This window comes from Blastococcus sp. CT_GayMR16 (assembly GCF_004570875.1).
Classification (GTDB): Bacteria; Actinomycetota; Actinomycetes; order Mycobacteriales; family Geodermatophilaceae; genus Blastococcus_B.
On record NZ_SPQK01000014.1, the window covers coordinates 56,397 to 112,115 of the forward strand.

The following is a 55,719-nucleotide window of genomic DNA, read 5'->3' on the forward strand; positions in this document are numbered from 1 at the left end:
AAGAAGCGGTGCCCGGCCCGCTCCAGCTCCGCGCGGAGCTGCTTGTAGTTGTAGATGATCCCGTTGAAGACCACGGTGAGTCCCAGCTGCGGGTCGACCATCGGCTGGGCGCCGCGCTCCGACAGGTCGATGATCGACAGCCGGCGGTGGCCGAGCCCGACCGGCCCGCGTGCCCACAACCCGTCGCCGTCGGGCCCGCGGTGCTGCAGGCACGCGGTCATCCGGTCGAGCACCGCGACATCTGTCCGCTGCCCATCGAAGCGCAGCTCACCGGCCAGTCCGCACATCCGTCTGTCCCCTCTCATCCGGGCCGAGCACGATCCAGGTGTCCTTGGCGCCGCCGCCGCGCGAGCTGTTGACGACGAGTCCGCCGGGGGCGGCCACCCGGGTCAGGCCGAGGTCGGCGAACCGGCAGTCGTCGGGACCGGTACCGGTCAGGTACACGAACGCACGCAGGTCGACGTGTCGGGGAGAGAGCCCGTCGGCAGTGAGGGCCGGCGCGGAGGACAGGGCGACGACCTCCTGGGCCACCCAGTCCGAGGGCCGCGCGGCCAGTTCTGCCCGGCGCGCCGCGACCTCCGCCGCGCTGGCCGACGGACCGATGAGCACGCCGGCGCCGCCGTAGCCGTCGACGGGCTTGGTGACGAGCTCGCCGACCCGTTCCAGCACGGCGCGTCGTTCTCCCTCGTCCGCGGGGCGGTAGGTGGGTACCGACTGGAGGAGGGGGTGCTCGCCGAGGTAGTAGCCGATCAGCTCCGGCACCCAGCAGTACATGGACTTGTCGTCGGCCACGCCGGTGCCGGGGGTGTTGGCGAGCACGACGGCGCCGGCTTCCGCGACGTCGAGGACCTCCTCACCGATCGCACGACCCGAGGACGTGGTCAGATCGGCCAGCTCCACGTCGAGGCGCAGGTAGAGGACACCGATCGGCGGCCCGCCGCCGCGGGCGACCACGTGCCTACCGGCCACGTCGAGGTCGTCCGCGCCGACCAGCAGCAGACCGGCACCCTGGGCGAGGCGCCGGTGCTCGAACCACGCGGAGCTGTCCGGCCCGCTGGACAGAAGCGCCGCAGCGGTTCCCGGCTCGGCACGGGCCAGGAGCGTCGAGCGCAGCAGCTCGTAGCCGGTGGCCGGGTTGGCCAGGCCGGCCGGGCGGGGCAGGTCGGGCATGACGACGTCCATGAGCCGGCGTGCGGCGATGGCGTAGGCGGCGCCGCTCGGCGCACGGACGTTGTCCTCGAGCACCCGCCAGTCGCCGTACTCGGTGCGCACGATGTCGAACCCCATCACCGGGGCGCGGACGGCGTCGGCGGGCAGCCGGGCGGCCTCGGGCCGCCATCCGGGGCAGTCGAGCACGACGTCGGGCGGCACGACGCCGTCGGCGAGGACCTTCTGCTCGCCGTAGACGTCGCGGAGGAAGAGCTCGAGGGCCCGCGCCCGCTGGATCAGCCCGGCGCCCAGCGCCTCCCACTCGTGACGGTTGATGACCCGGGGGACGAGGTCCACGGGGAAGAGGCGCTCCTCGCCGTCCACCCGGAAGGTCATCCCGTGCTCGGTGAGCCAGGCGTCCCGGGCCTGCTCGCGCCCGACGATCTCCTCCGGAGGCAGTGCGCGCACGGCGTCGACGATGTCCTTGTACGCCGGTCGCGGGACCGAGCCGGCGCCGATCGCCTCGTCACCGGCCCGGGCGCGGTAGCGGCGCAGCACGGGTCCGGCCGCCACCGGTCCGCCGGCCGGTCCGTGGGACTCCTCGACGACGAGCCGCATGACGTCCTCGAGCCTCCCCCGCTCGGCGAAGACGGCACGTTGGCGGTCGGCGGAGTTGCCGCGCGCCAGGGCGGTCTCGGTCAGCTCGGTCACCGCGTCCCAGTCGCCCAGTTCCTCCAGCTGCGGGCGGAGCCGCCGCACCAGTCCCCGCACCACCTCCGCAGCCGGCCGCGGGCGCGGATGCAGGGCTCCGTCGACGAGGTCGCGGGTCAGACCCGCCCTGGCCGCCTGCCAGATGGCGGCCCGGTGCAGCGGGGGAGGGGCGGGGAGGTACGGCCGGCCGGCCTCGACGTCCAACTCGGCCGCGCGGACCATCGCCCGGAACAGTCCGGCGATGAGGACGGCGTCGTCGACCAGCGGGCAGGCGTCGCAGACGCGCAGTTCCAGCGTCGGAGCGTGGGAGGAGGGCCGGACGTCGAAGTAGGCCATCTTCGCGTCGGCGATCACGCCCGAGCCGATGAGGTCGGCGAGCAGTTCGTCGTACTCCTGCGCGGACGCCAAGGGACCGGTGGACCCGGCGGTCGGCCAGCGCTGCCAGATGGTCGTGCGGATGCTCGCGTAGCCGGTGTCCTGACCGTTCCAGAACGGCGAGCTGGCCGACAGCGCCAGCAGGACGGGCAGGTCGCGGGCGATCCGCTGGGAGATCGCGACGGCGAGGTCGCGGTCGGACACGCCGACGTGGATCTGGGTGCCGCAGATCAGCTGCTCGTCGACCAGCAGCCGGTACTGCTCCTGCATGCGGCTGTAGCGGCCGGTCGTGGTGAGCTCGAAGTCGGCGAACGTCGACCGCGGCGCGGTGCCGACCGCGGCGACGCCGAGTCCATCCCGCCCGGCGACCGCGACGAGTTCCTTGCGCAGCCGGAGCAGTTCCTCGCGGAGGTCGGAGAGCGAGGTGACGACGGCGGTGTTGGTCTCGACCGTCGTCCGCTGGATCTCGGCGGAGTAGGAGGACGACGGGAGCCGGCTGAGGAGCTGCGGGGCCCGGGCCGACAGCTCCCAGGTCTCCAGGTCGATGAGGTGGAGTTCCTCCTCGGCGCCGAGCGTCAGCTCTGCGCCCATCTCCGGAAGGTAGTCGCCTCGGTGTCTCAGGCGAGGGTCGCGGATGTTCCCGTCTCGTTACGGTCGCGCCCGATGGTGCGGGACCGACGGCCGGAACGATCAGGCGGCTGATCCGGGACGCCAGCCGAGCGCCGGGCCGAGGCGCGTCGCGATGTCGGTGAGCATCTGCGTGTAGTCCTCGTCCTCGAAGCTGAAGGGCAGGGCGAACGCGACCTCGGTGACCTCCTGGAACCCCGCGTGCGCGTACAGCGCTTCGGCGATCTGCTCCGAGGTGCCGAGGAGGTCCGGAGCGAACAGCAGCCGCCCCGGCCCCTGGGGACTCGTCGTCCTCGGGGTGCGCGCCTCGACGTAGGCGGCGTACTTCTCCCGCTGGGCCGCAGTGGCGGTGTCGGTGGGGATGACGACGAGGCCCTGGGAGACGCGGGCCGCGCTCCCGGCGGGGGAGGCGGCGCGGAAGGTGCGGATGTGGTAGCGCTGGATGTCGGCGAAGCCCAGCGACTCCTCGGCCCGGACCACGCTGCTGGTCAGGAAGTTCATGCCGTGTTCCCCCGCCCACCGGGCCGAGCTCGAGCTGGCGCCGCCGTACCAGAGGCGGTCCCGCAGGCCGGGGGAGTGCGGCTGCACGCGGTCGGACCACTCCTCGACGACGCCCTCCTTCCCGGAGAACGTGCTGGCCGGCTCCCCGCCGACGAGACGGAGGAGGCGAGCCACGCGTTCGTGGCTGAAGTCCTCGGCGTCCGCGGTGTCGGGGTAGAGGGCGTCCTTGACGTCGTCCCAGTGCAGCGGCGGACCGACGCTGACACCGGGGTTGAGCCGCCCCCCGGAGAGGACGTCGACCGTGGCGAGGTCCTCGGCCAGCCGCAGGGGGTTCTCCCAGCCGAGCGGGATGACCGCCGTGCCGAGTTCGATGCGCGACGTGCGCTGGGATGCGGCGGCCAGGACGGCGATCGGGGAGGAGATGCCGTACTGCAGGTGCCGGTGGCGCACCCACGCGCTGTCGAAGCCGAGGCGCTCGCCCAGCTCGATGACCTCCAGCGTGGTCCGGTGCCCGGCTCCGGGGTCGGCGCCGTCGAACGAGCCGATGGTCAGGAAACCGAGCCTCTCCAGCGGCACGGAGGGCGTGGGCATGCGTGGACTCCTCGGTCGGGGATCGGGGGCCGATCATTCCCGAGGGGGTGGGGGAGTGATGGCCGGGTACAGGCCGGGTCCGACGACGGTGGGGGAGCGGCGTGGCTGACGGGCCCGTTCTGCAGCAGCTGTGGCGCTCACTCCGGGGTGCGGTGCGCCCGCCGGACCTGCAGACCGGCGAGGAGCGGTCGGCGTCCCGTCTGGAGCTCTTCTTCGACCTCGCCTTCGTCCTCGTCGTCGCCGAGCTGGCCATCGCGCTGCGGGAGGACGTCACCTGGACCGGGGCGCTCACCTTCGCGGGCCTGTTCACCACCGTGTGGTGGGCGTGGGTCAGCTCCACCCTCTACGCCAACCGGTTCGACCACGACGACGTGGTGTTCCGGATCCTGAAGCTCGGCGGGATGGCGGCCGTCATCGGGCTCGCCGCGTCGGCGGCCGAAGCGACGGGGGAGAGCTTCGGCATCTTCGTCGCCTGCCAGCTCGTCCTCCGGGCGGTGCTGGTCCTGCAGTACCTGCGCGCCTACCGGCACGTCCCCGCCGCGCGTCCGGTCGCGCGGCTGTACGTCGCCGGAGCATGCGCGGGCGCCGTGCTGTGGGGGGTGTCGCTCCTGGTACCCCGCTCGGTCGGCTTCGCGTTGTGGGGCGCCGCCGTCCTGGTCGAGGCGCTCGTGCCGCTGCGGGCCTCGCGGCACTCCGCCGACGTCCCCCTGCACGTGGAGCACCTGCCCGAGCGCTTCGCGCTGTTCGTGATCCTGGTGCTCGGGGAGTCCGTGGCCGGCGTCGCGCACGGGCTGACCGATGCCTCGTGGGCGTCCTCCGCGCTGCCCGTCGCCGTCCTGTCGTTCGTCCTGGCCGCCGCCCTGTGGTGGAACTACTTCGACCTGGCCGGTGCGCGCGCCAAGCGCCTGCTCAAGCAGGCGGAGGACGGCGCCGGCGACCACTCGGACGACGTCTACGTCTTCGGGCAGCTGCCCCTCACCCTGGCGCTGGCCTTCGTCGGCGCCGGCGTCGAGCTCGCGGTCGTCGAGAGCGGGCAGGGCGAGGTGCCGGCAGGTACCCGGCTGCTGCTCGCCGGCGGCATCGCGCTGTACCTGATCTCGGTCACGGTGACCGCCACCGGCATGGCGAAACGGTTGCGCCGGGGCTGGTGGTGGCCGCTGGCCGCGGCCGTCGTCGCGGTCGCCGATGCGCTGCTCGAGCTCCCGGCCGTGGCCGTCGTGGGAGCACTCGCCGTCCTCGTCATCGCGGTGCTGGCCGTCGGCTCGGCGGAACGGGCGACCGGGCGTCTCGCGGTGGACCAGGTCTGAGCCGGAGCCCGGCGGGTCGGCGAACGCGGCGACCCGCCAGGCCCGGCCGGTCAGGACTCCCGGGCGTCGAGGGCGGCCGCCACGCGACGGTGGGCCTCCCAGATCTCCTCGGGCAGCCCGCTGAACTGGGCCAGGTGCTCCTCGCGGTGCGCCATCTCCTGACGCCAGCGCTCGGTGTCGATGGTGAGCAGCTTCTCCAGGTCGTCGGGCCGGACGTCGACGCCCTCGAGCTCGAGCTCCTCCTTGGTCGGGATGATCCCGACCGGCGTCTGCGTGCCCGTGACCTCGCCGTCCCGGAGCCGCATCAGCCAGAGCAGCGGCCGCAGGTTGTCGCGGTAGCCCGGCCACAGGAAGCGGCCGTCCTCGGGATCGCGCTGGAACCAGTTGACGTGGGCGAAGATCGGCTGGTTCGTCGCGGCGCCGATGATCTTCAGCCAGTGTGCGGCGTAGGCGCCCTCCGGATAGGCCATGAACGGGCGCATCGACATGGGGTCGTAGCGCAGGACCCCTTCCGTCCCCTCCGCGGCGAAGGTGGCCTCCGCGCCGAGGGTCAGGCCGTCGTAGACGCCCTCGGCGAGGTCGGTGATGGCCCGGATGAGCGGCTCGCGGTCGCGGGTGCGGCCGCCGAAGATGATCCCGTCGATCGGGACGCCCTCGGGCCGCTCGAAGTCGGGGGCGATGTTGGGCACCCGGGCCAGCGTGGTGGTGAACCGGCTGTTCGGGTGCGCCCACGAGGCGCCCGTGACGTCGTCGAGTCGCTCGGAGATCAGCGCTCCGGTCCAGTCCCGCCACCCCGCGGTGTCGGCCGGCGGCTCGGGGGTCTTCCCCTCCCACCAGACCTCGCCGGTGCTGTCGTTGTAGGCGACGTTGGTGAAGATCGTGCCGGTGCCCTCGGCGATCGCGTCGACCGCCGTCGGGTTGGTCACCTCGTTGGTGTCCTTCGCGACGCCGAACACGCCGAACTCGGGGTTGATGCCGTAGATCCGCCCGTCCGCCGGGTCGACGCGCAGCCACGCGATGTCGTCGCCGTAGAAGTGCACCTTGTAGCGGTCGCCCAGGGCATCGGGCGGCAGCATCATCGCGAGGTTCGTCTTGCCCGAGGCACTCGGGAAGCCACCGCAGATGTGGTAGGTCCGGCCGGTCTCCTTGTCGGTGATCCCCAGGAGCATGAACTGCTCGGCGAGGAACTGCCCCGACGCCCATCCGTCGTAGGCGGCCTGCCGCAGGCCGTGGGCGATCTTGCCGAGCAGCGCGTTGCCGCCGTAGGAGGACCCGTAGTGGAGGATCGTCCGCTCGTCGGCGACGGTCACGAAGTAGCGCTCGTCCTCCGGGGTGCCCTGCCCGAGGCTGTCCAGGTCGCCGGTGACGTGCACGGCGCGGACGAAGCTGTCGGGGTCGGCAAGGTCGTTGATCTGGTTCACCCCGACCCGTGCCATGCGGATCATGTGCAGGACGACGGTGCGGGTGTCGGTGAGCTGGACCCCCGCGGCGAACGCCTCGAGCGGTGAGCCGGGCGGTGCCATCAGGTACGGGACGACGTACATCGTCTTGCCGGCCGACCTGCCCCGCATCTTCTCCTCGAGGAGGGGCCGCATCTCTGCCGCGGGGCGCCAGTTGTTGTAGATCCCCTCGTCGGCCGGATTGTTCGTGGCCACGACGGTGCGCTCCTCGGAGCGGGCGGTGTCCTTGACGTGGCTGCGCGAGTAGTACCGCCCCTCGCCTGCGGGGAGCAGTTCGCCGGCCTCCACCGCCTCGCGCAGCAACCGTGCGTCGTCGGAGGCGTTGATCACCTCGATCCGCTCGGCGCCGGTGAGCTGCGCCCAGTGCTGCACGTAGGACCGGACGTGCTCGTTCTTCAGTCCCGCTTCGTCGAGTACGGCGTCGATGCCAGCCACGAGCTTCCTCTCATCAGGGTCGACCCACCTTCTCCTGCCACCTGTCGCGTCGCCACAGCGGGTCGGGTCGCAGGTCTACCAGGACCTGGCCGCGCACGGATCCGGGGGCTGGTCCGCGGCGACCCGTCGTACGTCTCGGCGACACTGCCGCGGTGAACCGCGTCGTCCTCGTGCGCCGCGAGGCCGCCGTGGAGGCGCGGGACCTCACCGACGACGGGACGGCGGTCCGAGTGACCCGGCTCCCCGTGGAGGAGCTCGCCGGGTTCGTTCTCCAACGGGAACGGGAGCCCGTCCGCTGGGTGTGGGACGACACCACCCGGTGGTACCCGGCTCTCCTGCAGGCCGGCGTCCGCGTCGAGCGCTGCACCGATCTGCGGCTCACCCACGCCGTCCTCCGGCGGTCGCCCTTCGTCGACCAGTCCCTGCTCGTCGCCGCCGACACCGCCGGCTGGGACGCGCTCCAGCCGGTCACCGCCACCGACGCCACGCTCTTCCCGCTCGACGACCCGGCCGACCGCCTCGACCCGGCAGCCGAGCACGTCCGCCAGCAGGCGGCCCTCGCCGCGTCGGGCGAGCGCGGCCGGCTCGCTCTGCTGCTCGCCGCCGAGTCCTCGGGCGCGCTGGTGGCCGCGGAGATGACCCACGCCGGGTTGCCGTGGCGGGCCGACGTGCACGAACGGCTGCTGACCGACCTGCTGGGTCCCCGGCCGCTGCCCGGCCGTCGTCCGGCGGTGCTCGAGCGGCTGGCGGGGGAGATCCGGGCCGCGTTCGCCGCGCCGGGCCTGAATCCCGACTCACCCGGCGAGCTGCTGCGCGCGCTGCAGGCGGCCGGGCTGCCGGTGGGCGACACCCGCTCCTGGACCCTCGAGCAGCTCGAGCACGAGGGCATCCCGGCCCTGCTCGAGTACAAGAAGCTGTCCCGGCTGCTCCAGGCGAACGGCTGGGCGTGGCTGGAGAGCTGGGTGCGCGACGGGCGGTTCCGGTCGTACTTCCTGCCGGGCGGGGTGGTGACCGGACGGTGGGCCTCCAACGGCGGCGGGGCGCTGTCGGTGCCCACGCAGGTGCGGTCGGCGGCGGTCGCCGACGACGGGTGGCGCCTCGTGGTCGCGGACGTCGCCCAGCTCGAGCCGCGCGTCCTCGCCGGCATGAGCGCCGACACGGCGATGGCCGAGGCGGCGCGGTCCACCGACCTCTACCAGGGCATGGTGGCCGGCGGTGCGGTGGCGACCCGGGCCGAGGCGAAGGTCGGGATGCTCGGCGCGATGTACGGCGGCACCCGGGGCGAGAGCGGGCGCATGATGCCGCGGCTGACCCGCAGGTACCCCCGGGCGATCGGGCTGGTGGAGGAGGCGGCGCGCGCCGGTGAGCGCGGCGAGGTGGTGCACACGCTGCTCGGCCGCGGGTCACCGCTGCCCGCGGGTGCCTGGGCCGAGCGGGCCGCCGAGCTCGGCGAACCGCCCGAGGTCGGGGGTGCCCAGGACGAGCAGGACCGCCACCGCCGCGCCTGGGGCCGGTTCACCCGCAACTTCGTCGTCCAGGGCACCGGCGCCGAGTGGGCACTGTGCTGGCTCGCCGACCTCCGCAACCGGCTGTGGCGGCTGGGCGGCACCGGAACGGTGAGCGAGCGACCGCACCTCGTCTTCTTCCTGCACGACGAGGTGCTGGTCCACACGCCCGAGCACCTGGCCTACGACGTCGCCGAGGAGGTCCGCCGCGCCGCGGACGTGGCGGGGCGGCTGCTGTTCGGGTCGTTCCCCGTCGACTTCCCGCTCGACGTCGCCGTCGTCGAGTCGTGGGCCGACGCCGATTGACCCGCTCAGCCCCGTGACGTGCGCGGGGTCCGGCCGGCGTCGAGGTCGTCGTCCGGCTCGGCTGCGGGGGCGCCGAAGCGGGCCAGCAGCAGCGCGCTCCCGACCGTGATCACGAAGCCCGCCGCGGCCAGCCACGCCATCCCGTCGGCCGGCCGGTCGCCCACCGCCAGGCCCAGCAGCGACCCGAGCACGGCCTCCGTGGCCACCATGATCGTGGTCACCGCGACCACGCTGCCGCGCTGGAGCGCCAGCGCACCGGCGACCAGCCCGGACAGGGCGGCCAGCCCGCCGGCGTACGCGCTGGGATCGGTGAGCACGTCGGGCAGGACGATCGGGCCGAGCACGCGCGCGGCCAGCGCGAGCAGGCCGAAGCAGCTGCCGGCCAGCGCCGCGACCAGCGCGGCGGTGCGGGCCGAGGGGTGGGTCCGGGCGGCGGCGACGGTCAGTCCGGCCAGGACGACGGCGGCCGCCAGCACCGCCCAGCGGACGGCGGTGGGGACCTCGGCGGGGCCCTGCGGTGTCGCCGCGAAGGCCACCGCCACGAGCCCGACGGCCACCCCGCCGAGGGCGAGCTTCTCGCGGGAGTGCAGGTGGGTGCCCAGCACGAGGACGGCCAGCACGGCGGTGACGCCGAGGCTGGAGGCGCGCCCGGCCTGGACCACGAACAGCGGCAACGCGCGGATGGCCACCACCGACAGCAGGAAGCCGCCGGCGACCAGCAGGAGACCGCCCAGGTAGCGCGGGTCGCGGGCGAGCCCACCGAGCAGGCCCGTCAGGTCGGATCGCCCCGACCGGGCGACGGCCGAGGCCTGGAGGACGGCGGACGCGCCGTAGCAGAGCGCCGCCCCGGCGACGGCCAGCACGGAGAGCAGCACGGCGTCCTCGTTCCTGTGCGTATTGCGAGTGTCGCTGTACTCGGTTCGGTCGCCGACATAGGTTCCTGGTCGTGACGCAGCCGCCGGGCGGGAGGCTGGACGTCGTCGTCCGGCGCCTGCCCCTCTACGCCCTGGGTGCGTTCGTCCTCGTGGCGGTGCTCACGTCGGTGATCGCCACGGTTACCTATCACACCGTGGGCCCCACGCCCGGGCACGACTACCTGAACGGCCCGAGCTGGCTGGACGCGTGGTTCCAGGGCGACTCGGGCTGGTACTACCGGATCGCCGAGGACGGGTACTTCTACATCCCCGGCCAGCAGTCCTCGATCGCGTTCTTCCCCTCCTACCCCCTGCTGGTCCGCGGGGTGGCCACGGTCCTCGCCATGGACGCCTCGACGGCGGCCGGCCTGGTGACCGTCGTCTGTGCCGCCGGCTTCGTGATGCTGTTCGCCGACTGGGTGCGCACGCGGGTGGCACCGCGCACCGCCGTGGTCGCGGTGGCCCTGCTGCTGCTCTATCCGTACAGCTTCTTCCTCTACGGCAGCGGGTACGGAGACGCGTCGTTCCTGCTGACCGTCCTGGGGTCCTTCGCCCTGCTCGAGCGGCGGCACTACGTGCTCGCGGGGCTGGTCGGGGCCCTGGCGACGGCGGGGCGCCCGGTCGGGATCGCCGTTGCCGTCGGGCTTGTCGTCCGGGCCGTCGAGTTGATCGCCCAGGACCGGGCCGCACGCCGGGACGTCGGCGTGCTGGTCGGTACGACCGTGGGCGCGGGGGGCTCCGACGCCGGGCCGGTGGACCCGCCCGCGGCCGAGCGCGCGGGGCCGGTGGCCTTCCGTGAGCTGGTGCACGCGGTCCGGTTCGTGCGCTGGCGGCAGGCGGCCCTCCTGCTCTCCGGCGCCGGGCTCCTCGCGTGGATGGTCTACCTCGCGGTGCGGTTCGGGGACCCGGTCGCCTTCGCCACCGTCCAGGGTGCCCCGGGCTGGAACCAGGACGGCGGACCGCGCACCTGGTTCAAGGTGCCGTTCTTCGGGGCGCTCTACTACGGGCTCTGGGACGACGTCGTCCTCGTGGTGCCCCAGGCGCTGGCCGCCCTCGCGGCGGTGCTGCTGCTGCGCACGGTCTGGCGACGTTTCGGCTGGGGGTACCTGGCCTACACCGTGGTCTCGCTGGCCATCCCGATCATCGGCACCAAGGACTTCATGGGTTCGGGGCGGTACGTGCTCGCCGCCTACCCTGTCCTCGCCGCCGCAGCGATCGTGCTCACCGGCGACCGGCGACCACGATGGCTCGCGCCCGTCGTCCTCGCAGTACTTTTCATCGGGCTGTGCACCGCCACGGTCGCCTTCGTCAACGGCGTGGAGGTCTCGTGAACCAGTCGGCCAAGGTCGACCTGCTGTCGATCTTCTTCCCCATGTGGAACGAGGAGGACTACGTCGAGCGGGCCGTGCGCGCCGCCGAGGACGAGTGCCAGCGGCTGATCGGCATCGGCGAGATCGCCGCCTACGAGCTGCTGATCGTCGACGACTGCTCGACCGACCGGACGCCGGAGATCGCCGACGCCCTCGCCGCGGCCGACTCCCGCGTCCGGGTGGTCCACCATCCGGTCAACCGGGGGCTCGGCGGCAGCATCAAGACCGGCTTCGAGTCCGTGCGCGGCGACGTCGTCCTCTACACCGACGCGGACCTGCCCTTCGAGATGCTCGAACTGGGCCGGGCACTGCGGGTCCTGCGCCACTACGAGGCGGACATGGTCAGCGCCTACCGGCTGGACCGCACGGGTGAGGGGCCGCGCCGGGCGATCTACTCCTTCGTCTACAACTCGCTGGTGCAGTGGACGTTCGGCACCCGGGTGCGGGACATCAACTTCGCGTTCAAGCTGGTCCGCCGGCACGTCCTCGACGTCGCCCGGCCGGTCAGCGAGGGTTCGTTCATCGACGCCGAGCTGGTGATCCGGGCGCAGAAGCTCGGCTTCCACATCGTGCAGATCGGCGTGGACTACTTCCCCCGGACCCGGGGGATCTCCACGCTGTCCTCGCCCGCCGTCATCCGCCGGATGCTCAAGGAGATGCGGGAGCTGCGGGCCGAACTGGCCCACCTGACGCCGGTAGCCCGGTGACCCGGCTGCTCGTTATCAACGCCGACGACATGGGCCTCACCCCCGGGGTCTGCCGCGCGGTCGCGCGCGCCCACGCGGACGGCGTCGTCACCTCGACGTCGGTGCTCGCCGTCGGGACGGCGTTCGAGCAGGCCGCGGCAGCCGTGCGCGACGCCGGCGACCTGGCCCTGGGTGCCCACCTGGCGATCGTGGGGGAGGACCGCCCGCTGCTGTCGGCCCGGGAGGTGCCCACGCTGGTCGACCGGGAGGGCCGATTTCCGCTGTCCTACCGCACGGTCGTCGCCCGGGGGGCCGCCGGGCGGATCGACGCCGACGACGTCGCCCGGGAGTTCCGCGCCCAGCTGGAGCGGGTCCGGGGCATCGGGGTGCCGGTCACGCACCTGGACACCCACCAGCACACCCACCTGTGGCCCGCGGTCGCCGCTGTCGTCGTCGACCTGGCCCGCGAGGCCGGCATCCGCTGCGTGCGGCTGCCCGGGAGCCGTCGCCGTGGGCCGCTCGGCGCCGGGGTGCGGCTGCTGGCCGGCCGGCTGCGCCGCCGGCTGGACCGCAGCGGCGTGGTCACCACCGGCGCCTACGCCGGGCTCGACGAGGCCGGGCACCTGGACGGCGAGCGGTTCGCCGGCGTCCTCCAGCGGCTGACCGACGAGGGGGCGGCGACGGCGGAGGTCAACACCCATCCCGGCGAAGCGGGGGACCCCGAACTGGCCCGGTTCGACTGGGGCTACCGCTGGGCCGACGAGCTGGCCATGCTGACCGCGCCGTCGGCCCGGACGACGGTCGAGCAGCGAGGGTGGCGGCTGGGCACGTTCGCCGACGTGGCGGAAGCCGCGTGAGCCGTCGGCCGGACGCCCCGGCGCGCGCAGCGCTGCGTGCCTACCGGGCGGCGCCGCTCGGGGATCGGCTGCACGTCGTCGTCCGCTGGCTGACCTGCCCCTTCCCCCCGATCGCCGAGGCCCTTCCGGCGGAGGGCCGCGTGCTCGAGGTCGGCTGCGGGCACGGGCTGTTCAGCGCCTATCTCGCCCAGCGGGAGCCGGGCCTGCAGGTGCACGGGGTGGACATCGACACGGAGAAGATCGCGGTCGCGGCGGCGTCCGAGCTCCCCGCCGACGGCCGCCTCGACTTCGCCGTCGCGAACTCCGGCTCGGTGCCGGAGGGGCCGTGGGACGCCGTCGTCCTGGTGGACGTGCTCTACCTGCTCGACGAGGCGGCCCAGCGGGCCCTGCTGGAGTCCTGTGCCGCCGTGCTGGCGCCGGGTGGGGTGCTGGTCGTCAAGGACATGGCGACCCGGCCGCGCTGGAAGGCCCGCTGGAACGCCACCCAGGAGGCGCTGTCGGTGCGCGTCCTGAAGATCACCGAGGGCTCGCCGGCGTTCGGGTTCGTCGACCCCGACGAGCGGGCCCGCTGGCTCGTCGCGGCCGGGCTCCGGAACGTGCGCGCGCGCCGGCTGGACCGCGGCCGGGTGCATCCGCACCACCTCCTCGCGGGGGAGGCACCCCGATGAGCGGTCCGGTTCCGGTCGCGGTCACCGGCGGTGCCGGGTTCATCGGCGGGCACGTGACCGAGGCGCTCGCCGCGGCCGGCCACCGGGTGCTCGTCGTCGACAACCTCTCCCGCGGATCGGCCGGGAACCTCGACGCGGTCGCGGGCGACGTCGACCTGCTGCAGGCCGACGTCGCCGGACCGGAACTCGGCCCGGCCTTGGGGGCGGCGGGGATCCAGGTCGTCTGCCACCTGGCCGCGGCGATCGACGTCCGCGCCTCGGTGGCCGACCCGGTCCAGGACGCGCAGGCCAACGTCGTCGGCACGGTCGCGGTGCTCCAGGCCGCCTGCGAGGCAGGCGCCCGGAAGGTGGTCTTCGCCTCCTCCGGGGGCTCGATCTACGGATCGGCCACGCTGCCACCGGTTCCGGAGTCCGCCGTGATCGCCCCGGAGTCGCCGTACGCCGCGAGCAAGGCAGCCGCCGAGCTCTGGCTGCAGACCTTCCAGCGGCTGCACGGGCTGCGGTGGACCGCGCTGGCCATGGCGAACGTCTACGGCCCGCGCCAGGACCCCGCAGGGGAGGCCGGCGTGATCTCGCTGTTCGGCGCGCGCATGCTGGCGAGGCTCCCCACGACGATCTACGGCGACGGCAGCCAGACCCGCGACTTCGTCTACGTCAAGGACGTCGCCGACGCCTTCGTCGCCGCCTGCCGGCTCCCGGTGGACGGACTGCGACTCAACATCGGCACCGGCGTCGAGACGTCGGTCCGGCAGTTGCACACCGAGCTGGCCGAGCTCTGCGGCGCCCCCGACGAGTCACGGCTCGAGCCCGCGCGGCCCGGCGAGCTGCACCGGTCGGCACTGGACGCCTCCCGGGCGCGGCAGCTCCTGGACTGGGAGGCACGCACCGGACTGCGGACCGGCCTGGCCGAGACGGTGGAGTGGCTGCGGACCGACCTCGCGCGGGCCGGGCGGTCGTAGAAGGCCTCAGAACCCGGGGAACACCTGGCGCAGGTCCGCGAGCGACACCGGGCCGTCGACCCGGATGCGCGCGTCGTCCGACGCCCGCAGGCGGCCGGTCAGCAGTCGCGGCAGCGCCTCCGTGGGCAGCCGCACCTCGCCGTCGGACTGCCCGGGCGCGTCGGAGAGCTCGGCCTGCTCCCCGAGGCCCAGCCCGAGGGTGCGGTCGGGTCCGGTGGCCCGGAGGGTGAGCGTGACCGGCCGGCTGCTCAGCCGGTCCGTCTTCGCGGTGAAGCCGAGCAGGAAGGTCAGCGGTCCGAGGTACTGCTCGACGAGGACGGCGGCGACGTCGTCCGGGATGGTGGCGGCGGGGTCGAACGCGACCTCGACGTCCCAGGCGTGCAGCGCGGCCTCGTTGAGCCGCATGCCGGTGAACAGGTCGATCCCGGCAGGCTCGGGCAGGAATGCCATCGGGACGCGCAGCTCGCTGCGCTGGGCCGCGTCCAGCTCCCCGTAGGCCTGGTCGAGGTCCCCGCCTGCCCGCACATAGCCGTCGGCCTGCTCCCGTGGGCTCATGGCGTTCCACCGGTCCCACACGGCCTGGTTGGCGTCCCCGGCGCGCTCGACGCCGGCCCGGGCGGCGCGCAGCGTGTCCAGGGTGATCTCGGCGCCGCTGCCCAGGTGGGACAGCACCTGGGCGACCGTCCACTCCGACGCTCCGGACGGCTGGGTCAGCTGGTCGTCGGTCAGCGCCCCGACCAGGGACGAGAGCCGCTGGTAGGTGCTGTGATCGGCGTCGATGGTCCGGTCGGCGAGCGCGGTCATGGTTCTCCTCGGGTACTGCGTCGGGAATCGACCGGCGTCCGCATCGTAGAGCGGCTGGTTGAACGGTCAAGCGATCCCGCCGTGTGAACTCCGCTTCCGCAGGGGACAAGCCCCGTGTGCAGGGACGCCCGGTCCGCCGGTGGGCACCCGTCGGGCTCACCGGCGCGCTGGTCGCCGTCCTGGGGGTGTGGAACAACCTCGTCGTGACCCGCCTCCCGGGATATCCGGCGTCCTACGTCGTCGTCAACGTCGCGGCCACGGGGGTGCTGCTGGCCGCGGCCCGGGCCGCGGGCCTGACCTGGGACGAGCTGGGGCTCGACCGCCGCCGGGTGCCCGCCGGCCTCCGGTGGGGCGGTACCTGCGCGGGGCTCGTGACGGCGGGCTTCGCCGTGGCCGTGGCGATCCCGGCGCTGCGCCCCCTCCTCACCGATGCGCGGATCAGCGACCTGGACGGCGCGGAGCTCAGCTACCAGGCTCTCGTCCGCGTTCCCTTCGGCACCGTCGTCTGGGAGGAGGTCGCCTTCCGCGGGGTCCTGCTGGCCGCCTTTACCCGCCTGCTCCCCGTGCCGGCGGCCACCGCTGCGTCGTCCGCCGTCTTCGGGATCTGGCACATCCGCCCGACGCTGAGCGCGCTCGCGGCCAACGACCTCGTCGAGGGGCCCGGCGCGACCACGCTGGCCGTCCTGCTGGCCTGCGCGGGCACCGCGGCGGCCGGCGTCGGCTTCACCTGGCTCCGCCTGCGCAGCGCGAGCCTGCTGGCGCCGGTGCTGCTGCACGTCGCGACAAACTCGGTGGGGTCGCTGGCCGCCGCCGCAGCAGCCCGGCTCGCCTGACGCGTCACCCGCCGTCGGTGAGGAGGTCGCGGAGGTCCTCGGCCTTCTCGTCGGTCCAGCCCGGTGGCTTGAGGACCTGGGCCCAGGCGTCGACGTACTGGGTCGTGTAGACGTGCCCGTGCCCGTCCGGCATGTTCACGGCGAACGGCAGATCGGCCGTCACCTGCCAGAACGTGACGAACGGGATCCACTTCACCGCGGCGACGACGTCGTCCCCCCGGCGCTCCTCCAGCCAGTCCGGCCGCGCGTAGTGAGCTGCGGGCTCCACCAGATGATCGGGTCGGAGGGATGCACCAGGTAGAGCACGCGGGAGCCGTCCCAGGGTGCGGTGGTGGGCGGGACGTCGGCTCCGGGATCGTCGGTGAACCGCACCGTGCGGCCGTCGCGGAACTCCGGCTCCACCTCGCGGCTCCCGGGGTCCCGGTCGTCGACGAACTCCCGGTACAGCGTGTTGAAGTTCGGCGGGCCGGCGAAGACCGCCCCGCCAGTCCGGTTGCGCAGGTCGTACTCGCCGCTGAACGCGGTCTCCCCGCCGAAGGAACCCAGGCTCTCGCCGACCACCACCAGGCGGGGGCGGTCGTCCAGCGGCAGCTTGGACCAGCGGTCGTACACCGCGTCGAAGAGCTCCCGTCCGGCCGCGCGGGCCCGGTCCTGGTCGACCAGGTAGGAGATCCACGACGGGAGGTGGGAGTACTGCATCGCGATCGCGGCGCTGTCGCCACCGGTCAGGTGCTCGACCGAGTCCACCGCTCCGGGGTCGACCCAGCCGGACCCGGTGGTGGTCACGACGGCGAGCAGTCCGCGCTCGAAGCCGCCGGCCCGGAGGAGGTCGTCGACGGCGAGACGGGCTCGCTCCTCCGCGGTGGTCGCCGAATCGAGCCCCGCGTAGGCGCGGACCGGGTCCAGGGCGGGGGATCCGGTGAACGCCTCGATGTCAGCGGCCGACGGCCCCTTCGCCACGGAGTTCCGTCCTTCCCGGCCGAGCGACTCCCAGGGGACCAGGGAGCCCGGTCCGCCCGTGCGCGTGGCGAGCGTCGGCCGGGTCACCCCGGGGTCGGTGTTGCCGTTGCGCAGGGCGAAGACCTTGTCCGCGGCGGTCACCAGCTGGTCGGCGACCACACCGCTGAGCAGCAGCGCGGCGCCACCAACGACGACGACCCAGCCGACCGCGCGGGCGGCCCGGTGCCCGATCCAGCGGTCGAGCAGCACGGCGAGCCATCGGTAGAGGCGGTGGAGGGCGCGCGACAGGGCGAGCAGGACGACGAAGACGACGACGGCGACCACCGGCACCACGAGGAGGGACGTCGCGCTGTCCGGGGGAGCGTCCATGAGGTCCCGGATCCGTGCCTGCCGTTAGCGGCCGTACACCGTCGCCGCGGCATAGAGGACGACCGCGACCCCGAGGAGGACGAGCCACGATCGGCGGCGAGCGGGCCGCGCCTCCCGGTCGACGAACGCCCGCCACACGTTCGCCGGCACCACGCCGACGCCGTAGCCGAACGCCGCGGTGATGCCGCTGATCAGTCCCTGGGTCAGGCCGGTGCGCGGGAGCAGCGACGGGAAGAGCGACAGGCAGAGCAGGACCACCGCCCCGGCGAGCCCGGGCAGGGTGTACCGGAACGGCTTCCGACGCGGCCGCCGCAGGAGGGACCGCCGTCCGCGGCGGGTGCGGGCGGGATCGGCTACAGCTCGATCCTCGGGGACCACAACCTGGGCCACCCGGCGCATGCTCGTCCGGACCGGACCCCGCCGACACCCCTCGGGCCACGAGGCGGCCGGCTCGTCACAAGGAGGGACGTCGCTCGACCTCCGGGGAGCGGTGTACCGCCACCGGACGCCCGGCCCGCTCGGCCGCGTCCAGGTGGTCGCGGACGAGCTCCACCGCCGACGGCGACCAGGACGTCACCGAGCCGGCGTCGACGGCGTCGATCCGCGCCGGCTCGCGGCCGTAGTGCCGCAGGAAGCGGTCGACGACCTCCCGGTCCACCTCACCGGCCAGGCACAACAGCCGTCCGTCGGCCGTGTTGAGCAGGCGGACGATCCCACGCGCGGCCGAGGTCACCGCACCAGTCTCCTGCGCCCCTGCGTGCTCCGCCCGGCGATGGGCGGCCGCGGTCAGGCGCTGATCGAGTCCCGCCGCTGCAGGCGCAGCCGACGGCGCTCGCGCTCCGACAGGCCGCCCCAGATGCCGAACCGCTCGTCGTTGGTCAGCGCGGACTCCAGGCACTCCACCCGCACCGCGCACCCGGTGCAGACGCGCTTCGCCTCGCGCGTGGACCCGCCCTTCTCAGGAAAGAACGCCTCGGGGTCGGTCTCGGCGCAGAGGGCGTCCTGCCGCCACGCGTCGGCGGCCGGAGCGATCGAGGCCCAGGGCGACTCCGGCGTCGGCTCCACCGCGGGAGCGGCCGAGGAGTCGGTGAGGAGGGTGAGGAACGGGCGGGAGAAGGAAGACACGGGAAGCTCCTGAGGCGTGGCGTGCGGGGTACCGGACGTGACGGACCGGTACGGGCTGGCTGCTGTCCGTGACGTTACGGACAGGAGGGGCGACCTGGCTTCGGCACAATTCCAACGAAACGGTCTCGTCCGATTGGCGGAATATGTCGACTTGTCGATGCCCGCAGGGCCCGGACGGGGCACCGTGGGCCCCGTGCGACTCCGCAACGGGGACCACGGGTACGGCGTCGCCACCAAGTTCCTGCACTGGCTCACCGTGGCGGCCATCCTCGGCCAGTTCCTCGTCGGTGCCGGGATGGACCTCGACGAGCGCTCGGATCGGCAGCAGGACCAGCTCGACCCCCTCGTCGACCGGCTGGAGGAGGACGCCGACGGTCGAGGAGACGCCGCCGAGGAGCGGGCCGAGGCCGAGATCGAGTGACGCGAGGACGCGCTCGACGCCTCCGAGGACGACGAGGCCGCCGGCGTGTTCTCCGACGTCGTCACGGGCGACGGCCTCGGTGACGGGCTGTCCCTTCCCGAGCTGCACATCAGCCTCGGGCTCTTCATCATCGGCCTCGCGGCCGTGCGCGTGGCGTGGCGCCGCACCGCGCCCCTCCCGCCGTGGGCCGAGCACCTCAGCGCCGGTGAGCGACGGCTCGAGGGCGCGCTGGAGAAGCTGCTCCTGACGCTGCTGTTCGTCGTGCCGGCGACCGGGCTCCTGCTCGTCGCGGCGGGTGAGGACTGGCTGCCCGTGCACGTCACGGCGCAGATCGCCTTCCTGCTGGCGATCGCCGCGCACGTGGGACTCGTGCTCCGGCACACCGTCGTCCGGCGGAACCGTCACCTCGGCCGCATGCTCTGAGGCCGGCCCGGGGCGTCAGGTCCCGCAGAAGGTCCGGTAGGCGCCGAAGTCCTGCGGTGCGGGGGCGGCGTAGCGCTCGAGGCCCGGGCGTTCCTCGTAGGGGGATGTCACGGCGTCCAGCAGCCGCCCGAGCGGATCGAGGTCCCCCACGGTCGCCGCGCCGAGGGCCTCCTCGACGAGGTGGTTGCGGGGGATGTGGACCGGGTTGACGCGGTCCATCCTCTCGGCGTCCGGGCCCAGGGCGTGCCAGCGCGCCACCCAGCTGTCGAACGCGGCGAGATCGAGGAACAGCAGCCGCGCCGGCTCGCTGTCGCCACGGGCAGCCGCACCCAGGGCGCGGAAGAACGACGTGTGGTCGACGTGGTCCGCCGTCAGCAGGGGCAGCAGGTCGTCGACCAGCGTCGACGCGACCGCGTCGTCGACGTCCGCGGAAATGCCGAGCTTGCCCCGCATGCCGGCCGACCAGGCGGCGTCGTACTGCGGACGGAACCCGCCGAGCGACTCCACCGCGAGAGCGACGGCGCGCTCCTGGTCGTCGTCGATGAGGGGGAGGAGGGCCTCGGCGAGCCGGGCGAGGTTCCACTCGGCCACGACCGGCTGGTTGCCGTAGGCGTAGCGCCCGCTCGAGTCGATCGAGCTGTACACCGCCCCCGGGTCGAAGGCCTCCATGAACGCGCACGGCCCGTAGTCGATGGTCTCGCCCGAGATCGTCATGTTGTCGGTGTTCATGACGCCGTGGACGAACCCCACGAGCATCCATCGGGCCACCAGTGCCGCCTGGGCGGTGACCACCGCCTCGAAGAGGGCGAGGTAGGGGCGCTCGGCCTGCCCTGCGGCGGGGTGGTGCCGGCTGATCGCGACGTCGGCGAGGCGGCGCAGGAGGTCGAGATCGCCGGTGGCCCGGGCGTACTGGAAGCTCCCGACCCGCAGGTGGCTGCTCGCGACCCGGGCGAGCACGGCTCCGGGCAGCAGGGTCTCGCGGCGCACCGGCCGGCCGGTGGCCACGACGGCGAGCGAGCGCGTCGTCGGGATGCCGAGGGCGTGCATCGCCGCGCTGACGACGTACTCGCGCAGCATCGGGCCGACCGCGGCCAGGCCGTCCCCGCCGCGGGCGAAGGGCGTGCGGCCGGATCCCTTGAGCGCGAGGTCGCGCAGCCCGCCGTCGGCGTCGGCGATCTCGCCGAGCAGGAGCGCACGCCCGTCGCCGAGCCGCGGGACGAAGCCCCCGAACTGGTGCCCGGCGTAGGCCTGCGCCACGGGCACAGCGTCGCTCGGGACTACGCCGCCGACCAGCAGCCCGATGCCGTCGGGGCTCCGCAGCCAGGCGGGGTCGAGGCCGAGCTCGACGGCGAGCGGCTCGTCGAGGACGAGCAGCCGCGGGTCGGGAGCCTCCTCGGCCTGCCACGGAACGGCCAGCTCCGGCAGCTCGCGGGCGAAGCGGTCGCCGAGGCTGACGGTCGTTGGCGGGGCGAGGCTCACGCCGTCGAGGGTACGAGGGGGGCGTCGCCGGCACCTGCCGTCGTCCGCGTCCTGGTAGAACGCGCCCGGCACCGGACGTCAGGGCGCGAGTTTCTTCGCGCGGCCTGTCGATCTCGTGCGGCGGTGCGTGTCGTAGGGATGTGGGCCCGATCGGCGGGCCCGGGACCGAGGAGACCAGATGACGCAGTACATGATTTTGATCTACGAGGACGAAGCCTCGTACGAGAACGCCTCACCGGAGCTCCTCGGGGAGGTCATGCAGGCGCACAACGACTTCTCGGCCCAGGTCGAGCAGCACGGCGCCAAGATCGTGGGCGGCGAGGCCCTGCAGCCGACCGGCACGGCGACGAGCCTGCGGGCGGGGTCGGACGTGACCGACGGCCCGTTCGTCGAGACGAAGGAGGCGCTCGGTGGGTTCTACGTGATCGACGCGCCCGACCTCGACACCGCGCTGGCCGTCGCCAAGCTGTGCCCGGCGCGGTTCGGCGGGGTCGAGGTCCGCCCGGTCATGACCTTCGACTGACCCGCCGAGGCCGCACGGGATGACTGACGAACCGGCCTCCGCCGTCGCGGCCGCGGTCGCCGACGCGCACCGTCGCGAGTGGGCTTTCGTGCTCGCCGCGACGGTGCGCGTCACGCGCGACCTGGACGTCGCCGAGGAGTGCGCCCAGGACGCGTTCGCCGCCGCGCTCACCGACTGGCGGACCAACGGCGTCCCCGCGCGTCCGGGCGCCTGGCTGACCACGGCGGCCAAGCGCCGTGCCCTGAACGTCCTGCGCCACCGGGGCGTGGAGCGCCGTCATCTGCCCCTGCTCGTCGAGGACGACGTCGTCCCCGGGCCGGGGGAGGCGCTCGACGACGGACCGGCCGGAGCCCAGCTCCCGGACGACCGGCTCCGGCTGATCGTGACCTGCTGCCACCCCGCCCTGGACCGGACGGCGCAGGTGGCGCTCACCCTGCGGCTGATGTGCGGCCTCTCCACGGCCGAGGTCGCCCGCGCCTTCCTGGTCAGCGAGCCGACCATGGCGGCGCGGATCACGCGGGCCAAGAAGAAGATCGCGGTCGCCCGCATCCCGTACCGCGTGCCGTCGGCCGAGGAGCTGCCCGAGCGGGTGGACGCAGTGCTCGGCGTGGTGCACCTGTTGTTCACCACCGGGCACACCACGCCGTCCGGGGACGAGCTGGTGCGGCGGGACCTGGTGGAGCGGTCGATCGAGCTGGCCCGCATGCTGCGCAGGCTGCTGCCCGAGGATCCCGCCGTGGCCGGCCTGCTGGCGCTGCTGCTCCTCACCGACGCGCGACGGGAGACGCGCACCGGTCCGGGCGGCCGGTTGCTGCTCCTCGAGGAACAGGACCGCGCGCGGTGGGACCGCGGCGCGATCGCCGAGGGTGTGGACCTCGTCCGGGAGGCGCTGCGGGCCCGGCCGCCGACCCGGTACGCGCTGCAGGCCGCGATCGCCGCCGTCCATGCCGAGACGCCGTCGTGGGACGACACCGACTGGCGGGAGATCGTCGCCCTCTACGACGTCCTGACCCGGCTGTGGCCGTCGCCGGTGGTCGCCCTCAACCGCGCGGTCGCCGTGGGGTTCGCCCGGGGAGCCGCGGAGGGGCTGGCCGCCCTCGACGGGCTGTCCGCTGAACCGCAGCTGGCCGGCTACGGTTACCTGCCGGCCGCCCGCGGCAGCTTCCTCCGCCGTCTCGGCCGGACCGCCGAGGCCCGGGAGGCCTACGCGGAGGCCCTGCTGCTCACCGAGAACGCCGTCGAGCGGGAGTTCCTCGCGGGCCGGTTGCGCGAGCTGGACCCGGACCCGACCTGACCGGCCCGCTCGGCGACGTGTCCGTTCCTCCGTCGAGCGGCGCAGATCCCGCGCTGTTCCGGGCGTTTCGCGGTTGACCTCCCGCCGTCTGCAGGGCGGGGTGCCGATGGACGGCCACCCATCGAGCCGACTCCCGGAGGCGAGAATGATCCGCCGCAAGAAGGACGCCGCCGGCGTCATCGTCACGTTCACCCTCGACGACACGATCCCCGGACCGATGTCGGTCGTGGGCGACTTCAACGACTGGACGCCGGGCGCGCACGTGCTCCGCAAGAGCAGCAACGGCACCCGCAGCGTCGCGGTGACCCTGCCGGCCGGACAGTCGGTCCGCTTCCGCTATCTCGCCGACGGTGGCCACTGGTTCGACGACCCGCAGGCCGACGCCCAGGAGCAGGAGGGTTCGCTCCTGGTGCTGTGACGGGAGCCGGGTCGGACCGTCGGGATCCGGGCGCCTGATCCAGCGATAGGTTCAGGTCCGTGGCGCCCTCCGAGCACGAGCACGAGCCCGAGCCCGACAGGTCGACGCGGCCGATCGAGAGTTCGATCCGTACCGACCTCCGTGGCGCGATGAGCTACGGCGGCTACCTCGACCTGGACCGCCTGCTGTCCGCGCAGCATCCGCGGAGCAGCCCCGAGCACCACGACGAGCTGCTCTTCATCGTCCAGCACCAGACGAGCGAGCTCTGGCTCCGACTGGTCCTGCACGAGCTGCGCGGTGCCCGGCAGTATCTCGGTGACGACGACCTGGCGCCCGCGCTGAAGTGCCTGGCCCGGGTGAAGAACATCCAGCGGACCCTGACCGAGCAGTGGTCGGTGCTCGCGACCCTGACCCCGCGGGAGTACGCCCAGTTCCGGGGAGCACTCGGCTCCGCGTCCGGCTTCCAGTCCTACCAGTACCGGGCCGTCGAGTTCATCCTCGGCAACAAGAACGCCGCGATGCTCACGGTGTTCGACGGTGAGCCCGAGGCCCAGGAGGTGCTGTCGGAGCTGCTGGAGGCCCCGACGCTGTACGACGAGTTCCTCCGGCTGATGGCGAGGAACGGATTCGACGTCCCCGCCGCCGTCCTCGAGCGGGACCACCGCCGGCCGTGGACCTTCCAGCCGGAGCTCGTGCCGGTCTTCCGGCAGGTCTACGAGTCGACCGACACGCCCTGGGGGATCTACGAGGCCTGCGAGAGCCTGGTCGACGTGGAGGACAACTTCCAGCTGTGGCGCTTCCGCCACCTGCTGACCGTGCAGCGCACGATCGGCTTCAAGACCGGGACGGGCGGGTCGTCCGGTGTCGGCTTCCTGCGCCGAGCGCTGGACCTCACCTTCTTTCCCGAGCTCTACGCAGTCCGCACCGAGATCGGCACCTGACGGGCGCAGGAGCGGGACACTGGGCCTCCGACCATCGGAACGTGCCCGGTGAGGGGGACTCCCGTGAAGCTCGTCATCCTCGGGGCGACCGGACTGACCGGTCACCGGCTCGTCGACCAGGCCATCGAGCGCGGGCACGAGGTGGTCGCCTACGTCCGCAGTCCCGACGCCCTCCGCGGCCGCCCCGGACTTCGGGTCGTCGGCGGGCAGCTGACCGACGAGCCTGCGCTGCGGTCGGCGCTCACCGGTGCCGACGCGGTGCTGTGTGCCATCGGACCCAAGGGACTGCGCGGACTGATCGGCGCCGACCTGATGCAGCGGACGCTCCCGGTCGTGGTCGAGGCGATGTCCGGGGCCGGGGTGCGCCGGCTGGTGCTGCTGTCGGCCTACGGCGTCGGCGACACCGCCGCCTCGGCGTCGCCGATCGCGACGATCGCCTTCCGGACGGCGGTCCGGTCGCTGTACCGGGACAAGCAGCTCGCCGAGTCGCGCCTCGCCACCGCCGACGTGGATGTCACCACGGTGTACCCGCTGTCCCTCACCAACGATCCGCTCAGCGACACGGCCGTCGTGCGGGACGTCGCCACGGTGACCCGGGTCAGCGGCCTGCCCAAGGTCCCGCGCGCGAACGTGGCCAAGGCGATGCTCGACGCCGTCGAGGATCCGGGCACCATCGGCCGGCGCCTGATCGTGTCCAGCGCAGGGACGGTCCGCTGACCGATCAGCGCGTGGGCGTCAGGGGTCGTTCGTCCACCATCGGCTCGCCGTCGGACGCCGCGACCGGGGAGGGTTCGACCCGGAGCACCCGGGCCAAGCCGCCCGGCAGCCACCAGTTCCACCGGCCGAACAGGCTGACCAGCGCCGGCACCAGGAGCGCCCGCACGATGGTGGCGTCGATCAGGATCCCGACGCCCAACGCCGTCCCCAGGACCTTGATGTCGGTGCCGGGGGAGGAGGCCAGCGCGGCGAAGGAGAAGAAGAGGATCAGCGCGGCGGACGTGACCAGCCGCCCGGTGCGCCCCAGCCCGGTCACGACGGCCCGCCCGGTGCTCCCGGTCGCGTCGTACTCCTCGCGCATGCGGGCCAGGATGAAGACCTCGTAGTCCATCGAGAGCCCGAACAGGAACGCGAAGATGATCACCGGCAACCAGAAGGTGATCGCTCCGGTGGCCGAGATCCCGAACACCGCGTCCGAGCCGTGGCCGTCCTGCCAGAACCAGGTGATGGCGCCGAAGACCGCGGCGAGGGACACCAGGTTGAGCACCACCGCCTTGATCGGCAGCAGGAGCGACCGGAACGTGCGCACCAGCAGCACGAAGGTGATCAGTGCGATCAGGCCCAGGACGTACGGGAAGTTGTCGTACACGGCCCGGAAGTAGTCCTGCACGATCGCGCCGGTCCCGGCGATGCCGACGCTGCCCTCGACCGCGTCCGTGACGGCCGCGCGGACGTCGTCGACGACGGCGATGCTCGTGCTGTCGACGGTCTCGTCGACCGGGACGACGTCGACGACGGTCACGCCGTCCCGACTACCGCCGACGACGGCCATGCGGACGCCGGGCACCTCGCTCGCCGCCGTGACCGCCGCGTCGGCCTCCGCATCGGGAACGAGCACCGCGATCGGGGTGAGGACCCCGTCGCCGACGCCGCCGTCCTGGAGGACCTGCAGGGCGTCGAACGCCGGCCCGCTCTGGCTCAGCGACTCGGTGTTCGACTGGCCGATCTTCAGGTGGAACACCGGCGCGACCAGCAGCGCCAGCAGCAGGACGGCCACGCCGGTGGCGATCCATCGACGGCGCACGATGAGCCGCGCCCACGCCGACCAGCCGCGCGCGGCCACGGCGTCGTGCCGGATCCGCGGCCAGTCCACCCGCGGCCCGATCTTCGACAGCAGGGCCGGCAGCAGCGTCAGGACCACCGCGACGCTCACCAGCGGGATGAGCATGCCGCCCAGGCCCATGCTCCGCAGGAAGGGAACCGGAACGATGATCAGCGCCAGCAGGCTGATCGCGACCGTCACCCCGGAGGCGACGACGGCGTGACCTGCGGTGCGCATGGCGATCACGACGGCCTCGTCGTTCGGATGCCCGTGCGCGCGCTCCTCGCGCCAGCGGGAGACCAGGAGCAGCGAGTAGTCGATGGCCACGCCCAGGCCCACCAGGGCGATGAGGAACTGCACGACGAAGCTGACGTCGGTGAGGTAGGTCAGCCCGAGCACGAGCAGGAACGTGGTGAGGATCGACACCGCGGCGATCATCAACGGGACGAGTGCCAGGAACGACGCGAAGACGAAGATCAGCACGGCCAGGGCACCCACGGCGCCGAAGAGCGTCTCGGCCAGCACGCTGGGTCCCTCGGTGTCGCCGCCTGCGGCGAGCAGCACGTAGGAGGTGAGTCCGACGTCCAGGCCGGCTGCCCCGGCTGCCTGCTGCACAGCGGGCAGTACCTGGGTTTCGATGCCGGGGCCGAAGCCGGTGGGTTCCGGGCCCTGGATCAGCGCGAACGTGCTGCGCCCGTCGTCGGTGACGAACGCGTCGTCGCCCGTGCTGCCGAGATCGACCACCCGGACCTGTGGCGCGGCGGTGCGCACCGCGTCGAAGAGTCCGGCGATCTCTGCCTCGCGCTCGGCCACGGTGCTTCCCTCGGGCACGGTGATCACCGGCACCAGGGTGTCGGCGGTGCTCGTGCCGAAGGTGGCGATCAGGTCGCGTTCGGCCTCGTAACCGGGCTGGCCGGGCAGCGAGAAGTCGAAGGTCAGGCGATCGGTCACCGGTCCGGCGGCGATCCCGCCGGCCACCATCAGCGCCACCCAGCCGAGGACGACGAGCAGGCGGTGGCGCAGGACGAAGCGGGCGACGGACTCCACGGGTTGCTCCTTGGGCAGCAGTCGGCGCGGGTCGGGCAGCGCCTCTGGTGCCCGGGCGGCCACGCTAGCGCCGTCGGGGTGCCTCCGGGCCCGCCGGCCGCGCGGAGCCGGCCTGCTCTCAGTGCGAGGTCGCCAGTTCGGACCCGAGGCTGTGGTCGGCCAGGGTCCGGGCACGGGGCGACGGCACCGCCCGCAGCAAGTCCGGTCGGTAGGGCCGCAGCAGCAGGTCGGCCAAGAGACGTGGGAGATCTGCCTCCGGTGCGGCGAGCTCGCTGCCGTGGGGTGGTTGCGCGTGGTGCAGTTCGGCGACGGGCGGGGCACGAGCCGGCCGTCGAGTTCGACTGCCTCGCGGGCTGCCAGGTGCGGGTCGACGAGCTGGCCGAGGTCTACGGTCGGCCGGAGCGTCTCGGCCCACCCGGCTCGGCCGGGGCCCCGGGGCAGCAGTCCCCGGCGTAGTCGCGTCGAGCACTGAGCCTGGACCGAGCGGGGGTGGCCGCCATCGAGAGCCGGAGCCTGGGTCGAGGCCGGATCAGCGTGCCGGTGGTCGGGCTCGGCACCTGGCAGCGGCTGGAGGCCGCTGCTGCGGCCGGGCGGCACCGGGAGCTGGTCGACACCGCCATCGCGGCGGGGGTCCGGCTCGTCGACACCTCACCCATGTACGGCGACGCCGAGCGTCTCCTTGCCGAGGCGCTCGACGGCAGGCGCGACGAGGTCGTGATCGCCGACAAGATCTGGACGCCGTCCGCGCAGGAGGGAGTCGCCCAGCTCGCCCGCGCCGTGGACTGGTACGGCGGCCGCGTCGACCTGATGCAGATCCACAACCTGGTCGCCTGGCCCACGCACCTGCCGATGCTCGAGGATGCCCGGGCTCGGGGGCTGGTCGGCCTGATCGGTGCCACCCACCACTCCGCCGGGGCCTTTCCCGAACTTGCCGAGCTCATGGCCACGGGCCGCATCGACACCGTTCAGGTGCCCTACAACCCGCTGCAGCGCGAGGTCGAGCAGACGATCCTGCCGCTCGCCGAGGACCTGGGCCTGGGTGTGCTGCTGATGCGCCCGCTGGGGGAGGGGCGGCTCGTGCGCCGGGAGCCCAGCCCGGCCGAGCTCGCGCCGCTCCGTCCGTTCGGTGTCACGACCTGGGTGCAGGCCCTGCTCAGATGGGGCCTGAGCGACCCGCGGGTCTCCGTCTCGCTGGCCGCCACCGCCCATCCCGACCGGGTCCGGGCGAACGCCGCTGCGGGGTCACCGCCGTGGTTCGGGCCGGAGGAGCGGGCACTCGTCGAGCGTCTGGCGACCGCGCGCTGACCGTCAGGGCGCCCGGAGGGACCGGTGCCGCCAGCCGAGCCGCTCGAGCAGCCGGCCCAGGTGGGCGTCCAGCGAGCGGCTGGTCGTGGCCGCGACGGTCTCGGTCAGCACGTCGACCTCTGCCCGGAGTGCGGATCGCTGGTGCCGGAGGGCCTCGACCTGCCCATGGAGCGCTTCCACCTGGGCGAGGAGGGAGGCCGAGCGCATCGCCGCGTCCCGATCGACGCGCTCGCGGGTTGCGAGGGCCTCGGCGTCGGCCCGACGCCGCTGCTCCCGTGCGGTGCTCAGCATCCGCACGACCTCGTCCCGGGCGTGCAGCCGGGCGGCAGCTGCCTCGAGCACGGCCTGCTGCCTGATCTGCTCGACGTGCTCGGCGGCGCGCTGCTCGATCGCCTGAACCGCCCGGAGCCGCGATGCGGCCTCGGCGCGAGCATCCTTGCCCGTCCGAGCGGCCGCCGCGAGGATCCGGCCGGCCCGCGCCGTCATCCCCCGCACCTCGTCGGCTCCCTCGGCGACCAGCCGTCCCACCTCGGCCTCCGCGGCGCCGAGCACCCGTTCGGCGCGGGCGACCGTGACCTGCGCCTGCGCGGCAGCAACGGAACGGTGGTTCTCGGCCTCGCCCCGCATGTTCTCGGCCTCGTCGGCCGCCGCGGCGAGCATCGACCCCAGATGACGCGACAGTCCGAGGAACTCTGCGCCTCCCGACGAGTGGGAGAGCAGCGTGCGGGCTTCGTCGAGGGCGGCCCGGGTGGACAGATGGCTGGCGAGCAGGTGCTCGCGTTCGCGATCGGCCGTGGCCAGCTCGTCCTCGGCCCACTGGACGTAGGTGTCGACCTGGAAGCGGTCGTAGCCGGCGACGGCCCGCCGGAACATCGGCCCGGCCTGGAGGACCGTGGGCAGGTCCCCGGAGACGTGCGGGCGCTCTCGGTCCAGCGGCGCCGTCCCCAGGACGGTGTCCAGCACCCGCAGGGGGCGGGGAGCTCTCTGATCCACATGCAGCTCGATGGTCATCCACTTGCCTCCCCGCGCAGTTTTTCCAGCCTGAGTTCCGGAACGCTACGGGCCGCAGGGGGCCGCGCAGACCGCTGGCGGCCGGGCATCACCCGGAGGGGAGGGCCGGGACGCCCGATCCGGTTGCCGGGGCCGGCGCGCTCGCTCTGCGTGACGTCGCTCAGGGGAGTGAGAGGACGGGCACCAGGCGCTCCAGGGCGCACGACGTCCCGCACCCTCGTCCCATGGCGAACGCGACGACCCCGTTGCCCCCGGGCAGCATGACCGTGCCACCCCTGTTCGGCTGGGAGCTCATCCTCACCGGGTTGGTCGTCCTGGTCGTCGTCGCCGTGGCGTTCCTGATGATCAGCGCGACCGGAACCGGACGGGACGAGCGGTCGGACTGGAAGGCGTGGCTGGACGCGCGGTCGGGCGGGCGCGAGGACCCGGTCGTGGACCCACCCGGCCCGCCGGTCCAGCGAGCCGAGACGCACCGTGCCGCTGAGCAGACAAGAGGAAACTGAGTGCGCTGACGCGCCGGTCGTCGCAGGATCTCGGTCGGCGGCGTCGCGGCCGGGGGAGTGACGGTCTGGCCAGTCCCGCCCAGCGCGAGGAGCCTCGTCGACCTCGAGCTGATTCGCATTCGACCCGGCGGTCCACAGTCTCCGTTTCGGAGCCGACCTCGGCCTGGACGCGCTCGTCCTTCGAGTCGGTCGGCGTCGACATGGACACGCTCACCGACCGGATGGGTGGCAGCCCCTGATCGATGTCGTGCACCCCGAGCCGGGCGTCAGCGAGCCGTGCTCCGGGCGTCAAGGAGGATCCGGGAGAAGAAGTCGGCCAGCTCCTCGTGTCCGTCCAGCGGAAGCACGTGGGCGACGAACTGGTCCGGTCGGACGACGACCAGGCAGCCCGCCTCGCGGTCGATCCCCCGCAGGTCGAAGACGTCGTCGGCCGCGGGGTCGGGGCAGAAGACCTTCTCGTAGTCGACGAGGCCGAGCCTGCCCTTCCGCGGCAGCAGGACCGGGGGCAGGTCGCCGACGGCCAGGTCGCGATGTCCCTGCTGGAAGACCGCGCGGACGTCGATGACCGAGTCGGGGTCGGCGCCGGCCGGCGTGCAGCGCGTGAGCGGCGACTGCTCCGAGGCGAGGAACCCGCACAGCGCCCGGACCCGGGAGTCGGGCCCCATCGGGTCGTCCCGGTCGGCGAAGACGTAGACGCGCCAGGCGCCGTCCGCACGGGCGACGTGGCCGAGCTGGACCGGCTTGGCGTCGGCGAGCCGGACGACGGGGGCGGAGTGGAAGCGCATCCCGACCGGGAATCCCTCCGCCAGGTGCTGGAACCCGGTGCCGGCGGTGATCACCGAGGACGCGTACCTGGTCGCGACCCCCGCGGTGAAGCGGCCCTGTGCGGCGAAGTACCGCTGGAACTCCGCCGGGTCGACGCCCTCGCTCCCGCCCTCGGTCTCGTCGGAGTGCTTCGGCGGCGCGCTGAACATCGTCGCGAACTCGCGGTCGAAGTCGATGAGCTCCTGGGCGATGACCTGCCGTTCCGCCGAGTAGGTGTCGAGCAGTTCCGGCCGGGCGGTGCCCCGCAGGACGGCGCCCAGCTTCCATCCGAGGTTCCACGCGTCCGCCATGGACACGTTCATGCCCTGGCCGGCCTTGGCGCTGTGGGTGTGGCAGGCGTCGCCCGCGATGAACACCCGGGGGAGCCGGGTGCCCGTCTCCGCCGCCGGCACGTCGTCGAACTTGTCGCAGAGCCGCTGCCCGATCTCGTAGACCGACCACCAGCCGACGTCCTTCACGTCGAGGGTGTACGGGTGCAGGACCCGGTTCGCCACGGCGGCGAGCTTCTCCGGGGTGACGCTCCGGTTGTCCAGCATCTCCCGGTCGTGGACCTCGTCCAGCTCGATGTAGAGCCGGACCAGGTACCCACCCTCCCGCGGGATGATCAGGAGGTTGCCCTGGTTCGCCGACAGGATCGCGGACTTGAGCCGGATGTCCGGGAAGTCGGTCACTGCCAGCACGTCCATGACGCCCCAGGACTGGTTCATCGGATCGCCGACCAGCTCGCGGCCGATCGCCGTCCGGATCCCGCTGCGTGCGCCGTCGCAGCCGACGACGAACTTCGCCCGGACGGTCGACGTCCCGCCCGTCTCCTGCGACTCCTTCAGGTGCTGCAGGGTGACGGTCACCGGGTGCTCGGGTGAGCCGCCGGTGTCGACGGTGAGCCCACTGGCGTGCAGCCCGTAGAACGGCCGCAGCCTGCTTGCGGACCGCTCCATGGAGTCGCGCAGGTAGGCGAGCATGCGTGCCTGGTTGACGATGACGTGCGGGAACTCCGACAGGCCGTCCTCGACGTCCTGGATGCGCCCGGTCCGCGTGATCCTGGTGCGGTCCTCGGGATCCGGTCGCCAGAAGGAGACCTCGTTGACCCAGTAGCCCTCCGCGACCAGTCGGTCGGCGAGGCCGAAGGCCTCGAACATCTCCACGGTGCGGCAGGCGACGCCGTCGGCCTGGCCGACCTCGAGGGGACCGTCCCTCCGGTCGATGACCGCGGTGGTGATGTCCGGGAAGTTGGCCAGTTGCGCCGCGAGGACGAGTCCGGCGGGACCGCACCCGACGATCAGGACGTCGACCTCCTCGGGCAGGCCGTCCGGCCGGTCCGCGACGGAGGGGTGTGGCTGCTCGACGAACGGATCGCCGGCCCGGTAACCGTCGAGATAGAACTGCACGCCTGATCCCCTGACATCCGTGGTGCTGTGCGTCGTGAGCACGACGGTGCCGGAGACCGCCGGGACGGGACAGGGTTTTCTGTAGTGAAGAACTGGACCCGCCCGCGCGATCGCTTCCGTCGGCTCCCTGCTGCCAGCAGGCCCCGCGTCACGAGGGGTGGCGACCTACGCTCCGTCGGTGCGCCGTTTCCCTGCTCGGGTAGCGGGGGACAGCCGCCCCGCCTCCGGGCCGCAGGTGCTCATTCCGCTCCTGGTGCTGGCGGCAGGCGTGGGTCAGGGCTTCGGGCGCTTCGGCTATGCGCTCCTGCTGCCCGCCGTCAATGCCGATCTCGTGCACTCCTACGCCGTCGCCGGGCTGCTCGGCACGCTGAACCTCACCGCGTACCTCGGGGGGACCCTGCTCGTCAGCCTCACCGCCGGCCGCCTGGCACCGGAGACCTCGGTGCGCCTCGGCCTGCTGCTCACCACGGGCGGGGTGTCGGTCCTCGCTCTGGCGCGGTCGGTGCCGGTCCTGGTGGCGGGCATGGTCCTGGCCGGGTTCGGCGGGGCGATGATCTGGGTGCCTGCCCCGGGTATCGCCGGATCCGCCGTCCGTCCCTCCCGTCGCGGCCTCGCGATCGGACTGACCGGCAGCGGGGTGGGCGTCGGCGTGATCGCGAGCAGCGGCCTGACCGCCCTGGTGCACGCCGTCGCCGGCCCCGGCGCGTGGCGACCGGTCTGGGGGATCGAGGCGGTGGTCTCCGCGCTCGTCGCTCTTGCGGCAGCCCGCTGGCTGCGCCCGCGCGTCACCCCTGTCTCCGGCCCGGTGCACATCTCCACGCTGCGCTCGGTGCCCGGCTGGGTCGGCTGCACGCTGTCCTACGGCGGCTACGGACTGGCGATCGCGATCTACATGACGTTCCTGATCGCCGCGTACGAGGACGACGCCGGCTTCGGCTCCGGTCACGCCTCCGCGGTGTTCGCCCTCACCGGGGTGTGCATCACTGCCGGCGGGATCCTGCTCGGCCGCTGGTCGGACCACGTGGGACGGCGCGCGGCCATGACCTGGACCTACGTGGGTATGACAGCGGCGATCCTGCTCGTCCCGGTCGGCGCCGAGCCGTGGGCGGTGTTCTCCGCGATCGTGTTCGGCCTGGCGATGTCCGGGGCGCCGGCGGTGCTCGCCGCCCACCTGGCCGACTGGCTCGACCCCCGCCGGTTCGCCGCGGCGTTCGGGGCGGTCACCCTCGTCTTCGGGCTGGCGCAGCTGGTGGGTCCTCAGCTCGCGGGGTGGATCGCGGACCGTACGGGCAGCTTCTCGACGGCGTTCCTGGTCGCCGCTGCGGCTGCGCTCGGGGCCGCCCTCGCCTCCGCGACGCTGCCCCGCCGCGGCCCCGCTGCCCGATCCCGCCTCATCGAGCCCGAGTCGTCCTGACCCTCGGTCACCCCTGGGTGCTGACCGGCCACTCTCCCCGCGCCATGCCCAGGAACTTGGTGAACTGGGCGGGGCCGTTCTCCAGCACGTCGACGTAGCCGCCTGCGCGGATCTCGTCCCAGTGCGCCTGGACGTCCTCGGGCTGGGCGTCCTTGCCCAGATAGACACCCCGGGTCTCCGGGATCTCGCTGACCGAGTAGCAGCCGCCACCGGCGTTGAGGATCACGCCGTTGGGTGCGGACTCGCCCACCAGGAAGAGGACTCCCGACGCGACCGCCTCGGGGGGCAGGTTCTCGGCGTCGGTGTCGTCGCCGATGATCGTGCCCTTCGTCATGCGCGACGTGGCGACCGGGACGATCGTGTTGGTCCGGATGTCCTTGGACGCACCTTCGATGGCGAGCACCTTCATGAGCCCCAGCACGGCGGCCTTGGCCGTTGCATAGCCGGCCTGGCCGAAGTTGCCGTAGGTGCCGTTCTGGGACGAGGTGAAGATGATCCGGCCGTAGCCCTGGTCCCGCATGAGCGGCCACACGGCGTGGGCGCACCTGATGGAGCCGGTCAGGTGCACGTCGAGGACGGCCAGCAGGTCGGCCAGGTCCACCTTGTGGAAGGAGCGGTCCCGCAGGATGCCCGCGTTGTTGATCAGGACGTCCACGCGGCCGAAGGCGTCCACGGTCTCGTCGACCATCGCCTGCACCCCCGCAGGGTCGGTGACGCTGCCGTAGTTGGCGATCGCCTCCCCGCCGGCGGCACGGATCTCGGCCACCACGCTCCCGGCCGCGTCTTCCGTGGCGCCGGCGCCGTCCACGGCGGAACCGGGGTCGTTCACCACGACCTTGGCGCCACGCTCCGCGAGCGCCAGGGCGTAGGTCCGTCCCAGGCCCCGCCCGGCGCCGGTGATGATCGCGACGCGGTTCTCGAAATCGCTGCGGGTCATGGTGGATTCCTCTCGCTTGGGAACGGCCCGGGCCTGCCCGGCGTGGGCCTGGACGCGCCTGGGCGACACTCCGGGGCGCGCAGGATGCCATACGGGATGCCATACCAGTTGGACCGGCAAGCGGAGGTTAGCTGATCGCCCCGTGCTGGCCGCACCATCCGGTGGTGCGCTGGTCGCCACGCCCTGTCGTGCCATCCGCCACGCACCGGCGCAGCGCGCCCGTGAGGATGCCGGGATGGACGAGCCGGAGCATCAGCCGAGGAGCGCCACAGCTGCGGTCGCGCTCCGGCCAGGGGAGGGGAGCGGGAGGTGTCCTAGGGCCCTGAGACGGTGATCATCAGCCGGCGTCGATAGGACGCGGGACGAGTTGGACTCCGCACGAGCAGCCCGGCCTCATGTGTACTGACGCGATGACGCCCGCAGAGACCGTGTCGGCTTTTCACCGGGCCCTGGAGCTGCGCGACGATTCCGCCTTCGGTCTCATCGCCGAGGACTTCCTCCAGCACGCGGCCGGGCCACAGGGCCGCGAGGGATTTCGACAGACGTTGACGACGCTCGACCACGACCTCGATCACCCGACGGCAACGATCCATCGCGTCGTGGCCCAGAACGACCTTGTCGTCGTCCAGCTCACGATGCACGGGCGACATGTGGCCTCGACGATGCCGCTGCTCGCCGAGCTACCTCCGACCGGGAACGCCGTCGCGTGGGACTTCATCCACATCTGGCGGGTTGCGGACAGCTCGATCATCGAGCACTGGGCCTGCCGCGATGATGTCGGACTTCTCGCACAGGTCGGGGGCTGGCCACAGCCCAGCTAGTCCGGACCGAGCACTCGGAAAGCTCCCTCGAGGTAGAGACCGATGCGCCTCGACCGTCACGAGACCGCTGCACCCAACAGCTCGGCAACCTTCTTCTCCACCGCGGGAGACCACTTCTCGAGCGCGTAGGACACCGGCCACATGTCCCCGTCGTCGAGGTGGGCCGAGTCCTGGAATTCCAGGGTCGAGTAGCGCTGGCTGAATTTCCCTGCGTTCTTGAACGCGACGACGACTTTGCCGTCCGCGTTGGCGTAGGCGGGCATCCCGTACCAGGTCTTTGGCCACAGGTCCGGGGCGGTAGCGGTCACCACGACGTGTACGCGCTCTGCAATGGCGCGATCGTCCGCCGCCATCTTCGCAATGCTGTCGAGCACCGCTTGCACTCCATCGGCCTTCTTGGCGCCGCTCTTCCCCTCGGCGCGCAACTCGGCGGCGCGTTGCTTCATCGCGGCCCGTTCCTCGGCGCTGAAGCCGTCGGACTCGATCTGAGTGGTCTTGGCGGGCATCCCGGAACTTCCTCTCGACATCGGGGCCTCGCCCCCGGCGGGGCCATCCTGAGCGCAAGGCTAGGACCGAGGACAGGCCAGCACTTCTTGATTCCTGACGGATCAATTCCACGCTCGGCGCAGCTTCTGCTGACCCGACTGCGCGATATGCGGCACGCACGACCACCCCGGCAACCGCCGACGGTCGCAGCGGGGTCAGTGGACCTGGTAGCGCAGGTGTGTTGCGTCGCGACCGTCGAGCCGCCGGATGAGCTCCAGTTCGACGAGGTCGGCGTCCCGTGTCTCGAACAAGGGACGGCCGGCGCCCAGCAGGGCCGGGAGCAGGTGGATCTCCATCTCGTCGAGGTGGCCGGCGCGGAGCAACGCCTGCGCTGCACCGGCTCCGTGCACCATGACAGCACGGCCGCCTGCCGCTGCGCGGGCCTCGGTCGCGCATGCGACGACATCGGTGTAGAACTTCGCGCTCCCCGGTGGCACGTCTCGGTCGTCGATGTGATGCGTCGGGACGTGGATCGGCACCCCGTCGTGACGGTCGCCGTTCCAGCGCCCGGCTAGTTCGAAGGTGCGCCGTCCGGATGACGGCCCCGGTTGCCATGAGCTCGGCGTAGACCTGCCCGTTGACTCCCGGGGACAGCCGATCGTCGAGCCAGTTGAACAACCGCCCGCCGTTGCGTCCCAGCTCCTGCCCGCCCCGGTCGTCCGGTCCCGCGATGAAGCCGTCCAGGGACATCGACGTGTACAGCCGTATCGGAGTGGTCGCTGCTGCGGTCATGAGCGTCCTACCTCTCGTCAGGTCGGATCGGACGGTCCGGTCGGTGGAGGTGCACCTCGCCTTGCGGTTCTCCTTCTGTTTGTGCCGGCTCAGTCGGCAAAGTCGCCCGCGGTCATGCCATCGGGGTGATCGGCCGGCCACTGGACCAACTCGATCCGGTTGCCGTCCGGGTCGGTGATCCACGTCGTCAGGAACTGGTCCGACCCATCCGGTGACGTGGGCGCCTCGGCGTCGATGCCCCGGGTGGCGAGCGCGGCGACGGTCGTGTCCATCGAGTCCACCGTGATGACGAAGTGGCTCAGGCCGGCCCCGGGATCCGCGTCGCCTCTCCCGGGTCGGTGGACGAGCTCGATGGTGACGAACTCGTCGTCGGGGAGCTTCAGCATGGTCAGGTGCCCGATACCGGTCTCGGGGACGTCGCCGACCACCTCGTAGCCGACGGCCGTGTAGAACGCGAGCGACCGCTCGAGATCTGCCACACGGAGGCCGAAGTGCAGGGTCCTCTTCGGGTGTCCTCCTGTGACGGGGGTGGACGGTTCGGCCACCGGCGTGCGGCAGCGACCAGCCGCAGACCTCCGGCCGACCAACCTCTCGGGTGACCGTGCCTGCCCAGAGGGACCGCGAGCGTCGCCACAACTCATCGGCGGGGTGCCCGGACGCTCGGATGAGGACCTGCAGCAGGCCTGGAAGCGGCTCCGACACGCATGCGCCGCACGCGCCCGGCGCGGGCTGACCTGGACGACGACGGCCCCGCGGTCATGACCGCGGGGCCGCTGATGGTGTGTCCGAGGGGGGACTTGAACCCCCACGCCCGATAAAGGGCACTAGCACCTCAAGCTAGCGCGTCTGCCATTCCGCCACCCGGACGAGTGCCGGTCCAGACTACCGGACCGCCTGGGCCGTTCGGCGCACCCCTCCTCGCGACCGAGCAGGCCGCCGACGTCAGGCCGAGGCGACCGCCACGCGACCCCGGCCGGCCCGCTTCGCCTCGTACAGCGCGACGTCCGCGTCGTGGTACAGCGTGGTCAGGTCGCCCTTCCGCTCGGGCACGTGGGCCACGCCGAGGCTGATCGACAGCGACAGCAGCGTGCCGTCGGGCAGGGGAAGCGGCGTCGATCGGACGGCGAGGAGCAGGTCCTCCGCCCGGCGTTCCGCGACGTGCGGGGTGCAGTCGCGGAGCAGGACGGCGAGTTCGTCGCCACCGAGCCGGGAGAGCACGGCGTCGTCCGTACGGATCTGATCCCGGAGCACCCGCGCCAGGTGGACGAGGACGGCGTCCCCGACCGGGTGGCCGTGGGAGTCGTTGATGGTCTTGAAGGAGTCCACGTCGATGAGGACCAGGGCCGTGCCGGCGCCGACGGGCCGGATCAGGGTCGACTCGAGCGCCTCGTCGAACGAGCGGCGGTTCACCAGACCGGTCAGCGAATCGACCCGGGCCTGCTCCTTCAGCTCGGCGACCAGACGCTCCTGCAGGCCGTTCGCGCGGGTGAGCATCACGGCCGGGACGACGAGCACCGCGCCGAAGAAGAGCAGGTCCTGCGCCGCCTCCGCGGGGGGCTGCAGCAGGAAGAGGACCACGCAGTCGGCCCAGACGGCGGTACCGGTCACCAGGATGACCGCGCCCTGCCGCAGGTGCGCGGCGGCCCACAGCACCGGGAAGGCGAGGAACGCCTGTGCGGCTGCGGTCGTGTCCACGGTCAGCAGGTTGAGCACGGTGGCGGCCAGGACACCGCCGACCGAGATCGCGGTGCCCGCGAGGCAGCGGTCCAGCCGCAGGGGATCGACCAGCAGGTGCACGGCAGCGGCCGCAGCGAGGACGAGGACGAGGACCCACCCCGCGACGTAGGCCGAGGCGCTGACCGTCGCCTCCTGATACTTGGTCAAGCCTGCGACGACGCCGGCGAAGAGCGCAAGGGTCAGAACCGCACTGCGCGCGGCGGCGCGCGGATCTCGAGCCCGCAGCTCCGGCAGCATCCTCATCATCGAGATATCGGCACGGGAGTGCGCCTGCCGGATCCGCACTCACCCCATCGGGGGGCGGTGCGCGGGATGGCACGATCGGCGCATGGCCGAGCCGATCGCTGCCCCCCTTGACGCCGCCCAGGGCGAGGTCGCCGAACTGCTGTCCGACCTCATCCGGATCGACACCACGAACACCGGTGACACCTCGACGAGCGCGGGGGAGCGGGCCGCCGCGGAGTGGGTCGCCTGCAAACTCGCCGACGTCGGCATCGAGTCCCAGATCTGCGAGTCCGAGCCTGGCCGGGCCAGCCTCGTGGCCCGCATCGAGGGCACCGACCCGAGCCGCCCGGCCCTGCTGGTGCACGGCCACCTGGACGTCGTTCCGGCCGACCCCGCCGAGTGGAGCGTCCACCCGTTCTCCGGCGAGGACCGCGACGGCTACATCTGGGGCCGGGGTGCGGTCGACATGAAGGACATGGACGCGATGGTCCTGGCGCTGGTCCGCGACTGGGCCCGCACCGGCGTCCGCCCGCCGCGGGACATCGTGCTGGCCTACGTCGCCGACGAGGAGGCGGGCGGCAAGCTCGGCGCCCGCTGGCTCGTCGACGAGCACCCCGACCTGTTCGAGGGCTGCACCGAGGCGATCAGCGAGGTCGGCGGCTTCAGCATCACCGTCCGCGACGACCTGCGGCTCTACCTCGTCCAGACCGCCGAGAAGGGTCTGGCCTGGATGCGGCTGACCGCCGGTGGCAAGCCCGGGCACGGCTCCTTCGTGCACGACGACAACGCCGTCACCCGGCTCTGCGAGGCCGTCGCCCGGCTCGGCTCGACCCGGCTGCCCACCGTCCTCACCCCGCCGATGCGGCAGTTCCTCGACGCGGTCAGCGAGGCCTACGGCATCGAGATCGACCCGGACGAGCCGGAGGAGGCGCTGGCCCGGCTCGGCGGCATCAGCCGGATGATCGGCGCGGCGCTGCGCAACACGGCCAACCCCACGATGCTCGACGCCGGGTACAAGGCGAACGTCATCCCCGGGACGGCGAGCGCGACCGTCGACGGCCGGTTCCTCTACGGCCAGCAGGAGGAGTTCGAGCGGCAGCTCGCGGGCCTCATCGGCGAGGGGATCCAGCGCGAGTGGCTGGTGCACGACCAAGCCGTGGAGACGACGTTCGACGGCCCGCTGGTCGACTCGATGGTTGCCGCGCTCAAGGCCGAGGACGACGGCGCCCGGCCGGTGCCCTTCACGATGAGTGGCGGCACCGACGCCAAGAGCTTCGAGCGGCTCGGCATGCGCTGCTTCGGGTTCTCGCCCCTGCGGCTTCCCCCGGACCTGGACTTCGCCTCGCTGTTCCACGGCATCGACGAGCGCGTGCCGATCGAGTCGCTGCAGTTCGGCATCCGGGTGCTCGACCGCTTCCTGCGCTCTGCATGATGGGGGAGTGACCGCCACCACACCCGCGCCCGGCTCCGTCGCTCTGATCACCGGGGGGACCGGCGGCTTCGGCCGCGCCCTCGCCACCAAGCTCCGGGCGCTCGACGTCACCGTCGTCCTCGCCGACCTCGACAGCGAGCGCAACCGGCAGGTGGCCACGGAGCTCGACAGCTCCTTCGTCGTCCTCGACGTCACCGACCGCGCGGCCAACGCGGCCGTCGTGGCGCAGGTCGAGGCCGAGCACGGGCGGCTCGACGCCGCGTTCCTCAACGCCGGCATCGCCGGGAAGTCCCGCGAGGCCCTCGACGTCGACGAGTTCCTCCGCGTCGTCGACATCGACCTGTTCGGCGTCGTCTACGGCACCGAGGCGGCGCTGCCGGCGCTGCGGCGGGCCGGCGGTGGGTCGATCGTCGTGACGGCGTCCCTGGCCGGGCTGTCCCCGATGTCCACCGACCCGGGCTACAGCGTGGCCAAGGGCGGGGCGGTGGCGTTCGTCCGCTCCATGGCCCCGCGGCTGGTCGGTGAGGACATCGTCGTCACCGCGATCTGCCCCGGGTTCGCCGACACCGCGATCATCGACCCGCTGCGCGAGGAGTTCGCGAAGGCCGACTTCCCGGTGCTCACCGCCGAGGAGGTCGCCGACGCGATGATCGCCGCCTGGACGCAGGGCGAGCCGGGCGCGGCCTACATCGTGCAGCCGGGGATCGGCGCCGTCCCGTACAAGTTCAAGGGCGTTCCTTCGGCGAAGACGGCGAGCGGCGAGACGGCCGTCGTCCCGGAGGCGTTGCGCCCGCCGTCCATGCGCTGACCCGTCCTGGCGCTGACCCGTCCTGGCTCACCTCGATGGGTCCTGGCTCACCGTCGACGGTGAGCCAGGACCCCAGATGATCAGGTCTCCTGATCATCACGGGACCCGGTGACGGCGGTCACGCGGCATCTGGCAGGGTCGCCGGGCATGAAGGCATGGCGGGTCCACGAGCTCGGTGATCCCTCGAAGGTCATGAGCCTCGACGAGATCGATCAGCCCACGCCCGGCGAGGGCCAGGTCCTCGTCAAGGTGAAGGCTGCGGCGCTGAACTTCCCCGACGTCCTCATGGCGATGGGGATGTACCAGGAGAAGCCGCCGCTGCCCTACATCCCCGGCGTCGAGCTGTGCGGGGAGATCGTCGAGAGCGGGCAGCGGGTCATCGGCTCGCCGTCCAACGGCCCCGGCGCCTTCGCCGAATACGCGCTGATGGACAAGGACTTCGCCTTCCCCGCGCCCGAGGGACTGAGCGACGAGAAGGCGGCCTCGCTTTACCTGACGTACCAGACCGGGTACGTCGGCCTGCACCGCCGGGCGCACCTGCAGGCGGGGGAGTGGCTGCTCGTGCACGCCGGGGCCGGCGGCGTCGGGACGGCGGCGATCCAGCTGGGCAAGGCCGCGGGCGCGAAGGTGATCGCCACGGCTGGTGGTCCGCGCAAGACGCAGGTCTGCGCGGACCTCGGCGCCGACCACGTCATCGACTACACGGCCGAGGACTTCGTCCCGATCGTCAAGGAGGTCACCGGCGGGCACGGCGCCGACGTGATCTACGACCCGGTCGGCGGCGACGTGTTCGACAAGTCCCGCAAGTGCATCGCCTTCGAGGGCCGGCTCGTCGTCGTCGGCTTCACCAGCGGGCGGATCCCCGAGGCGCCGGCCAACAACCTGCTGGTCAAGAACTACAGCGTGGTCGGCCTGCACTGGGGCCTGTACCGCAAGCACGACCCGGCGCTGTTCGGCATGGTCCACGAGCAGCTGACCCGGCTGGTCGAGGAAGGCCACGTCGACCCGCTGGTCGGCGAGGTCCTGCCCCTGGACCAGGCACCCCAGGCGCTGGCCAAGCTCGCCGACCGCAGCACCGTCGGCAAGGTCGTGCTGGTCCCCTGAGCGACGCACGGGCCGACCTCCGAGCGGACTGCGCACGCTGCGCGGGCCTCTGCTGCGTCGCGCCCGCCTTCGCGGCCTCGGCCGACTTCGCCATCGACAAGCCGGCCGGCCGGCCGTGCCCGAACCTGCAGGCCGACTTCCGCTGCGGCATCCACGCGGTGCTGCGCGAGCGGGGGTTCCCCGGCTGCGAGGTCTTCGACTGCTTCGGCGCGGGCCAGCAGCTCACCCAGGTCACCTTCGGGGGCCGTTCCTGGCGGGAGGACCCTGACCTCGCCGCCGCGCAGTTCGCCCTCCTGCCCGTGCTGCGGCAGCTGCACGAGATCCGCTGGTACCTCGCCGAGGCGCTCTCGCTGCCCGCGGCCGCACTGCACGACCGGGTCAGGACGGCGCAGGCGCGGACCGAGGCCCTCGCCGCCGGCACCGCGGAGGAGCTGGCCGCCCTCGACGTCGGTGCCTACCGCCGGGAGGTGGGGGAGCTGCTCGGGCAGGTCAGCGATCTCCTCCGCCGGCCGGGCGCGGTCGATCGACGGGGTGCCGACCTCATGGGCCGTGACCTTCGGCGGGCAGGCCTGACGGGCGCGAGCCTGCGCGGCGCCTACCTGATCGGGGCGGATCTGCGGGGGGTCGACCTCGGCGCGGCCGACCTCCTCGGCGCGGACCTGCGCGCGGCCGACGTCCGGGGCGCCGACCTGAGCCGATGCCTGTTCCTCACGCGGCCCCAGGTCGAGGCGGCGCACGGAGACGTGTCGACGCGGCTGCCCGACGTCCTCGAGCGCCCCGCCCACTGGATGCGGTAGACCGCACCTCGCGGGCCCCGCCGTCGTTGACCGGTCAGCATCGTCGAGCAGGAGGGGCTGATGGGAGATCGCAGCGTCCGGGCCGCGCCCGATCCGCTCTCCGGGAACCGACGGCCGGACTACGCCGACGCGTTCGAGATCGGCACATCCGAGCCCGACGCCCGGACGGCCGAGCAGTGGGCCCGGTGCGCCCTCGAGGAGGCGCCGGTGGCCGTGCGATGGACGATCCAGATCGCGCACCGGTACCTCCTGCGCTTCCGGCTCGGACCGCATCCCTCACGCGAGCACGTCCTGGGCTGGCGGATCGTGGCCACCGAGCCCGACCTGATCCGCGTGGAGGCGTCCTCGCCGCTGCTGGACGCAGTCATCGTGGGACGACGCGTCGACCCGACCTGCACCCGCCTGACGACGTCCCTCTTCTACGTCCGGCCGGCGGCGGCCCGCGCCGTCTGGACCCTCGTCGGCCCGCTCCACCGGCGGATCGCGCCCTACCTGCTCTCGCGCGCGGCGCCGTCGGGCCGGCGCGGCTCGGCGGAGGCCGTCAGATGACCGGGCCGGGCAGGTAGGACAGTCGTGCTCGGCGACGCAGGATGACCTTGCGGGTGCCGTCGGCGTGCAGTTGGAGGCGGAGGAGCTCCCAGCCGCCGGTGTCCGCCTGCAGGCTCAACATCGTCGCCGCTGCGGACCGGGACGTGCCCGGCGGGATCCGCAGCGGCGCGTACTGGTAATCCGCGGCCGCCTCCATCGCCACGATTGTGCATGCCGGACGCCGATCGGTCACCAGGCCCGCTCCCGGCCTGCCCGAACGTGTCCGGAACCGCCAAGATGGACGACGACCCGCAGCCCACCTCGAGGGGGGACGACGTGACCGAGCCCGGCATCCCGAGCGATGTGCCCGACGCCGACCGCGCGGAGCAGGAGGCGTTGGTCGACCCGCCCGCCGTGACCTCCGCGGCCGACGCGTCGGCACCCGAGCTCGACGTCCCGGAGGCGGACGCCCTGGAGCAGCAGCTGTCCGCACGGCCCGGGGAAGCGGACAGTCCGCTCCGGCCGGTCGGCGATCGTGAGGCCGACGACGCCGACGTCCTCGAGCAGGAGGTCGACGTACCCCTGGACGACGACGAGGAGAACTGATCCTCAGGGGTCGATGAGCTGCAGCGCGCCGGTGGTCCGGCTGCCCACGAACACCCGCCCGGAACCGGGATCGACCGCGACGGTGTTGGGCTGCCGGACGGTCGGGAAGCGGGCGATTTCGGTGAGCCGGTCGCCGGCGGTGGACAACCCGACGACCTCGTTGGCGGCGGTCAGGGTCACCCAGAGCACCTGCGCCGTGCCGTCGTAGGCGACGCCGTACGGGGTGCCCGGCAGGTCGTAGGTCTCCGTGCGCGCGAGCGGCGTGGAATCGAACACCAGCACCGCGTCCCCGCGGGTGTCCGCGACCAGGAAACGCTGCCGAGCATCGGCCACGACGTGCGTGGGCCCGGCACCGGCCTCGGCCACGGTCTCCTGCTCGCCGGCGGGCACGTCGTAGGTCGTCAGCGTGAAGTCCGCGACGTCGACCACCCCGGCCAGTGCGCCGACCGCGGCGAGTCCGCCCGGCTGCGTCTGGCTGTCGATGGTCCGGGTCACCTCGCCGTCGGTGACGACCGACAGGGTGCCGCCCCGCTCGTCGGCGACCAGCCGCTGACCGCCGGCGACCTGGACCGCATCGTGGGGGTACTCGCCGACCTCGGTCTCGGTCGTGCTGCCGCCGGGGAGCGCCACCTCCACCAGGGTGTTCGAGTCCTCGGCCGGCACCAGGACGGGGCCGCCGGGCTCGGCCAGCTGCAGATGCCGGGCGTGGCCGGGCAGCGGCACCTCGCGGACCGTCGTCCCGGTCGCGCCGTCGACGAGCAGCAGCCGATCGGGATCGCGCACGGTGATGGCGAGCAGCCCGGTGACCGGGTCGAAGACCATGCCCTCGGGTTGGGGTCCGAGGTCGACGACGGTGCCCGCGGGCTCGGTCGTGAGGGGTGGTGAGTCGCCGGGTTCGGCCGCGCCGGGCCGGTCGTCGGCGGGCGGCGCGTCACCCGGAGAGCAGGCGGTGAGGGAGAGCGCGAGCAGGAGGACGGCGGTTCCGGCCCGCCGCATGCCGTCGGTCGTCACCTGCGGGGTTCGCACGCGCCGGTCCGGGCGGATGTCGACCTGTCGCCCTGTCGACGTCCCTCGATACGGCGACACGTCGACCGTGGTCGTGCGCGGACCAGGAGATCCATGATGATCTGCGACCGTGACGGCGGCGTGGGTGATCATCGGGCTGCTCGTCCTCGGCCTGCCGCTGCTGGCCTGGTGGGTCGGCGGCCGACGGGTCTGGAGCCGCCTGCGCCCCGGAGCCGAACACGATCCCTGGCGCGAGGCAGTCCGCGCGCACGGTCTGACCGGCGCCGAGGCGGCGCTGCTCGCCCGGGGGGTCCCGCGCGGGCGTCGCTTCGACGACCCGCGCCTGCGCCGCGCGGCGGTCGACTGGGCTCAGCTGCTGCTCGAGCAGGGGGCGCGCCGGCCACGCACCCGGCGGGGGCGGGTCCTGGTCGCGCTGGGATGCCTCTGGGCGGCAGGCGTGCTGGGCTTCCTCCTTGTCCGGGTGCTGATGGGCCATCCGGAGGACGTGAACTGGGTCAGCGTCGCCGTGTTCTCCCTGCTGGCGGTCTACGTCGTCCGCCGGCGCCGCGGCCTCCGCCGGACCGTCGCGCTGAACCAGTAGTCGGCGTCAGCCCGACGTCTCGGCGAGCAGCGCGGCCAGCCGCGTGCGCCGGGGCCGGACGTCGACCTCCCGCACCGCCCGGGCGAGGGCGCCGCCGCTGGCGTGCACGATCGACAGGTGCTGCTGGGCCCGGGTGAGCGCGGTGTAGACCAGCGGGCGCGACAGCATCCCGCCGGCCTCCGGCGGCAGGACGACGACGACGCCGGGCCACTCCGACCCCTGCGCGCGGTGCACGGTGATGGCCCAGCCGTGCCGCAGGTCCGACATCGCCTTCCCCGTCACGGTGACCGGCCCCGACGCGAAGGTGACGTCGAGGGAGCCGTCCCCGGTCTTGGTCACCACGCCGACCTCGCCGTTGGCGAAGCCGATCGGTTCGAGCTCGAGATGGTTGGCCGTGGCCACGACGCGGTCGCCGACGTCGAATCCCCACACCGCCCCGTCACCGGGATTGAGCACCGCCTTCAGGGCCTTGTTCAGCTCGATCGTCCCGGCCGGGCCGCGGTGCACCGGCGTGACCACCTGCACGCCGGCCGGGTCGATCCCGAGCGCCCGCGGGATCGAGTCGGTGACCAGCTGGACCACCCGCCGCGCGGCCTCGGCGCTGCCGGTCGCCGGCACGACGACCACCTCGCGGTCGGGGGAGTCCACCGGCGGCAGCTCCCCACCTCGGACCGCGGTCGCGAGCCGGGCGATCGCGCCGCCCTCCGCCTGCCGGTACAGCGTGGTCAGCTCGGTGACCGGGACGACGCCGGAGTCGATGAGGTCGCCGAGCACGTGCCCCGGGCCGATCGAGGGCAGCTGCGCCGGGTCGCCGACCAAGAGCAGGTGCGTGCCGTCGGGGCAGGCCTCCAGCAGCGCCGCGGTCAGCTCGACGTCCAGCATCGACGCTTCGTCGACGACGACGACATCGGCGTCCAGCGGCCATTCCTCGTTGCGGGAGAACCCACCGGTCATGCCCTGCGCGCCCAGCAGCCGGTGCACGGTGACCGCCGGGTGGTCGGTGAGCTCCTCGAGCCGCTTGGCGGCCCGGCCGGTGGGGGCGGCGAGCACGATGTCGGTGCCCTTGGCCCGCAGCAGTTTGACGACGGCGGCGACCGTGCGGCTCTTGCCGGTGCCGGGGCCACCGGTGAGCAGGCTGACCCCGGACTCCAGCACCTGGGCGACGGCGGCCGCCTGCGCGGTGTCCAGGCCCTTGGCCACGGTGCGCACCGATGCGGGGTCGGCGATCCGTTCCGCCGTGGCGGCCAGCCGGGCGATGGCCTCGGCGACCAGTTCCTCGGCCATGCCGTACCGGGCCAGCGACAGCGCCCGGAGCGCCGGGTCCGGATCGGTCGGCTCCGGCGGCTCGTGCTCCAGCACGTCGCCCGATTCGACGGCGGCGATGATCGCGGCGGCCGGGTCGCTGATGCCCTCGGCCTGCAGCGCCGCGACGACGAGGTCCGCGGGCAGCACGGTGTGCCCGTCGCGGGTCGCCGTCCGCAGGGTGAGCCCGACGATCGCCCGTCCGCGCCGGCTGTCCTGCCGGTCGGCGCCCTTGAGCACCGCGATCGCCAGCCGGTCGGCGTCAGCGAGGCTCACGCCGTGCAGGCTGAGCAGCGCCCACGGGTCGTCGCGGAGCCGCCGGGCGGCGTCCGGTCCGAGCGTGTCGGCGACGCCGGCGGCGAGCTTCGCCTCCAGGCCGGCGCCCACGAGCAGCTCGACGACGTCATAGGTGGGCTGTGCGGACAGGAAGCTGGAGAAGAGCCGCTCCGCGCGCTGACGGCCGACCCGCGGCAGCTTGATCAGCCGGTCGGCCGAGACGGCGTCGGGTGCGGTGATGCCGGCGGCGGGGAGTTCTGCGGCCGTGCGCCGGCCCAGGCCCGGCCACAGCCCGGCGGCGCAGAAGGCGGCGAAGACCGGATCCCCGGTCACCACGGTGCCAGGTGCCGGCGCGGTCATCCTTCCGACCGCCGTTCGGGATAGCTGAAGGGCGGCGCGGAGACGTCCTCCAGGGCGGTGCGGATCGCCGCAGGCAGCCGGACGCCGTCCGCGTCGAGCGAGGCCTGCAGCTGCTGGGCGGTGCGGGCGCCCACGATCGGCGCGACGACGCCGGGCCGGTCCCGCACCCACGCCAGCGCGACCGCCAGGGGAGTGGTGCCCAGGCCCTCGGCGGCGGTGATGACCGCCTCGACGATCCGGTCGGACGTGGCCGAGCGCAGCCCGTCGATGAAGCCCTGCCACTGCGGCGAGGCGCCGCGGGACTCCGTCGGGGTGCTGTGCCGGTACTTGCCGGTGAGCAGCCCTCGGCCCAGCGGCGACCAGGCGAGCACCCCCATGCCCAGCGCCTCGGCGGCGGGGACGACCTCGCGCTCCACCCCGCGCTGCAGCAGCGAGTACTCGACCTGCGTGCTGATCAGCGGCGTGCGGCCGGGCCAGGCGCGCTGCCAGGTCGAAGCCTGCGCGGTCTGCCAGCCGGTGAAGTTGCTGACGCCGACGTAGCGGGCCCGGCCGGAGGAGACGGCCAGGTCACAGGCGGCCAGCGTCTCCTCGAACGGCGTGCCCTCGTCCCAGGCGTGCAGCTGCCAGAGGTCGACGTAGTCCAGGCCCAGTCGTTCGAGCGAGGCGTCCAGCGCGGCCAGCAGGTGCCCGCGGGACGCCCCGCGCCCCATCGGCCCCGGCCCGGTCCGGCCCACGGCCTTGGTCGCGATCAGCACGTCGGACCGGGGGACGACGTCGGTGAGCAGGTGCCCGAGGGTCCGCTCGCTCTCGCCGTCGCAGTACACGTCGGCGGTGTCGACCAGCGTGCCGCCGGCGTCGACGAACGCCGTCAACTGCATGGCGGCCTCGTCCTCGTCGGTGTCGCGGCCCCACGTCATCGTGCCCAGCGCCAGCCGGGACACGACCAGCCCGCTTCGTCCCAGCGCGCGTTGTTCCACGACCGGCCAACCTACCGGCGTCGGGGTCGGCGCACCCGCGACCACCCGGACATCTGTGCGGCGCGGCGGATGATCCCCGGGCGGTGCTGCCAGGACGCCCGCCTAAGGTGTCCGCTCGTGCCTGCCCGAGCCGCTGTCTCCCCGATCCGCCGCGACCTCCCCGGGAGGAACTGACCGTGGGCTGGTTCGAGGCCGTCGTCCTGGGGGTCGTCCAGGGGCTGACGGAGTTCCTGCCGATCTCCTCCAGCGCGCACCTGCGGATCGTGGGCGAGGCGTTCGGCTGGGACGACCCGGGCGCGGCGTTCACCGCGATCACCCAGATCGGCACCGAGATCGCGGTGCTCCTCTACTTCCGCCGCGACATCGCCCGGATCGTCGTCGCCTGGCTCGGCTCGCTGGCCGGACGGCGGACGGGCGACCCCGACGCCCGCATGGGCTGGCTGATCATCGTGGGCAGCATCCCGATCGTCGTCCTCGGACTGCTGTTCCAGGACCGCATCGAGACGACGCTGCGAGACCTGCGGATCGTGGCGATCGCGCTGGTCGCGTTCTCGCTGATCCTCTACTGGGCCGACCGCGTGGGCGCGAAGAAGCGCGAGCTGGCCGACCTCACCGTCGGCCACGGCATCGCGTTCGGGCTGGCGCAGGCGGCAGCGCTCGTCCCGGGGGTGTCCCGCTCCGGGGGCACGATCACCATGGGGCTGTTCCTCGGGTACTCCCGTGCGGCCGCGGCGCGCTACTCGTTCCTGCTCGCGATCCCCGCCGTCCTCGGCTCCGGGGTCTTCCAGGCCTACGAGGCGCTCACCGGCGACGTCGCCGGGGAGACCGTCGCGTGGGGGCCGACGATCCTGGCGACCGTCATCGCCTTCGGCGTCGGGCTGACCGTCATCGCCTGGCTGCTCCGCTACCTGGACCGCGGCAGCTTCACGCCGTTCGTCGTCTACCGCGTGGTGCTCGGTCTCCTGGTCCTCGCGCTGGTCGGTACCGGCGTCCTCGACCCGACGTGAGCCTGGGCGGGAGGGTCCGGTCACTAGGATTCCTCCCGTGACGACCGTCCTCCTCCTGCGGCACGGCCGGACGACGGCGAACGCCGGCGGGATCCTCGCCGGCTGGACCCCGGGCGTGCAGCTGGACGAAATCGGCATCGCGCAGGTCCAGGCGGTGGGGGAGCGGTTCGCGAAGGTGCCCCTGGCCGCGATCGTGAGCAGCCCCCTGGAGCGGTGCCTGCAGACCGCCGGTGCCGTCGCCGAGGGGCGCGACCTCGAGGTGCAGTCCGACGACCGGCTCGGCGAGGCCCGCTACGGGGACTGGACCGGCAAGGCCATCAAGGACCTGGTGAAGGACCCGCTGTGGAAGGTCGTCCAGCAGCACCCCTCGGCCGCGGTGTTCCCCGGTCCCGAGGGGGAGGGGCTGGCCCAGACGCAGGCCCGCGCCGTGGCCGCGGTGCGCGAGTGGAACGCGAAGCTCGGGCCGAACGCCGTCTGGCTCGCCTGCAGTCACGGCGACGTGATCAAGGCGATCCTGGCCGACGCGCTGGGGCTGCACCTGGACCAGTTCCAGCGGATCGTCGCCGACCCGGCCTCGGTCTCGGTCGTCACGTACACCGAGACGCGGCCGTTCGTCGTCCGGGTCAACGACACCGGTGGCGACGTCTCCGCGCTCATCCCGCCGCCCCCGAAGCGCCGCCGTCGGAAGGCCTCGTCCGACGCCGTCGTCGGGGGCGGGGCCGGCTCCGCCGTCTGACCCTGCGGATGTGACCTCGGCGTCGTCCCGGCTCCCGGTCGGCCCGCCCGCGTAACCTGTGGCCGTGCCCCGTCAGGTCCATCTCTTCGAACGCCCGACCCGGTTCGTCGCCGGCACCGTGGGCCAGCCCGGGGATCGCACCTTCTACCTGCAGGCCTCGGACGAATCGGGCCGCACGGTCAGCGTCGCCCTCGAGAAGACACAGGTGCAGGTGCTCGCCGAGCGCATGGACGAGCTCCTCGACGAGGTCGCCGGGCGCGCCAACACGGTCATCCCGCCCGACGCCGACGTCGACGACCTGGACCCGCTCACCGCGCCGGTCGACGAGGAGTTCCGGGTGGCGGCCATGGGCCTGGCCTGGGACGGCAGCGCCGAGGCCGTCGTCGTGGAGGCCGTCGCGGCCACCGACGAGCCCATCGACGAGGAGGCCATCCTCTCCGACAGCGACGAGGGCCCCGACGCGCTCCGGGTGACGATCACCCCGATGGCCGCGCGCGCCTTCATCGCCCGCGCCCGCCGCGTCGTCGCCGCCGGGCGCCCGCCCTGCCCGCTGTGCTCGCTCCCGCTGGACCCGGCCGGGCACGTGTGCCCGCGGCAGAACGGCTACCGCCGCTGACCGGCGGCTCGACGATGAGTGAGCAACCCGTCGATCCGGAGCTGCGCGCCCCGGCCGACGACGCCGAGGCGCTGCAGCTCCTCCGCGACGGCGAGATCGACCTCGAGGGGCGCCTGCTCGACGCGTCGAACGTGACCCTCGTCGGCGCCGTCCGCACCGCAACCCTGGCCGCCGAGTGCGTCTACAAGCCGGTGGCGGGGGAGCGGCCGCTGTGGGACTTCCCCGACGGCACCCTGGCCGGCCGGGAGATCTCGGCGTTCCTCGTGTCGGAGGCGATGGGCTGGCAGGTCGTGCCGCCCACCGTGCTCCGGGACGGTCCGTTCGGTCCGGGGATGGTGCAGCTCTGGATCGACGGCGACGAGGACGTCGACCTGCCGGCGTTCGTCCGCCGCGACGATCCGGCGCTGCGGCGCATGGCGGTCTTCGACGCGGTGGTGAACAACGCCGACCGCAAGGGCGGTCACATCATCCCCACGCCCGCGGGGCACGTGTACGGCGTCGACCACGGGATCTGCTTCTCGATCGACCCGAAGCTGCGCACCCTGCTGTGGCGATGGGCCGGGAAGCCGCTGCCCGCGGAGGCGGTCGCGGTGCTGGAGCGCCTGGGCGACGAGCTGCGCGGCGACCTGGGGGAGGAGCTGCACGAGCACCTCACCCGGCGCGAGGTGCGCACGACGCAGCAGCGGGTCGCCGAACTGCTGCGCACCGGTCGGCACCCCGAGCCCAGCGGCGAGTGGCCCGCGCTGCCCTGGCCGCCCTTCTGAGCTATGACATTGCGGTCCTCTGGACCGCACCGCGGCCACGAGCCGTCCCCGACTTACGCTGAGCCCCTTCCGGTCCCACCTCGGGGAGCCTCCGGCCCCCACTCGGCAGTCCGGCCCCGCAGGGCGGCTCTAGCCTCCGGCTATGCCGCACAGAAGCCGCCTGTCCATCCTGTTGCTCGACCTGCCGCCGGAGCACCATGTCGCCGGCACCGACTTCTGGGCCGGGGCGACCGGGCGCACCGCCGAGCCGGACCACACCGACGAGAACTGGGCCTCGCTCGGCTCGTTCGCCGACGGGTGGCACCTGGAGATCCAGCGCACCGGCGAGGGGACGCCGCCCCGCTGGCACGTCGACATCGAGACCGACGACATCCCCGCCGAGGTGGCCCGCCTCGAAGCGCTCGGCGCCACGCGGCACCAGGACATGGGCTCCTTCTGGCAGCTGCTCGACCCGGCCGGCCTCGTCTTCTGCGTCGTGGGCATCCAGACCGGCGAGGCGTTCGACCACTACGCCGTTTCCTGGCCCTGAGCGGCGGCTACCGACCGACCGGTCGTGCCTCGTCGACGGCGCGGGACATCTCCAGGTCACCTCGGGCGCGCGTCCCCTCGACCACGCCGTCGATGTCGGCGGCGGGCCGGTTCTGACTGAGTTTGGCCTTGGCCTCGATCCGGCTGATGCGCAGCTCCACCCCGACGATCGCGCGGAGCTGGCCGGCCGCGAACGCGCGCGGGGCGTCGTCGACGGCCCACGGACGGGGCTGGCCGGCCTCGTGCTTCTCGGTGAGGCGACGGACCAGCCCGCCGACCCAGTCGACGTCGTCGTGGACGACGAGCTCGCCGTACACGTGGGCGGTCACGTAGTTCCAGGTCGGGACGACGCGACTGTGCTCGGATTTCGAGGCGTACCAGTTGGGCGTGATGTAGGCGTCGGGGCCGCGCAGGATCAGCATCGCCTCGCCGATCGGGGCGAGCCGCCAGTGCTCGTTGTTGCGCGCGAAGTGCCCGAGCAGAGCGCCCTTCGGGCCCGGGGCCGGGTCGTACACGAACGGCAGGAGCGTCGACACCAGTCCCCGGTCGGTGGCGGTGACGAGGTCGCCGGCGCCGTGATGGACGAGGAGGTCCTGTACCGCCGCGTCGTCCATGGCGAAGTGCTCGGGCACGTACATCGGTCGCCTCCCCGCCCTGATCGGATGTGCCGAAGGCTAATGCCGAGCGTCGTCCCGGGATCGGCCACTCCCGGCGTCCGGACGGCCGGTGCAGGGACAACGCCCGGCCCCGGGACTCACTCGCCGGCGATCAGGTCGATCATCGCGACCGCCTGGAGGCCGTCGCCGTCCACTGTGAGGACCTCCAGGGGCACCCGCCGCCACACCGTCAGCAGCAGGTCGCCCGCGGTGCCGGTGAGGGCGGCGATCGGGAAGGGGCGGGTGCCGGGGAAGAGGGTGCGTTCGGCGCCCGCGTCGATCGCGTGGAACACGACCGGGTGGGCGCTCCCCGGCGGCCCGTCCGGCAGCGCTCCCGGAACCATGACCTCCAGCCACTCGTCGAGCCCGTCCAGGCCGACGCGGGCCGGGATCGGGCGGACGTCGCCCAGCACCTGCTCGACGTCCACGGTGTGCACCACCGCCTCCTGGACCTGGCGACGCAGGACGAAGGCGACGTCCCGCTGCGGCGCCCACGTCCAGACCGGGTCGGTCGGGACCGCGCCGGCCAGCGCCGTCTCCAGCTCCGCGTGCTGCGCGGCGAGCCAGCCCAGCAGCTCGTCCTCGGGGTGCCGGGGAGGCTCCGGGTACTCCGCCGGGCTCATTGCCCGCGTCCGGAGGACCCAGGCCCAGAAGTGCTGCACCTCGGCGAGGTGCCGGACCAGGTCGGCGAGCGTCCATCCCGGGCACCCGGGGACGTGTGCCCTCCACCCGTGCGCCAGCAGCGCCTCCGCGGCGGCCTCGTCGAACCGTGCGTTCGTCTTCTGCAGCACCGGCAGGTACTCGCCGACGTCCATGGCTCCTCCTCCGGGCGGCGGCAACTCCGTCGCGCCTCGCTCTAGGCTCGTCCCGTGCTCTCCTGGCCTGCCCCGTTGTTGCCGACCTTGCCCGGGACCGGGCCCGTCCTCAAGGTCCACGACACCTCCCGCGGTGAGGTCGTGGCCACCAGCCCCGGCTCGACGGCTCGGATGTACGTCTGCGGGATCACCCCGTACGACGCCACCCACCTCGGTCACGCGGCGACGTACCTGGCCTTCGACCTGGTCAATCGGGTCTGGCGGGACGCCGGGCACGCGGTGCACTACGTGCAGAACGTGACCGACATCGACGACCCGCTGCTGGAGCGCGCCGATCGCGACTCCGAGGACTGGATCGTCCTCGGCATGCGGGAGACGGCGCTGTTCCGGGAGGACATGACGGCGCTGCGCGTCCTGCCGCCGGAGGACTACGTCGGCGCCGTCGAGTCGATCCCCAGGATCGTGGCGCACATCGAGGACCTGCTGACCGACGGCCTGGCCTACGTGCTCGACGACGGCACCGGCGACATCTACCACGACGTCTCGCAGGCCCCCGGCTTCGGCGCGGAGTCCCGCTACGACGAGGCGACGATGCTGGGCTTCTTCGCCGAGCGCGGGGGAGACCCCGACCGGGCGGGCAAGCGGCAGCCGCTGGACCCGATGCTCTGGCGCGGGGAGCGCCCCGGCGAGCCCTCCTGGCCCGGCCCCCGCGGCCAGGCGGGCCGGCCCGGGTGGCACATCGAGTGCGCCACGATCGCGTTGGACACGATCGGCATGGGCTTCGACGTGCAGGGCGGCGGCAGCGACCTGGTGTTCCCGCACCACGAGTACTCCGCCGTGCACGCCGAGGCGCTGACCGCCACCAAGCCGTTCGCGCGGGCCTACGTGCACGCGGCGATGATCGGCCTGGACGGCGAGAAGATGAGCAAGAGCCGCGGGAACCTGGTGTTCGTCTCCCGGCTGCGCGGGGACGGCGTCGACCCGATGGCGATCCGGCTGGCCCTGCTGTCGGGGCACTACCGCACCGACCGCGCCTGGACGGCGGACCTGCTCAGCGCGGCGGAGGAGCGGCTCGCACTCTGGCAGCGGGCGGTGGCACTCGGCTCCGGTGCACCCGCGGCGCCGCTGCTGGCCGGTCTCCGGGAGCGGCTGTCAGACGACCTCGACAGCCCCGGTGCCATCGCGCTGGTCGACGACTGGGCCGCCCGCACCCTCGCCGGCGACCCGGAGGCCGAGGACGAGGCGCCCCGCATCGTGTGCGACGCGATCGACGCACTGCTGGGTGTGGCGCTGGACTCGTGCCCCCGGGCCTCAGCACTCGGGGACCGCGGATGACGGCCGGGCCGTTCCGGTTCACCGACCGGACCGCCCGCGAGGCCGCCGAGGAGCTGCTGGCCCCGGCCGCGGCGCGGGCAGCGGACACCCGTGGCCGGGTCCGCGCCGAGGAGGAGGATCCGCTGCGGACGGCGTTCGAGCGCGACCGCGACCGGATCCTGCACGCCAAGGCCTTCCGCCGGCTCAAGCACAAGACGCAGGTCTTCCTGAACCCCGACGGCGACCACTTCGTCACCCGGCTCACGCACACGCTGCAGGTCACCCAGGTCGCCCGGTCGCTGGCCCGCGCGCTGGGGCTCAACGAGACCCTCGCCGAGGCGATCGCGCTGGGCCACGACGTCGGTCACTCGCCGTTCGGCCACCTCGGCGAGGACGCGCTCGAGCCCTACGTGCCCGGCGGCTGGCACCACGCCGCCCAGGGGGTGCGGATCGTCGCGGTGCTCGAGCACCTGAACCTGACGTGGGAGGTGCGCGACGGCATCCGGGCGCACAGCTGGAAGATCGACCCGCCACCGGCCACCCGCGAGGCCGAGTGCGTCCGCTACGCCGACCGGATCGGCTACCTCTCCCACGACGCGCTGGACGCGATCCGCGCCGGGGTGCTGCGGCCCGAGGACCTGCCGGCCCGGACCCGTGCGGTGTTCGGCGAGCCCGGCAGCCAGATGGTCGGCCGGATGATCGACGCCGTCGTCGAGGGCAGCCTCGCGCCGGCCAACACCGCGGGCGCCGTCGTCATGGCGCCCGAGCCGCTCGAGGCGATGCACGAGCTGCGCACCTTCATGTTCGAGCGGGTCTACATGTCCGACACCGCGGCGGGGCAGAAGCACGTGGCCATCGACGTCATCCGGCGGCTGGTCGACCACCACCTGGCGCACCCCGAGCTGATCCCGGCCACCTACCGCGACACGGAGGCGGACGCGGTCACCCAGGTCGTCGACTACGTGTCCGGGATGACCGACCGGTTCGCCCTCGCCATGCACGACCGGCTCTTCGACGCCGACGCCACGTCGCGGATGACCCCGCTGCTTCGGCTCAGCTGACGGGGCCGTGCGCGCTCTACCCGGGCATGGCGGCTCGACGGGCGGCTTCGAAAGGCGCCCGGTCGAAGACGATGCGCATGTGCACGATCTTGCCGTCTCGCACAG

The 55,719-nt window shown here is 73.1% G+C and carries 59 protein-coding genes, 1 tRNA gene and 1 pseudogene (2 of these 61 running past the window's edge); 33 read left to right on the forward strand and 28 right to left on the reverse strand.

Annotated features, from left to right (window positions below; translation table 11 throughout):
- The 3 genes from E4P38_RS15220 to E4P38_RS15230 all read right to left on the reverse strand — a co-directional run.
- Positions 1-287: the 5' end (the start) of an N-acetylglutaminylglutamine amidotransferase gene (locus tag E4P38_RS15220; RefSeq protein WP_135132771.1), read on the reverse strand. Its footprint begins 1,504 nt before the window's first position; the window shows 287 of its 1,791 coding nt (coding positions 1-287); the start codon lies at positions 285-287; its stop codon lies beyond the left edge, outside the window.
- On the reverse strand, positions 268-2,826 hold the full coding sequence (locus E4P38_RS15225; protein ID WP_167760579.1) for a carboxylate--amine ligase/circularly permuted type 2 ATP-grasp protein: 2,559 nt from the start codon (positions 2,824-2,826) through the stop codon (positions 268-270). The genes E4P38_RS15220 and E4P38_RS15225 overlap by 20 nt, the downstream gene beginning before the upstream one ends.
- Positions 2,827-2,925: 99 nt before the next feature.
- Positions 2,926-3,954: an LLM class flavin-dependent oxidoreductase gene (locus E4P38_RS15230; RefSeq protein ID WP_135132773.1), complete on the reverse strand. Its 1,029-nt coding sequence runs from the start codon at positions 3,952-3,954 to the stop codon at positions 2,926-2,928.
- Positions 3,955-4,055: 101 nt separating this feature from the next.
- On the opposite strand from E4P38_RS15230, the gene E4P38_RS15235 reads away from it, so the two are divergent.
- Positions 4,056-5,261: a low temperature requirement protein A gene (locus E4P38_RS15235; RefSeq protein ID WP_135132775.1), complete on the forward strand. Its 1,206-nt coding sequence runs from the start codon at positions 4,056-4,058 to the stop codon at positions 5,259-5,261.
- Positions 5,262-5,311: 50 nt separating this feature from the next.
- Here E4P38_RS15235 and E4P38_RS15240 read toward each other — a convergent pair whose 3' ends face one another.
- Complete coding sequence (locus E4P38_RS15240) at positions 5,312-7,156, reverse strand: phosphoenolpyruvate carboxykinase (GTP) (protein ID WP_135132777.1); 1,845 nt, start codon at positions 7,154-7,156, stop codon at positions 5,312-5,314.
- A gap of 152 nt (positions 7,157-7,308) precedes the next feature.
- Here E4P38_RS15240 and E4P38_RS15245 point away from each other — a divergent pair, with 152 nt between their 5' ends.
- On the forward strand, positions 7,309-8,967 hold the full coding sequence (locus E4P38_RS15245) for a bifunctional 3'-5' exonuclease/DNA polymerase (protein ID WP_135132779.1): 1,659 nt from the start codon (positions 7,309-7,311) through the stop codon (positions 8,965-8,967).
- Positions 8,968-8,972: 5 nt separating this feature from the next.
- On the opposite strand, the gene E4P38_RS15250 is transcribed toward E4P38_RS15245, so the two are convergent.
- Entirely contained in the window at positions 8,973-9,842 is an 870-nt protein-coding gene (locus E4P38_RS15250) for a hypothetical protein (protein WP_135132781.1), read from the reverse strand.
- Positions 9,843-9,913: 71 nt separating this feature from the next.
- Here E4P38_RS15250 and E4P38_RS15255 point away from each other — a divergent pair, with 71 nt between their 5' ends.
- Genes E4P38_RS15255 through E4P38_RS15275 form a run of 5 tightly spaced genes read left to right on the forward strand, consistent with a single transcriptional unit; the run spans position 9,914 to position 14,421 of the window.
- Positions 9,914-11,212, forward strand: coding sequence for a hypothetical protein (locus E4P38_RS15255; RefSeq protein ID WP_135132783.1), 1,299 nt, complete (start codon positions 9,914-9,916; stop codon positions 11,210-11,212).
- The gene (locus E4P38_RS15260) at positions 11,209-11,958 is read left to right on the forward strand and encodes a glycosyltransferase family 2 protein (protein WP_209309123.1); all 750 of its coding nucleotides are present in this window, start codon (positions 11,209-11,211) and stop codon (positions 11,956-11,958) included. Before E4P38_RS15255 ends, E4P38_RS15260 begins: the two co-directional genes overlap by 4 nt.
- The gene (locus E4P38_RS15265) at positions 11,955-12,794 is read left to right on the forward strand and encodes a ChbG/HpnK family deacetylase (protein WP_209309124.1); all 840 of its coding nucleotides are present in this window, start codon (positions 11,955-11,957) and stop codon (positions 12,792-12,794) included. The genes E4P38_RS15260 and E4P38_RS15265 overlap by 4 nt, the downstream gene beginning before the upstream one ends.
- Positions 12,791-13,462 (forward strand): class I SAM-dependent methyltransferase, encoded by a 672-nt coding sequence (locus E4P38_RS15270; protein ID WP_135132787.1) that lies wholly within the window; start codon positions 12,791-12,793, stop codon positions 13,460-13,462. Before E4P38_RS15265 ends, E4P38_RS15270 begins: the two co-directional genes overlap by 4 nt.
- On the forward strand, positions 13,459-14,421 hold the full coding sequence (locus tag E4P38_RS15275) for an NAD-dependent epimerase/dehydratase family protein (RefSeq protein WP_135132789.1): 963 nt from the start codon (positions 13,459-13,461) through the stop codon (positions 14,419-14,421). Before E4P38_RS15270 ends, E4P38_RS15275 begins: the two co-directional genes overlap by 4 nt.
- A gap of 6 nt (positions 14,422-14,427) precedes the next feature.
- Here E4P38_RS15275 and E4P38_RS15280 read toward each other — a convergent pair whose 3' ends face one another.
- On the reverse strand, positions 14,428-15,225 hold the full coding sequence (locus tag E4P38_RS15280) for a maleylpyruvate isomerase family mycothiol-dependent enzyme (protein ID WP_135132791.1): 798 nt from the start codon (positions 15,223-15,225) through the stop codon (positions 14,428-14,430).
- A 116-nt stretch (positions 15,226-15,341) separates the two neighbouring features.
- Between E4P38_RS15280 and E4P38_RS15285 the strand changes: the two genes are divergently transcribed.
- Positions 15,342-16,058 carry a CPBP family intramembrane glutamic endopeptidase gene (locus E4P38_RS15285; RefSeq protein WP_135132793.1) on the forward strand — a complete coding sequence of 239 codons (717 nt, stop codon included), beginning with the start codon at positions 15,342-15,344 and terminating at the stop codon, positions 16,056-16,058.
- 4 nt (positions 16,059-16,062) lie between these two features.
- On the opposite strand, the gene E4P38_RS23230 is transcribed toward E4P38_RS15285, so the two are convergent.
- The 5 genes and pseudogenes from E4P38_RS23230 to E4P38_RS15300 form a co-directional block, all read right to left on the reverse strand.
- Positions 16,063-16,326 carry an alpha/beta-hydrolase family protein gene (locus tag E4P38_RS23230; RefSeq protein WP_209309125.1) on the reverse strand — a complete coding sequence of 88 codons (264 nt, stop codon included), beginning with the start codon at positions 16,324-16,326 and terminating at the stop codon, positions 16,063-16,065.
- Positions 16,251-17,018 (reverse strand): alpha/beta-hydrolase family protein, encoded by a 768-nt coding sequence (locus E4P38_RS15290; protein ID WP_245161057.1) that lies wholly within the window; start codon positions 17,016-17,018, stop codon positions 16,251-16,253. The genes E4P38_RS23230 and E4P38_RS15290 overlap by 76 nt, the downstream gene beginning before the upstream one ends.
- A 45-nt stretch (positions 17,019-17,063) precedes the next feature.
- Positions 17,064-17,786: pseudogene (locus E4P38_RS23585) on the reverse strand (alpha/beta-hydrolase N-terminal domain-containing protein); the annotation flags it as partial.
- Positions 17,787-17,841: 55 nt separating this feature from the next.
- Entirely contained in the window at positions 17,842-18,120 is a 279-nt protein-coding gene (locus E4P38_RS15295; protein WP_135132795.1) for a hypothetical protein, read from the reverse strand.
- A 53-nt stretch (positions 18,121-18,173) separates the two neighbouring features.
- Positions 18,174-18,419: a WhiB family transcriptional regulator gene (locus tag E4P38_RS15300; RefSeq protein WP_245161058.1), complete on the reverse strand. Its 246-nt coding sequence runs from the start codon at positions 18,417-18,419 to the stop codon at positions 18,174-18,176.
- Between the two features lie 286 nt (positions 18,420-18,705).
- Between E4P38_RS15300 and E4P38_RS15305 the strand changes: the two genes are divergently transcribed.
- Positions 18,706-18,933, forward strand: coding sequence for a hypothetical protein (locus E4P38_RS15305; RefSeq protein WP_135132799.1), 228 nt, complete (start codon positions 18,706-18,708; stop codon positions 18,931-18,933).
- A gap of 45 nt (positions 18,934-18,978) precedes the next feature.
- On the forward strand, positions 18,979-19,356 hold the full coding sequence (locus E4P38_RS15310; RefSeq protein WP_135132801.1) for a cytochrome b/b6 domain-containing protein: 378 nt from the start codon (positions 18,979-18,981) through the stop codon (positions 19,354-19,356).
- A 15-nt stretch (positions 19,357-19,371) separates the two neighbouring features.
- Here the strand turns inward: E4P38_RS15310 and E4P38_RS15315 are convergent, their stop codons facing one another.
- On the reverse strand, positions 19,372-20,835 hold the full coding sequence (locus E4P38_RS15315) for a protein adenylyltransferase SelO (protein ID WP_135132803.1): 1,464 nt from the start codon (positions 20,833-20,835) through the stop codon (positions 19,372-19,374).
- Between the two features lie 178 nt (positions 20,836-21,013).
- On the opposite strand from E4P38_RS15315, the gene E4P38_RS15320 reads away from it, so the two are divergent.
- The 5 genes from E4P38_RS15320 to E4P38_RS15340 all read left to right on the forward strand — a co-directional run bounded on the left by E4P38_RS15320 (position 21,014) and on the right by E4P38_RS15340 (position 24,728).
- Positions 21,014-21,358 carry a YciI family protein gene (locus E4P38_RS15320; protein ID WP_135132805.1) on the forward strand — a complete coding sequence of 115 codons (345 nt, stop codon included), beginning with the start codon at positions 21,014-21,016 and terminating at the stop codon, positions 21,356-21,358.
- A gap of 19 nt (positions 21,359-21,377) precedes the next feature.
- Positions 21,378-22,652 (forward strand): DUF6596 domain-containing protein, encoded by a 1,275-nt coding sequence (locus E4P38_RS15325; RefSeq protein ID WP_135132807.1) that lies wholly within the window; start codon positions 21,378-21,380, stop codon positions 22,650-22,652.
- Positions 22,653-22,797: 145 nt separating this feature from the next.
- Positions 22,798-23,070: an isoamylase early set domain-containing protein gene (locus tag E4P38_RS15330; RefSeq protein WP_135132809.1), complete on the forward strand. Its 273-nt coding sequence runs from the start codon at positions 22,798-22,800 to the stop codon at positions 23,068-23,070.
- Between the two features lie 59 nt (positions 23,071-23,129).
- Positions 23,130-24,011: a tryptophan 2,3-dioxygenase gene (gene kynA, locus E4P38_RS15335; RefSeq protein WP_209309128.1), complete on the forward strand. Its 882-nt coding sequence runs from the start codon at positions 23,130-23,132 to the stop codon at positions 24,009-24,011.
- Positions 24,012-24,074: 63 nt separating this feature from the next.
- Positions 24,075-24,728 (forward strand): NAD(P)-binding oxidoreductase, encoded by a 654-nt coding sequence (locus E4P38_RS15340; protein ID WP_167760580.1) that lies wholly within the window; start codon positions 24,075-24,077, stop codon positions 24,726-24,728.
- A gap of 4 nt (positions 24,729-24,732) precedes the next feature.
- Here E4P38_RS15340 and E4P38_RS15345 read toward each other — a convergent pair whose 3' ends face one another.
- Positions 24,733-26,877: an MMPL family transporter gene (locus E4P38_RS15345; RefSeq protein ID WP_135132812.1), complete on the reverse strand. Its 2,145-nt coding sequence runs from the start codon at positions 26,875-26,877 to the stop codon at positions 24,733-24,735.
- A 489-nt stretch (positions 26,878-27,366) separates the two neighbouring features.
- Here E4P38_RS15345 and E4P38_RS15350 point away from each other — a divergent pair, with 489 nt between their 5' ends.
- Positions 27,367-28,182 carry an aldo/keto reductase gene (locus tag E4P38_RS15350; protein WP_167760581.1) on the forward strand — a complete coding sequence of 272 codons (816 nt, stop codon included), beginning with the start codon at positions 27,367-27,369 and terminating at the stop codon, positions 28,180-28,182.
- A 3-nt stretch (positions 28,183-28,185) separates the two neighbouring features.
- Here the strand turns inward: E4P38_RS15350 and E4P38_RS15355 are convergent, their stop codons facing one another.
- Complete coding sequence (locus tag E4P38_RS15355) at positions 28,186-29,193, reverse strand: hypothetical protein (protein ID WP_135132814.1); 1,008 nt, start codon at positions 29,191-29,193, stop codon at positions 28,186-28,188.
- A 224-nt stretch (positions 29,194-29,417) separates the two neighbouring features.
- On the opposite strand from E4P38_RS15355, the gene E4P38_RS15360 reads away from it, so the two are divergent.
- Positions 29,418-29,696, forward strand: a complete 279-nt coding sequence (locus E4P38_RS15360) for a hypothetical protein (protein WP_135132815.1) — start codon at positions 29,418-29,420, stop codon at positions 29,694-29,696.
- A 266-nt stretch (positions 29,697-29,962) separates the two neighbouring features.
- On the opposite strand, the gene E4P38_RS15365 is transcribed toward E4P38_RS15360, so the two are convergent.
- Complete coding sequence (locus E4P38_RS15365) at positions 29,963-31,909, reverse strand: FAD-binding monooxygenase (RefSeq protein ID WP_135132816.1); 1,947 nt, start codon at positions 31,907-31,909, stop codon at positions 29,963-29,965.
- Positions 31,910-32,087: 178 nt separating this feature from the next.
- Here E4P38_RS15365 and E4P38_RS15370 point away from each other — a divergent pair, with 178 nt between their 5' ends.
- On the forward strand, positions 32,088-33,323 hold the full coding sequence (locus E4P38_RS15370; protein WP_167760582.1) for a YbfB/YjiJ family MFS transporter: 1,236 nt from the start codon (positions 32,088-32,090) through the stop codon (positions 33,321-33,323).
- 7 nt (positions 33,324-33,330) lie between these two features.
- On the opposite strand, the gene E4P38_RS15375 is transcribed toward E4P38_RS15370, so the two are convergent.
- Positions 33,331-34,260, reverse strand: coding sequence for an SDR family NAD(P)-dependent oxidoreductase (locus tag E4P38_RS15375; protein ID WP_135132818.1), 930 nt, complete (start codon positions 34,258-34,260; stop codon positions 33,331-33,333).
- A 410-nt stretch (positions 34,261-34,670) separates the two neighbouring features.
- On the opposite strand from E4P38_RS15375, the gene E4P38_RS15380 reads away from it, so the two are divergent.
- A complete protein-coding gene (locus E4P38_RS15380) occupies positions 34,671-35,081 on the forward strand; it encodes an ester cyclase (RefSeq protein WP_167760583.1) in 411 nt (136 codons plus the stop codon).
- A 56-nt stretch (positions 35,082-35,137) separates the two neighbouring features.
- On the opposite strand, the gene E4P38_RS15385 is transcribed toward E4P38_RS15380, so the two are convergent.
- The 5 genes from E4P38_RS15385 to E4P38_RS15405 form a co-directional block, all read right to left on the reverse strand.
- A complete protein-coding gene (locus E4P38_RS15385; RefSeq protein WP_135132820.1) occupies positions 35,138-35,587 on the reverse strand; it encodes a hypothetical protein in 450 nt (149 codons plus the stop codon).
- A gap of 195 nt (positions 35,588-35,782) precedes the next feature.
- Positions 35,783-36,064, reverse strand: a complete 282-nt coding sequence (locus E4P38_RS23590) for a dihydrofolate reductase family protein (protein ID WP_245161052.1) — start codon at positions 36,062-36,064, stop codon at positions 35,783-35,785.
- Between the two features lie 384 nt (positions 36,065-36,448).
- Entirely contained in the window at positions 36,449-36,904 is a 456-nt protein-coding gene (locus E4P38_RS15395; protein WP_280791089.1) for a VOC family protein, read from the reverse strand.
- A gap of 237 nt (positions 36,905-37,141) precedes the next feature.
- Positions 37,142-37,226 (reverse strand) — tRNA-Leu (locus tag E4P38_RS15400).
- Positions 37,227-37,301: 75 nt separating this feature from the next.
- Positions 37,302-38,243: a GGDEF domain-containing protein gene (locus E4P38_RS15405; RefSeq protein WP_245161054.1), complete on the reverse strand. Its 942-nt coding sequence runs from the start codon at positions 38,241-38,243 to the stop codon at positions 37,302-37,304.
- Positions 38,244-38,424: 181 nt separating this feature from the next.
- Between E4P38_RS15405 and E4P38_RS15410 the strand changes: the two genes are divergently transcribed.
- From E4P38_RS15410 to E4P38_RS15430, 5 genes are all read left to right on the forward strand, one after another.
- Positions 38,425-39,753 carry a M20/M25/M40 family metallo-hydrolase gene (locus E4P38_RS15410; protein ID WP_135132822.1) on the forward strand — a complete coding sequence of 443 codons (1,329 nt, stop codon included), beginning with the start codon at positions 38,425-38,427 and terminating at the stop codon, positions 39,751-39,753.
- A 7-nt stretch (positions 39,754-39,760) separates the two neighbouring features.
- Entirely contained in the window at positions 39,761-40,561 is an 801-nt protein-coding gene (locus tag E4P38_RS15415) for an SDR family NAD(P)-dependent oxidoreductase (protein ID WP_135132823.1), read from the forward strand.
- Positions 40,562-40,708: 147 nt separating this feature from the next.
- Entirely contained in the window at positions 40,709-41,665 is a 957-nt protein-coding gene (locus E4P38_RS15420) for an NADPH:quinone oxidoreductase family protein (protein ID WP_135132824.1), read from the forward strand.
- Positions 41,666-41,823: 158 nt separating this feature from the next.
- On the forward strand, positions 41,824-42,462 hold the full coding sequence (locus E4P38_RS15425) for a pentapeptide repeat-containing protein (protein ID WP_245161055.1): 639 nt from the start codon (positions 41,824-41,826) through the stop codon (positions 42,460-42,462).
- Between the two features lie 60 nt (positions 42,463-42,522).
- On the forward strand, positions 42,523-43,011 hold the full coding sequence (locus E4P38_RS15430) for a DUF2867 domain-containing protein (RefSeq protein ID WP_135132825.1): 489 nt from the start codon (positions 42,523-42,525) through the stop codon (positions 43,009-43,011).
- Here the strand turns inward: E4P38_RS15430 and E4P38_RS15435 are convergent.
- Positions 43,004-43,207: a DUF5703 family protein gene (locus E4P38_RS15435; RefSeq protein WP_135132826.1), complete on the reverse strand. Its 204-nt coding sequence runs from the start codon at positions 43,205-43,207 to the stop codon at positions 43,004-43,006. The two genes, E4P38_RS15430 and E4P38_RS15435, sit on opposite strands and share 8 nt — an antisense overlap.
- Positions 43,208-43,269: 62 nt before the next feature.
- Here E4P38_RS15435 and E4P38_RS15440 point away from each other — a divergent pair, with 62 nt between their 5' ends.
- Positions 43,270-43,596 carry a hypothetical protein gene (locus E4P38_RS15440; protein ID WP_245161056.1) on the forward strand — a complete coding sequence of 109 codons (327 nt, stop codon included), beginning with the start codon at positions 43,270-43,272 and terminating at the stop codon, positions 43,594-43,596.
- Positions 43,597-43,599: 3 nt separating this feature from the next.
- Here E4P38_RS15440 and E4P38_RS15445 read toward each other — a convergent pair whose 3' ends face one another.
- Entirely contained in the window at positions 43,600-44,622 is a 1,023-nt protein-coding gene (locus E4P38_RS15445) for a YncE family protein (RefSeq protein ID WP_135132827.1), read from the reverse strand.
- Between the two features lie 109 nt (positions 44,623-44,731).
- Here E4P38_RS15445 and E4P38_RS15450 point away from each other — a divergent pair, with 109 nt between their 5' ends.
- Positions 44,732-45,202 carry a hypothetical protein gene (locus E4P38_RS15450; protein ID WP_135132828.1) on the forward strand — a complete coding sequence of 157 codons (471 nt, stop codon included), beginning with the start codon at positions 44,732-44,734 and terminating at the stop codon, positions 45,200-45,202.
- A 6-nt stretch (positions 45,203-45,208) separates the two neighbouring features.
- Here E4P38_RS15450 and E4P38_RS15455 read toward each other — a convergent pair whose 3' ends face one another.
- A complete protein-coding gene (locus tag E4P38_RS15455) occupies positions 45,209-47,140 on the reverse strand; it encodes an AAA family ATPase (protein ID WP_135132829.1) in 1,932 nt (643 codons plus the stop codon).
- Complete coding sequence (locus E4P38_RS15460; protein WP_135132830.1) at positions 47,137-48,117, reverse strand: aldo/keto reductase; 981 nt, start codon at positions 48,115-48,117, stop codon at positions 47,137-47,139. Before E4P38_RS15460 ends, E4P38_RS15455 begins: the two co-directional genes overlap by 4 nt.
- A 176-nt stretch (positions 48,118-48,293) precedes the next feature.
- On the opposite strand from E4P38_RS15460, the gene E4P38_RS15465 reads away from it, so the two are divergent.
- The 5 genes from E4P38_RS15465 to E4P38_RS15485 all read left to right on the forward strand — a co-directional run bounded on the left by E4P38_RS15465 (position 48,294) and on the right by E4P38_RS15485 (position 51,769).
- A complete protein-coding gene (locus E4P38_RS15465; protein WP_135132831.1) occupies positions 48,294-49,124 on the forward strand; it encodes an undecaprenyl-diphosphate phosphatase in 831 nt (276 codons plus the stop codon).
- A gap of 37 nt (positions 49,125-49,161) precedes the next feature.
- The gene (locus E4P38_RS15470) at positions 49,162-49,860 is read left to right on the forward strand and encodes a histidine phosphatase family protein (protein ID WP_135132832.1); all 699 of its coding nucleotides are present in this window, start codon (positions 49,162-49,164) and stop codon (positions 49,858-49,860) included.
- A 64-nt stretch (positions 49,861-49,924) separates the two neighbouring features.
- Positions 49,925-50,476 (forward strand): DUF3090 family protein, encoded by a 552-nt coding sequence (locus E4P38_RS15475; RefSeq protein ID WP_135132833.1) that lies wholly within the window; start codon positions 49,925-49,927, stop codon positions 50,474-50,476.
- A 14-nt stretch (positions 50,477-50,490) separates the two neighbouring features.
- Entirely contained in the window at positions 50,491-51,240 is a 750-nt protein-coding gene (locus E4P38_RS15480) for an SCO1664 family protein (protein WP_135132834.1), read from the forward strand.
- Between the two features lie 142 nt (positions 51,241-51,382).
- Complete coding sequence (locus E4P38_RS15485; protein ID WP_135132835.1) at positions 51,383-51,769, forward strand: VOC family protein; 387 nt, start codon at positions 51,383-51,385, stop codon at positions 51,767-51,769.
- Positions 51,770-51,776: 7 nt separating this feature from the next.
- On the opposite strand, the gene E4P38_RS15490 is transcribed toward E4P38_RS15485, so the two are convergent.
- Positions 51,777-52,406, reverse strand: coding sequence for an FMN-binding negative transcriptional regulator (locus tag E4P38_RS15490; protein WP_135132836.1), 630 nt, complete (start codon positions 52,404-52,406; stop codon positions 51,777-51,779).
- Between the two features lie 116 nt (positions 52,407-52,522).
- A complete protein-coding gene (locus tag E4P38_RS15495; RefSeq protein WP_135132837.1) occupies positions 52,523-53,239 on the reverse strand; it encodes a maleylpyruvate isomerase family mycothiol-dependent enzyme in 717 nt (238 codons plus the stop codon).
- Between the two features lie 54 nt (positions 53,240-53,293).
- Between E4P38_RS15495 and mshC the strand changes: the two genes are divergently transcribed.
- Together mshC and E4P38_RS15505 are read left to right on the forward strand one after the other, a co-directional pair.
- Positions 53,294-54,574 (forward strand): cysteine--1-D-myo-inosityl 2-amino-2-deoxy-alpha-D-glucopyranoside ligase, encoded by a 1,281-nt coding sequence (gene mshC / locus E4P38_RS15500; protein ID WP_135132838.1) that lies wholly within the window; start codon positions 53,294-53,296, stop codon positions 54,572-54,574.
- Entirely contained in the window at positions 54,571-55,614 is a 1,044-nt protein-coding gene (locus E4P38_RS15505; protein ID WP_135132839.1) for an HD domain-containing protein, read from the forward strand. Before mshC ends, E4P38_RS15505 begins: the two co-directional genes overlap by 4 nt.
- A gap of 16 nt (positions 55,615-55,630) precedes the next feature.
- Here E4P38_RS15505 and E4P38_RS15510 read toward each other — a convergent pair whose 3' ends face one another.
- Positions 55,631-55,719 carry the 3' end of a nuclear transport factor 2 family protein gene (locus E4P38_RS15510; RefSeq protein WP_135132840.1) on the reverse strand. Its footprint extends 289 nt past the window's final position, so 89 of the gene's 378 nt are visible here — the last part of the coding sequence; its start codon lies off the right edge, out of view; the stop codon is at positions 55,631-55,633.

Excerpts from the sequence above, each read along its gene's own strand:
- E4P38_RS15325 (WP_135132807.1), top strand. The coding sequence starts at position 21,378 with ATGACTGACGAACCGGCCTCCGCCGTCGCGGCCGCGGTCGCCGACGCG.
- E4P38_RS15495 (WP_135132837.1), bottom strand. The coding sequence starts at position 53,239 with ATGGACGTCGGCGAGTACCTGCCGGTGCTGCAGAAGACGAACGCACGG.
- E4P38_RS15280 (WP_135132791.1), bottom strand. The coding sequence starts at position 15,225 with ATGACCGCGCTCGCCGACCGGACCATCGACGCCGATCACAGCACCTAC.
- E4P38_RS15330 (WP_135132809.1), top strand. The coding sequence starts at position 22,798 with ATGATCCGCCGCAAGAAGGACGCCGCCGGCGTCATCGTCACGTTCACC.
- E4P38_RS15435 (WP_135132826.1), bottom strand. The coding sequence starts at position 43,207 with ATGGAGGCGGCCGCGGATTACCAGTACGCGCCGCTGCGGATCCCGCCG.
- E4P38_RS15375 (WP_135132818.1), bottom strand. The coding sequence starts at position 34,260 with ATGACCCGCAGCGATTTCGAGAACCGCGTCGCGATCATCACCGGCGCC.
- E4P38_RS15360 (WP_135132815.1), top strand. The coding sequence starts at position 29,418 with ATGGCGAACGCGACGACCCCGTTGCCCCCGGGCAGCATGACCGTGCCA.
- E4P38_RS15505 (WP_135132839.1), top strand. The coding sequence starts at position 54,571 with ATGACGGCCGGGCCGTTCCGGTTCACCGACCGGACCGCCCGCGAGGCC.
- E4P38_RS15490 (WP_135132836.1), bottom strand. The coding sequence starts at position 52,406 with ATGTACGTGCCCGAGCACTTCGCCATGGACGACGCGGCGGTACAGGAC.
- E4P38_RS15430 (WP_135132825.1), top strand. The coding sequence starts at position 42,523 with ATGGGAGATCGCAGCGTCCGGGCCGCGCCCGATCCGCTCTCCGGGAAC.
- E4P38_RS15355 (WP_135132814.1), bottom strand. The coding sequence starts at position 29,193 with ATGACCATCGAGCTGCATGTGGATCAGAGAGCTCCCCGCCCCCTGCGG.
- E4P38_RS15380 (WP_167760583.1), top strand. The coding sequence starts at position 34,671 with ATGACGCCCGCAGAGACCGTGTCGGCTTTTCACCGGGCCCTGGAGCTG.
- E4P38_RS15455 (WP_135132829.1), bottom strand. The coding sequence starts at position 47,140 with ATGACCGCGCCGGCACCTGGCACCGTGGTGACCGGGGATCCGGTCTTC.
- E4P38_RS15225 (WP_167760579.1), bottom strand. The coding sequence starts at position 2,826 with ATGGGCGCAGAGCTGACGCTCGGCGCCGAGGAGGAACTCCACCTCATC.
- E4P38_RS15385 (WP_135132820.1), bottom strand. The coding sequence starts at position 35,587 with ATGCCCGCCAAGACCACTCAGATCGAGTCCGACGGCTTCAGCGCCGAG.
- E4P38_RS15485 (WP_135132835.1), top strand. The coding sequence starts at position 51,383 with ATGCCGCACAGAAGCCGCCTGTCCATCCTGTTGCTCGACCTGCCGCCG.
- E4P38_RS15410 (WP_135132822.1), top strand. The coding sequence starts at position 38,425 with ATGGCCGAGCCGATCGCTGCCCCCCTTGACGCCGCCCAGGGCGAGGTC.
- E4P38_RS15230 (WP_135132773.1), bottom strand. The coding sequence starts at position 3,954 with ATGCCCACGCCCTCCGTGCCGCTGGAGAGGCTCGGTTTCCTGACCATC.
- E4P38_RS15275 (WP_135132789.1), top strand. The coding sequence starts at position 13,459 with ATGAGCGGTCCGGTTCCGGTCGCGGTCACCGGCGGTGCCGGGTTCATC.
- E4P38_RS15420 (WP_135132824.1), top strand. The coding sequence starts at position 40,709 with ATGAAGGCATGGCGGGTCCACGAGCTCGGTGATCCCTCGAAGGTCATG.
- E4P38_RS15480 (WP_135132834.1), top strand. The coding sequence starts at position 50,491 with ATGAGTGAGCAACCCGTCGATCCGGAGCTGCGCGCCCCGGCCGACGAC.
- E4P38_RS15320 (WP_135132805.1), top strand. The coding sequence starts at position 21,014 with ATGACGCAGTACATGATTTTGATCTACGAGGACGAAGCCTCGTACGAG.